General features: G+C 41.7%; 36 protein-coding genes, 1 pseudogene and 1 riboswitch (1 of these 38 only partly in view). Of the genes and pseudogenes, 20 read left to right on the plus strand and 17 right to left on the minus strand.

Features of this window, described 5'->3' with window-relative positions; translation table 11 throughout:
- The 6 genes from hinT to umoD form a co-directional block, all read left to right on the plus strand.
- Positions 1-175: the 3' end of a purine nucleoside phosphoramidase gene (hinT, locus tag Xsze_RS14355; protein ID WP_038236059.1), read on the plus strand. 176 nt of this gene lie to the left of the window's left edge; only the last 175 of its 351 coding nucleotides appear in the window; its start codon lies off the left edge, out of view; it ends in the stop codon at positions 173-175.
- Positions 176-354: 179 nt separating this feature from the next.
- A complete protein-coding gene (lpoB, locus tag Xsze_RS14360; RefSeq protein ID WP_038236060.1) occupies positions 355-945 on the plus strand; it encodes a penicillin-binding protein activator LpoB in 591 nt (196 codons plus the stop codon).
- A complete protein-coding gene (locus Xsze_RS14365) occupies positions 929-1,786 on the plus strand; it encodes a phosphotransferase (RefSeq protein WP_038236063.1) in 858 nt (285 codons plus the stop codon). The genes lpoB and Xsze_RS14365 overlap by 17 nt, the downstream gene beginning before the upstream one ends.
- A 61-nt stretch (positions 1,787-1,847) precedes the next feature.
- Positions 1,848-2,858 carry a beta-N-acetylhexosaminidase gene (nagZ, locus tag Xsze_RS14370; RefSeq protein ID WP_038236065.1) on the plus strand — a complete coding sequence of 337 codons (1,011 nt, stop codon included), beginning with the start codon at positions 1,848-1,850 and terminating at the stop codon, positions 2,856-2,858.
- Positions 2,859-3,433: 575 nt separating this feature from the next.
- Entirely contained in the window at positions 3,434-4,738 is a 1,305-nt protein-coding gene (locus Xsze_RS14375) for an NAD(P)/FAD-dependent oxidoreductase (RefSeq protein WP_038236066.1), read from the plus strand.
- A 645-nt stretch (positions 4,739-5,383) separates the two neighbouring features.
- Complete coding sequence (gene umoD / locus Xsze_RS14385) at positions 5,384-5,848, plus strand: UmoD family flagellar biogenesis regulator (protein WP_038236070.1); 465 nt, start codon at positions 5,384-5,386, stop codon at positions 5,846-5,848.
- A 130-nt stretch (positions 5,849-5,978) separates the two neighbouring features.
- Here the strand turns inward: umoD and mfd are convergent, their stop codons facing one another.
- Positions 5,979-9,419, minus strand: coding sequence for a transcription-repair coupling factor (gene mfd, locus Xsze_RS14390; RefSeq protein WP_038236072.1), 3,441 nt, complete (start codon positions 9,417-9,419; stop codon positions 5,979-5,981).
- Positions 9,420-9,617: 198 nt separating this feature from the next.
- Between mfd and lolC the strand changes: the two genes are divergently transcribed.
- The 5 genes from lolC (at position 9,618) to pepT (ending at position 14,967) form a co-directional block, all read left to right on the plus strand.
- On the plus strand, positions 9,618-10,820 hold the full coding sequence (gene lolC / locus Xsze_RS14395) for a lipoprotein-releasing ABC transporter permease subunit LolC (RefSeq protein WP_038236074.1): 1,203 nt from the start codon (positions 9,618-9,620) through the stop codon (positions 10,818-10,820).
- Complete coding sequence (gene lolD / locus Xsze_RS14400; protein WP_038236076.1) at positions 10,813-11,514, plus strand: lipoprotein-releasing ABC transporter ATP-binding protein LolD; 702 nt, start codon at positions 10,813-10,815, stop codon at positions 11,512-11,514. The genes lolC and lolD overlap by 8 nt, the downstream gene beginning before the upstream one ends.
- The gene (gene lolE, locus Xsze_RS14405; RefSeq protein WP_038236078.1) at positions 11,514-12,761 is read left to right on the plus strand and encodes a lipoprotein-releasing ABC transporter permease subunit LolE; all 1,248 of its coding nucleotides are present in this window, start codon (positions 11,514-11,516) and stop codon (positions 12,759-12,761) included. The genes lolD and lolE overlap by 1 nt, the downstream gene beginning before the upstream one ends.
- Before the next feature lie 65 nt (positions 12,762-12,826).
- Complete coding sequence (gene cobB, locus Xsze_RS14410) at positions 12,827-13,657, plus strand: Sir2 family NAD+-dependent deacetylase (protein ID WP_038236080.1); 831 nt, start codon at positions 12,827-12,829, stop codon at positions 13,655-13,657.
- Between the two features lie 65 nt (positions 13,658-13,722).
- Entirely contained in the window at positions 13,723-14,967 is a 1,245-nt protein-coding gene (pepT, locus tag Xsze_RS14415; RefSeq protein WP_038236082.1) for a peptidase T, read from the plus strand.
- Positions 14,968-15,090: 123 nt separating this feature from the next.
- Here the strand turns inward: pepT and Xsze_RS14420 are convergent, their stop codons facing one another.
- The 8 genes from Xsze_RS14420 to rluE all read right to left on the minus strand — a co-directional run bounded on the left by Xsze_RS14420 (position 15,091) and on the right by rluE (position 23,222).
- Complete coding sequence (locus tag Xsze_RS14420) at positions 15,091-16,212, minus strand: ribosomal protein uL16 3-hydroxylase (RefSeq protein WP_038236085.1); 1,122 nt, start codon at positions 16,210-16,212, stop codon at positions 15,091-15,093.
- Between the two features lie 157 nt (positions 16,213-16,369).
- Complete coding sequence (gene phoQ / locus Xsze_RS14425; RefSeq protein ID WP_038236087.1) at positions 16,370-17,797, minus strand: two-component system sensor histidine kinase PhoQ; 1,428 nt, start codon at positions 17,795-17,797, stop codon at positions 16,370-16,372.
- Complete coding sequence (phoP, locus tag Xsze_RS14430; RefSeq protein ID WP_038236089.1) at positions 17,797-18,474, minus strand: two-component system response regulator PhoP; 678 nt, start codon at positions 18,472-18,474, stop codon at positions 17,797-17,799. The genes phoQ and phoP overlap by 1 nt, the downstream gene beginning before the upstream one ends.
- Before the next feature lie 363 nt (positions 18,475-18,837).
- Positions 18,838-20,208 carry an adenylosuccinate lyase gene (gene purB, locus Xsze_RS14435; protein ID WP_038236091.1) on the minus strand — a complete coding sequence of 457 codons (1,371 nt, stop codon included), beginning with the start codon at positions 20,206-20,208 and terminating at the stop codon, positions 18,838-18,840.
- 77 nt (positions 20,209-20,285) lie between these two features.
- Positions 20,286-20,912 (minus strand): high frequency lysogenization protein HflD, encoded by a 627-nt coding sequence (hflD, locus tag Xsze_RS14440; RefSeq protein WP_038236093.1) that lies wholly within the window; start codon positions 20,910-20,912, stop codon positions 20,286-20,288.
- 2 nt (positions 20,913-20,914) lie between these two features.
- Entirely contained in the window at positions 20,915-22,018 is a 1,104-nt protein-coding gene (mnmA, locus tag Xsze_RS14445) for a tRNA 2-thiouridine(34) synthase MnmA (protein ID WP_038236095.1), read from the minus strand.
- A 132-nt stretch (positions 22,019-22,150) separates the two neighbouring features.
- Positions 22,151-22,600, minus strand: coding sequence for an NUDIX hydrolase (locus Xsze_RS14450; RefSeq protein WP_038236124.1), 450 nt, complete (start codon positions 22,598-22,600; stop codon positions 22,151-22,153).
- Entirely contained in the window at positions 22,593-23,222 is a 630-nt protein-coding gene (gene rluE / locus Xsze_RS14455; RefSeq protein ID WP_038236126.1) for a 23S rRNA pseudouridine(2457) synthase RluE, read from the minus strand. The genes Xsze_RS14450 and rluE overlap by 8 nt, the downstream gene beginning before the upstream one ends.
- Before the next feature lie 140 nt (positions 23,223-23,362).
- On the opposite strand from rluE, the gene icd reads away from it, so the two are divergent.
- Positions 23,363-24,616 (plus strand): NADP-dependent isocitrate dehydrogenase, encoded by a 1,254-nt coding sequence (gene icd, locus Xsze_RS14460; protein WP_038236098.1) that lies wholly within the window; start codon positions 23,363-23,365, stop codon positions 24,614-24,616.
- A 207-nt stretch (positions 24,617-24,823) separates the two neighbouring features.
- Here icd and Xsze_RS14470 read toward each other — a convergent pair.
- From Xsze_RS14470 to ghoS, 3 genes and pseudogenes are all read right to left on the minus strand, one after another.
- Positions 24,824-25,408, minus strand: a pseudogene (locus Xsze_RS14470) (integrase core domain-containing protein); the annotation flags it as partial.
- Between the two features lie 217 nt (positions 25,409-25,625).
- The gene (locus Xsze_RS14475; protein WP_038236100.1) at positions 25,626-26,489 is read right to left on the minus strand and encodes a tail fiber protein; all 864 of its coding nucleotides are present in this window, start codon (positions 26,487-26,489) and stop codon (positions 25,626-25,628) included.
- Positions 26,490-27,406: 917 nt separating this feature from the next.
- Positions 27,407-27,721, minus strand: coding sequence for a type V toxin-antitoxin system endoribonuclease antitoxin GhoS (gene ghoS, locus Xsze_RS14480; RefSeq protein ID WP_038236102.1), 315 nt, complete (start codon positions 27,719-27,721; stop codon positions 27,407-27,409).
- 299 nt (positions 27,722-28,020) lie between these two features.
- Here ghoS and Xsze_RS14485 point away from each other — a divergent pair, with 299 nt between their 5' ends.
- From Xsze_RS14485 to prfH, 3 genes are all read left to right on the plus strand, one after another.
- Entirely contained in the window at positions 28,021-28,416 is a 396-nt protein-coding gene (locus Xsze_RS14485) for a putative signal transducing protein (protein WP_038236129.1), read from the plus strand.
- Positions 28,417-28,741: 325 nt separating this feature from the next.
- Positions 28,742-29,863 (plus strand): RNA ligase RtcB family protein, encoded by a 1,122-nt coding sequence (locus tag Xsze_RS14490; protein ID WP_038236104.1) that lies wholly within the window; start codon positions 28,742-28,744, stop codon positions 29,861-29,863.
- Positions 29,860-30,477 carry a peptide chain release factor H gene (prfH, locus tag Xsze_RS14495; RefSeq protein WP_038236106.1) on the plus strand — a complete coding sequence of 206 codons (618 nt, stop codon included), beginning with the start codon at positions 29,860-29,862 and terminating at the stop codon, positions 30,475-30,477. The genes Xsze_RS14490 and prfH overlap by 4 nt, the downstream gene beginning before the upstream one ends.
- An 83-nt stretch (positions 30,478-30,560) precedes the next feature.
- Here the strand turns inward: prfH and Xsze_RS14500 are convergent, their stop codons facing one another.
- The 3 genes from Xsze_RS14500 to Xsze_RS22225 all read right to left on the minus strand — a co-directional run bounded on the left by Xsze_RS14500 (position 30,561) and on the right by Xsze_RS22225 (position 31,943).
- Positions 30,561-30,923, minus strand: coding sequence for a hypothetical protein (locus Xsze_RS14500; RefSeq protein ID WP_038236109.1), 363 nt, complete (start codon positions 30,921-30,923; stop codon positions 30,561-30,563).
- Between the two features lie 94 nt (positions 30,924-31,017).
- Complete coding sequence (locus tag Xsze_RS14505; protein WP_038236111.1) at positions 31,018-31,497, minus strand: PliI family lysozyme inhibitor of I-type lysozyme; 480 nt, start codon at positions 31,495-31,497, stop codon at positions 31,018-31,020.
- Positions 31,498-31,751: 254 nt separating this feature from the next.
- Complete coding sequence (locus Xsze_RS22225; protein WP_038236113.1) at positions 31,752-31,943, minus strand: hypothetical protein; 192 nt, start codon at positions 31,941-31,943, stop codon at positions 31,752-31,754.
- 786 nt (positions 31,944-32,729) lie between these two features.
- Between Xsze_RS22225 and Xsze_RS14510 the strand changes: the two genes are divergently transcribed.
- Both Xsze_RS14510 and Xsze_RS14515 read left to right on the plus strand, forming a co-directional pair.
- Positions 32,730-34,169, plus strand: a complete 1,440-nt coding sequence (locus Xsze_RS14510; RefSeq protein WP_038236115.1) for an alanine/glycine:cation symporter family protein — start codon at positions 32,730-32,732, stop codon at positions 34,167-34,169.
- Positions 34,170-34,474: 305 nt separating this feature from the next.
- Positions 34,475-35,314, plus strand: a complete 840-nt coding sequence (locus tag Xsze_RS14515; protein ID WP_244431769.1) for an N-acetylmuramoyl-L-alanine amidase — start codon at positions 34,475-34,477, stop codon at positions 35,312-35,314.
- 87 nt (positions 35,315-35,401) lie between these two features.
- Here the strand turns inward: Xsze_RS14515 and Xsze_RS14520 are convergent, their stop codons facing one another.
- A complete protein-coding gene (locus Xsze_RS14520; protein ID WP_038236119.1) occupies positions 35,402-35,788 on the minus strand; it encodes a helix-turn-helix domain-containing protein in 387 nt (128 codons plus the stop codon).
- A 608-nt stretch (positions 35,789-36,396) separates the two neighbouring features.
- Between Xsze_RS14520 and Xsze_RS14525 the strand changes: the two genes are divergently transcribed.
- The 3 genes from Xsze_RS14525 to thiD all read left to right on the plus strand — a co-directional run bounded on the left by Xsze_RS14525 (position 36,397) and on the right by thiD (position 39,866).
- Positions 36,397-37,770, plus strand: a complete 1,374-nt coding sequence (locus Xsze_RS14525) for an amino acid permease (RefSeq protein WP_038236121.1) — start codon at positions 36,397-36,399, stop codon at positions 37,768-37,770.
- A gap of 827 nt (positions 37,771-38,597) precedes the next feature.
- Complete coding sequence (gene cspE, locus Xsze_RS14530; RefSeq protein WP_038236123.1) at positions 38,598-38,807, plus strand: transcription antiterminator/RNA stability regulator CspE; 210 nt, start codon at positions 38,598-38,600, stop codon at positions 38,805-38,807.
- Between the two features lie 124 nt (positions 38,808-38,931).
- Positions 38,932-39,024, plus strand: a riboswitch (TPP riboswitch).
- A gap of 41 nt (positions 39,025-39,065) precedes the next feature.
- Entirely contained in the window at positions 39,066-39,866 is an 801-nt protein-coding gene (thiD, locus tag Xsze_RS14535; protein ID WP_038236132.1) for a bifunctional hydroxymethylpyrimidine kinase/phosphomethylpyrimidine kinase, read from the plus strand.
- Positions 39,867-40,022: 156 nt separating this feature from the next.
- Here the strand turns inward: thiD and Xsze_RS22805 are convergent.
- A partial coding sequence (locus tag Xsze_RS22805; RefSeq protein ID WP_244590076.1) for a transposase occupies positions 40,023-40,593 on the minus strand: 571 nt, incomplete at its 5' end.

The following is a 40,593-nucleotide window of genomic DNA, read 5'->3' on the forward strand; positions in this document are numbered from 1 at the left end:
ATCTGCACTGGGTCGCCTATTTACAGTCGCAGCAAAGATAGCAAAAGATGAAGGCATTGCGGAAGACGGTTATCGCTTGATTATGAACTGTAATCGCCATTCAGGTCAGGAAGTATTCCACATTCATATGCATTTGGTTGGTGGTCGCCCATTGGGTCCACTGCTGGCAAAATAATAGACTGAGAAAGTCACGTTATTCACAAGATGCCTGTGCCTAATGGAGTTCAGGTTGCATTATGGTGGCAAGGGAACGACAAATTCGTTCCCGGCGAATTTACCCGGCCAACAAAGAGGCAATCTGAAAAACGCAGGGTATAAGGGTATATAAGGTAGGGATGTAACTGGGGTAGGTTAATGAAAAGAATTCTCTTTGTTTTATTATCAGTAATGCTGCTGGCGAGCTGTACCCTTGATATCAAGGAACAACCGTCTGCTCCGGTTACACCTGTGGAGCCGGAGAAAAAACCGGAGCAGCCGACGACAGAGCCATTGAAAACAGTTCCCCAACAACCTAAATTGGATTCTTCTCTTAATTGGAATACGGTTGTTCAACCATTGGTTGAGCGGATGATAAATGCGAATGGGGTGGAAAAAGGGAAGTTATTGCTCGTTGATTTTGTTAAAAATAACACGACGGGTTCTTTACAAACCTTGAAAGCGACAGATGCAATAACCAATGTCGTCAGTAGCAAACAATTCTTTCAGGTTGTGTCGAAATCCCAAGCTCATGTCGCCAGACAAGCGCTGGGGTTATCATTGGAAGATAGTTTGGGATCGCGTACTAAATCCATTGGATTGGCGCGTTATTTGAATGCTGATTATGTTCTCTATTCTGTAGTTTCTGCTGATTCTGGCGATAATAGTGGGCGTAACATCGAGATGCAGCTTATGTTCGTTAAAACGGGTGAAATACTCTGGTCAGGCCATAGTGACATCAAAGAATAATCATCTTTTGTTGAAAGCGTTGCATCTACAGTGGCCTGATATTCCAACAGACTCATGGAAAATTAGGCCATTAACGGGGTTAACACAGGCAAGTTACTATATTACTGGTATACGTCAGATGGTTGGGCGGGCACAAACACCATTCAGTAAAACATTAGGTGTTAATCGTCATCGAGAAAATAAAATATTACGTAACTTATCCATTACAGGAATATCACCTAAAGTGATCGCCATGTGTGGCTCTTGGTTATTTTTGGAATGGTTGCAGGGAACGAAGATAGCATCAGAGATATTCAGTTCACCAGCATTACAATACTCTTTGGCTCAATCTATTGCCCTTCTTCATAATCAACCCAGATTGGGATATCCCCTTCAACTCAAACAACAAATTGCTTTTCAATGGCAGCAGATTGACCGACGGCGTTTATCTCCGGGTTGGTTACGATTGCATAAATATTTTATGGCAACTAAGCTTCCAGAAGCTTTAAAGATAGCACCAGCTCATATGGACATTCATCCTGATAACGTGCTGATGACCGAAGAGGGGTTAAAGCTGATTGATTGGGAATATGCCGCTGATGTCGATATTGGCTTCTCATTGGCTGTATTATTTATGGGGAACCAATGGAATGAAATACAGCAGCAAACATTTTTAGATTATTATTGCCTTCAGGCATCAGGATACTCTGATATTAAACAATTAAAATTGCATATTGAGCAGTGGAAGCCCTGGGTTAATTATATGGCTTTGATGTGGTATGAAGTCCGCTGGCAGCAAACCAAAGAACCCCAATTTTTATCCTTGGCGCATCCCTTGCGCCATGCTTTTAAATTGACTTAATAAACTTAAATACAATAGTAATTAAATCGATAGAAATTAATGCAAAGAAGCGAGGAATCCTATGGGTCCAGTAATGTTAGATGTTGTTGGCTATGAATTGGATAGTGAAGAACGCGAAATCTTACAACATCCATTAGTGGGCGGTTTAATTCTGTTTACCCGCAATTTCCACGATACAAAACAGTTACGTGAATTAGTTCGCCAAATTCGTAAAGCTTCCCGCCATCGCCTGATTATTGCTGTTGATCAGGAAGGAGGGCGGGTTCAGCGTTTTCATGAGGGCTTTACGCGTTTACCAGCAGCGCAATCTTTTGCTTGTATGAATGATATGCAAATGGGAGCTCATTTGGCAGAAGAGTCAGGTTGGTTGATGGCATCAGAAATGATTGCGATGGACATTGACATTAGCTTTGCACCTGTCTTGGATTTGGGACATAAATGTACGGCAATCGGTGAACGCGCATTTCACGAAGAGCTTGAACCTGCAATGATGATGGCTGAAAGGTTCATTAAAGGCATGCATACCGCAGGAATGAAATCAACGGGAAAACATTTTCCGGGACATGGGGCCGTTATGGAAGACTCCCATAAAGAAACACCCAGGGATAATCGCTCAATGGATACTATCCGTTGCCATGATATGGCGATTTTCCAAGATTTTATCCGGCGTAATTTATTGGATGCAATTATGCCGGCCCATGTTATTTATTCCCAGATCGATCACCGTCCTGCGAGTGGTTCGCCGTATTGGTTGCAATCGGTATTGCGTCAGGAATTGGGGTTTGAAGGTGTGATTTTTTCCGATGATTTATCTATGAAAGGTGCGGCAATCATGGGGAATTATGCTGAACGGGCAAAAGCCTCATTAGATGCCGGATGTGACATGATTCTGGTATGTAATGATCGTGATGGTGCGGTTAGCGTCTTGGATAGCTTGCCCCAACTCCATTCAGAGAGAGTGGCACGGTTATATCATCACGGAAAACAATTCAGTTTGGAGGAATTACAAAAATCTGAGCGTTGGCAGCAGGCTAATAAGTCATTACATGATTTGTGTGAAAAATGGCAATAATTTGAATCAACAGTGCTGTTCTCCCCAACAGACCCTGAATTGCAGGTTAATGTAGTGGCACCAATTTTGCCATATGGCAGTTTTATGGCAGAAGGATAGCCCTACTTACATTCATTAGCAAAGTACATATCCAGCAAAGTACATACCTAGCAAAGTACACACCAGGAATAAGATCACTATTGATGTTCTTATTCCTGATTCTGATGTCTTTGACTTTATGCCCTTTTTATCCTCCACCGCAGTTAAACAAGTCGATTAAGTGCATTTAAGGTGTTTATTCACATAATGTTAACATTGTAAATGCTGATTATTCATAAATCAGATTTAAGTCTAATTAATTGAAAAACATCATACAAATTTTGTGATTGATGTCTAATTAATCAAAAGAGTTTGATTGTGGCTATTTTTGGTATGACCAACTGACCTGCCATGATATTCTGGAGATATTTACAGCATGAAATTTGTTTAATCTGATGTTATTTAAGGACGTTATTTAGCTTTTATTTAAAAAAGTAAGTTTAACACCTTACATAACATTAGTTCATAACATTAGTTGTATTTTCAGTGGGGTAGTCATGACAACGCCAAAGACAAGAATTGTCATCATTGGTGGGGGTGCTGGTGGTTTAGAACTGGCAACACGTTTGGGGCATAAATTGGGGCGTAAGCAAAAAGCCGAAATTACTTTGGTGGATCGCAACAACAGCCATTTATGGAAACCATTATTACATGAAGTAGCAACGGGCTCTCTTGATGATGGCGTTGATGCATTGAGTTACTTAGCTCATGGCAGTAACCATCATTTCAATTTCCAGTTAGGTACGTTGACGAGTATTAATCGTGACGAGAAGAAAATAACTCTGGCTGAGATCCGTGATGAAGATAGTGACTTATTAGTCCCGGAGCGTGAACTGGCTTATGATATTCTTGTCATGGCATTGGGCAGTCAATCGAATGATTTCGGCACCGCCGGTGTCAAAGAAAACTGCATTTTCCTTGATAACCCGCATCAGGCGCACCGTTTCCATAATGAAATGCTGAATTTGTTCCTGAAATATTCTGCAAACCAATGTGCAGAAGAAAAGGTAAATATTGCGATTGTTGGTGGTGGAGCGACAGGGGTCGAGCTTTCAGCTGAGCTGTATAATGCGGTTAAGCAACTGAACAGTTACGGTTTTGAAAGCCTGAGCACAGATGCATTGAATGTGACACTGGTTGAGGCTGGTGAGCGAATTTTGCCTGCATTGCCAACCCGTATTTCTAGTGCTGCCCATCAAGAGTTGACTAAACTGGGTGTTAAAGTCTTAACTAAAACGATGGTTACCAGTGCTGATGAGCATGGCCTGAATACAAAAGATGGAGAGCAGATCAAAGCATCCCTGATGGTTTGGGCTGCGGGTATCAAGGCACCTGATTTTATGAAAGACATTGGTGGGTTGGAAACAAACCGCATTAACCAGTTAGTTGTAAAATCCACTTTGCAAACGACTCTGGATGAGCATATTTTTGCGATAGGTGACTGTGCGTCATGTCCTAAAAAAGAGGGTGGTTTTGTTCCTCCTCGTGCCCAGTCTGCTCATCAAATGGCAAGCCGTTGTTATGACAACATCTTGGCGTTATTGAATAAAAAACCATTGAAAGAATATGTCTATAAAGATCATGGTTCATTGGTTTCATTGTCTAAGTTCAGTACAGTTGGCAGCCTGATGGGGAACTTGATGCGTGGCTCACTGATGGTAGAAGGCCGCATTGCCCGTGTGGTTTATATTTCTTTGTATCGCATGCATCAGGTGGCTTTACATGGATATATTAAAACTGGTCTGATGATGTTGGTTGGTGGAATTAACCGTGTCATTCGCCCAAGGTTGAAATTACATTAATTAGTAATTGGGTGGTTCATTCGTGGTGAGGATAATTCACTTGAATGGGCCACTTTCTCATATTACATATATTGTTATACGTACCATAATTATTCTTCTCTAAATTCATCCTGTTTATTTACTATAATGAATAAGTTTAATTTAATGTGAATAAAGCCAATTAACTTAATTAACTCATTGTTTTATGTGTTTTTTATGTGATTGACTTGTCGCTGTATTCATGTATATATAACGGTAGTAGAGTAAGGTAAATAACATAAGTATGTTTGGCATATACTGTTTTTTACAGATGAAGGAAACAGTTTATCTGCATATTTTATTAATCGTTATAATAGAGCTTATTTTAATTAGGTTATTTTTGTATCAAAGTGTTGAACTGGCTGTTAATATCAATAATATCGAAAAAGGCATATCCATTATTTCTATCAGGTTAATTTTTTGTGCTATCGAAAAATCTATTTTCAATAAGCAGCAGTTTAAAAAATATTTGGTGTGGAACATGTGTAGAATGAATAGATTTATTGCATTGAGATAATGGAATAGGAATTTTCTTAAAATAAAAAGGAGAGTGTGGTTTTTTCTGGGTGACTAAAAATAGCTTCTAATAAAAATATGTGGAAAATTATTAATATATCAAGGTGCTATGTGGAAAAATTAAAATTAAGACAATATGTAATTGGTTTTATAATTGCTATTGCCATTATTGGCCTTATAGCAATATTTTATTTTAAACCTCCACGTCCTAGCATTGCGCAAGTATTATTTTCGACTCCTATAAAATCAGTTGTTGTTGTTAATCAATCTTATTGTCACATCAAGATGCTTCCTCTGCCGGACAAGCTGAAGAACACTGAAGAACACCGTTTAACTCAATATGAATGCCGTACACTGGCTCTTCTCCATCATTTGAAAGCAAAGAAGGAATATCCCGCACTGACCCATTCGGTGCTAGGAGACTGCATACCAATTTCTTTTGAAGCTCTGCGCATTGTGTCTTATGACGTCAACTATATTATCGGTGACAGGCCGGGAAAAATCAGAGTGCCATATAATCCAGGAGAAACGATCCCTCTAAATGAAAAAGGTCAATTAATTCTCGAACAAAATTGATAATTGCAAGATTGTCTTACATTTTCAGGAAAGAGTTATTTTATATAATTATCATCTTGAAAATTAATGAATTCACCCTGCATAAAGCAGGGCGGATTATTCATATTGATGAAATAATATAGTGATGCAGTCAAATCTGATGTTGTTCGAAGGTTTCCAGTAATTCTCGAATAAAAGACAGGCGGAAAGCTCTATCCGTTAATTCAGTAATAAATTTCAATTTGGATGGACCATCCAGCCGATAGATGCTGGGTTGGGTTTGCAATAAACTGATTAGATAGTTAGGGTCCACTTTATTGTCTTTACTGAATTCGATGAATCCTCCTTTATCATGAGCCTCAATACGTTTGATCCCCAATTTTTGAGCAATTAGTCGAATGGCAGCCGATTGTAACAACTGGCGACCCGGATCGGGTAATAAACCAAACCGATCAATCAGTTCAACTTTTAATTCATCTAGCTCAGTATCGTCTTGCGCACTGGCGATACGTTTATAGAAAGAGAGGCGAATGTTCACATCAGGAATATAATCATCGGGCAAAAGCACTGGCATACGCAATTCTATGTCGGTCTGGCTATTGGTTAAATCTTCCAGGGAAGGTTCGCGTCCATGTTTCAATGCATCCACAGCACTTTCCAGTAATTCCATATAAAGGGTAAAACCGATACTGGCCATCTGCCCGCTTTGATCTTCACCCAGTAATTCACCTGCTCCTCTGATCTCCAAATCATGCGTTGCCAAGGCAAATCCTGCACCGAGATCTTCGAGTGATGCAATAGCCTCTAGCCGTTTTTGTGCATCGCTGGTCATCGCCTTTGGATGTGGCGTCAGTAAATAAGCATAAGCCTGATGATGGGAGCGCCCAACCCGACCCCGTAATTGGTGCAGTTGAGCCAGCCCGAAATGATCAGCCCGTTCAATGATAATGGTATTGGCGGTAGGAATATCAATCCCGGTTTCAATAATGGTGGTACATACCAACACATTGAAACGCTGGTGATGGAAATCAGTCATGACACGTTCTAAGTCGCGTTCACGCATTTGCCCATGACCTATTACCACTCTGGCTTCAGGAACTAATTCTTCCAGACGGGATTTTGCCTTTTCAATATTTTCAACATCATTATAGAGATAATAAACCTGCCCGCCCCGCAAGATTTCACGCAAGATTGCTTCACGAACCACAAGAGAGTCATATTCCCGCACAAAAGTTTTTACTGCCAAGCGGCGGGCCGGGGGAGTGGCTATGATAGACAAATCGCGCATCCCACTCATTGCCATATTGAGTGTTCGGGGGATCGGGGTTGCGGTTAGCGTTAAAACATCCACATCTGCCCGGATAGCTTTAAGCCGTTCTTTATGGCGAACACCGAAACGATGTTCTTCATCAACGATCAACAAGCCAAGATCTTTCCAGCACAAATCGCTTTGCAGTAGCTTATGGGTACCAATAATGATGTCCACTTTTCCTTCAGCCGCCATATTGATGACCTGTTGTTGCTCCTTCGCGCTGCGAAAGCGTGACATCACTTCAATGTGTACAGGCCAGTTCGCGAAGCGATCGCGGAAGTTATCATAATGTTGCTGGGCCAAAAGGGTTGTGGGTACCAGCACTGCGACTTGTTTGCTGTTAATGATGGACAAAAATGCAGCACGCATTGCAACTTCTGTTTTTCCGAATCCAACATCACCACAGACTAATCGATCCATGGCGATGGGCTGGCACATATCATCGAATACTGCATTGATCGTGTTTTCCTGATCAGGTGTCGTGTCAAAAGGAAACCCCTGACAGAACAGCTGATACTGCTCTCGATCTTGTTTGAAAGCAAAACCGGGTTTAACAGCCCGCTGTGCGTAAACATCCAATAATTCTGCTGCAACATCACGAACTCTTTCAGCCGCTTTCTGGCGTGCTTTGCTCCATGCATCTCCCCCCAGTTTATGCAGAGGGGCATTTTCTTCAGCACCACCAGCATAACGGCTAATAAGATGAAGGGAAGAAACCGGAACATACAACTTGTCTTCCCCGGCATAAATCAGAATCAGGTACTCAGCCTTAATGCCCCCGGCTTCCAGCGTTGTCAGGCCCTGATAGCGGCCAACTCCGTGTTCGAGATGTACAACCGGTTGACCATGCCGCAGTTCCGCGAGGTTACGGATCAGGGTATCGGTATTGATAGTACGTCGATTATCTTGACGGCGGCGACTCACACGTTTACCGAGCATGTCACTTTCACAGATGAGGGCAAGTTGTTCATCTTCATCTATAAAGCCGTGTTCTGAAGCGCCAATCATCAAAAAATAGCCGGGTTTATCTGCATCTATCAATCGATTAATTTTCATTGGATTGATTTTGATACGTGATAATAGCTCTTGTACGGATTCTCGGCGGCCTTCACTTTCTACTGAGAAGACGATCTTACCGCCGAATTGTTCCGTGAAATGACGTAATTTATCCAGAGGTGCTTTTTGTTGTGTCGCAATGGAGACATCCGGCAATACCTGATACGCCAGGTTGGTATTCCCTGTTTTTTGTGGGAGCGTTTCGGTATGAATTTGAATTCGTGGCCAATTTTTCAATTCCGAAAATAGCTTATTGACTGGCAGCCAAATCTGGTCCGGTGCCAATAATGGACGCATGGGATCAACTTTGCGGTTTTCAAAACGCTGAACAGTATCTTGCCAGAAACGCTCTGCTGAGCCGACTAAATCCTGAATGACCAACAATGTATTTTCAGGCAGGTAATCAAAGATGGCGGGCAAGGGCTGTTCGAAAAATAGGGGTTGCCAATATTCAATGCCTGCTGGCAGCAGTTTTTTGCTGACTTGTTGATAAATATGTTCTGCATCACGACGAACCTCGAATTGCTCACGCCACTGGCTACGAAACAATTCAATGGCAACCTGATCAGTCGGAAATTCATGTGCAGGTAATAAGCTGATGTTTTCAACCTCTACCAGCGTCCGCTGGGTATCGACATCAAAAGTACGCAGACTATCGATTTCATCATCAAAGAAATCGATGCGATAAGGATACTCACTGCCCATTGGGAACAGGTCAAACAAAGCTCCGCGCGTAGCAAATTCGCCATGTTCAAGTACCTGTTCCACACTGCGGTAACCCGCCTGTTCCAGTCCCGCCCTCAATTTATCACGAGAAAGTTGCTGTCCCTTGTGCATGACCAAAGCATGCCCCTTGAGATACTCATGTGGGCAGACACGTTGCATCAAGGTATTGACGGGAAGGATTAACGCTCCTTTCGTCATGGCTGGCAAGTGATAAAGTGTAGACAAACGATTGGAGATGATTTCTTGATGGGGGGAAAAGCTATCGTAAGGTAATGTCTCCCAATCTGGCATCAGGTTTATGGGGGCGTGGGTGAATTGTTGAATTTCATCACGCAATCGTAGGGCATTCTGCATATCTTTTGTGACCAGCAGTACAGGCCCTGAGTGGCGTTCAATAATTTCGGCGCACTGAACCGCGCAAGAGGCACCCGTTAAATGCCCCAACTGGCGGATGTCACCGCGACGTTCCGGAAGTTGATAACGATATTTTGCTGACATGGCGTTTGATGTGTTCTCTAAGATTCAGTCCATTCCCAACACATTTCTGACTCAGTAGCCTTACAATAAATACGCTGGAAGATTGAGAGAAAGTAAAAAAAAAAACCTAGAACCTGGATGTGGGTGGTTCCATAAAGTATTGCTACCCTTTATTATCCTCGAACACTTTGCTTTGGCAACAGGGGCGTAACAGATTTCATGTTTCAATCTGTCTCATTATTTATAGGATTGCGCTATATGCGCGGGCGGGCGGTTGATAAATTCGGCCGTTTTGTTTCATGGCTATCAGCCGTTGGCATTATGTTGGGAGTGGCTGCGCTCATCACAGTATTGTCGGTGATGAACGGTTTTGAACGTTCATTGGAAGGCAACATTTTAGGATTTATGCCGCATGCAGTGATGACATCGGAAAAAGGCTCAATCGATCCGGTTGAACATCCGAGCAGTCAACTTTCGGAATTAAAAGGAGTTAACCGTATTACGTCGCTTGTAGAAGGCAATGTCGTATTGCAAAGCGCCCAGAATGTTGGTGTCGGTATGATGCAAGGCATCACGCCCACGGAATATTCGCCATTATCGAAATATATTATTGGTGCTGATCGTAACCAATTACAACCGGGGCGCTATTTTGCCATTTTAGGCGAAAAATTGGCGATTAAGTTGGGCGTGAAACGTGGTGATCAAATCCGGGTGATTGTGCCAAGTGCCAGCCAGCTGACACCCATGGGCAGAATTCCCAGTCAGCGGTTATTCACTGTGGCCGGTACGTTTTTTGCCAATAGCGAAGCTGATGCGACAGAAATGCTAGTTAACCAGCAGGATGCCGCACGATTGTTACGTTATCCGGTTGGTCATATTACGGGGTGGCGTTTGTACCTCAATGAACCCTTGTTGGTTGACGAACTGAGCCAGCAAGCTTTACCGGAAGGATTGATCTGGAAGGATTGGCGTGAACGCAAAGGGGAATTTTTTCAGGCAGTCCGGATGGAAAAGAACATGATGGGGTTATTATTGAGCCTGATTATTGCCGTGGCCGCCTTCAATATTATTACTTCTCTTTCTTTGTTAGTGATGGAAAAACAGGGTGAGATCGCTATCTTACAGACACAAGGGTTGACGCGTCGTCAGGTAATGGCAATCTTCATGATTCAGGGAGCAGGAGCGGGCATTATTGGTGCTTTACTGGGAACAGGTTTGGGAATATTGCTTTCCAGCCAGTTAAATAGCCTGATGCCATTGATTGGCCTTTTGACTGAAGGCATTGAATTGCCTGTTGAGATTGATACGACGCAAGTGGTCACTATTGCCATTAGTGCCATGCTGATTTCTTTATTATCAACTTTGTACCCTTCTTGGCGCGCAGCTGCCACTCAACCTGCTGAGGCTTTACGTTATGAATAATCAACCCTTATTGCGGTGTCATCACTTGTGCAAAAAATATCAGGAAGGGAAAGTTTCTACAGAAGTGTTGAAAAATGTCACTTTTTCTATGCAACAAGGCGAGATGATGGCCATTGTTGGCAGTTCAGGGTCAGGTAAAAGTACACTTTTACATTTACTTGGCGGATTGGATTCCCCGACTTCAGGTGAAGTGTATTTCAGAAGTGAATCGCTGAGTCAAATGTCTTCTTCTGCTCGGGCTGCACTGCGTAACAGTGAAATTGGATTTATTTATCAGTTTCATCATTTATTGCCGGATTTTAATGCGTTGGAAAATGTAGCCATGCCTTTGCTGATTGGCGGCAAAAAACGTCAGGCACAACAAAAAGCACTAGCGATGTTGGCAGCCGTTGGGCTAGAACATCGGGCACAGCATCGGCCGTCAGAACTTTCAGGGGGAGAGCGCCAACGTGTCGCAATTGCAAGGGCGTTGGTGAATGAACCTTCACTGGTTTTGGCGGATGAACCAACAGGTAACTTAGATCAACGTAATGCAGAGAGTGTATTTCAACTTTTGCGAGAGTTAAATCAACAGCAAGGAACCGCATTTTTGGTTGTGACTCATGATCTGAAATTAGCCAATCAGTTGGCACGCCGGGTAGAAATGAGTGATGGGTATTTGCAGGATGAATTAACCCTGACGGGAGCGGTGTAATGGTAAAGCTGCCTCTGGCGTTATTTACTGCCTTTCGCTTTAGTCAAGGCCGCCGCCGCTCAGGAATGGTTTCCCTGATTTCGGTTATTTCAACATTGGGGATTATGTTGGGAGTTGCGGTACTGATTATTGGCCTGAGTGCCATGAACGGCTTTGAACGGGAGTTGAAAAATCGCATACTTTCCGTTGTGCCCAATGGGCAAATTTACGCAGTGGAGCAACCTTTTCAACATTGGGAGGAAGCACTCACACAAATAAAACAAACGCCCGGCATTGTTGGGGCTTCACCTTACATTGAATTTACGGGCCTGATGGAGCGTGGAGACAAACTCCATGCGGTACAGGTGCGGGGAGTGAATTTAGACACTGAATTAAGTGTCAGTACATTACCTCAATTTGTGCTGGATGGCGCATGGAAAACGTTTAAGGCAGATAAAAACCAAGTGATCTTGGGGCAGGGAGTCGCAAACTCACTTCACGTAAAACAAGGGGATTGGCTGACAGTCATGATCCCCAACAGTGACCCAAGCTTAAAGTTGTTGCAACCTAAGCGTGTCCGCTTGCAAGTTGCGGGTATTTTCCAACTGAGTGGCATGTTGGATCATAGCCTGGCCCTAGTTCCTTTACCTGATGCCCAACATTATTTAGATTATGGTGATGCCGTTACAGGAATTGCTATCAAGGCAGATAACGTTTTTGCCGCAGAGCAACGAGTCATGGATGCCGGCCGCGCTATACACAGGTATGTCTATATCACTACATGGATGAAAGATTATGATTATATGTATAAGGATATTCAGATGGTGCGCAGTATCATGTATTTAGCTATGGTACTGGTGATAGGGGTTGCCTGTTTCAATATCATTTCAACGCTGGTTATGACGGTTAAGGATAAAAGTAGTGATATTGCTATCCTGCGCACTCTGGGAGCGAAAGATGGTCATATCCGGGCAATCTTCTTGTGGTATGGGCTTCTGACAGGAATGATGGGCAGCATTATTGGTATGGTTATCGGGATCTTCACGTCATTAAATCTAACAACTATTATTAAAGGACTGGAAAAGTTGCTGGGATATCAATTTCTGTCCGGGGATATCTACTTCATCGATTTTCTTCCATCAGAATTGCATATCATGGATGTTTTTTATGTGTTGTTAACAGCGGTGATATTGAGTGTATTGGCAAGTTGGTATCCTGCTCACCGGGCCAGCAAACTTGATCCAGCACGGATTTTGAGTGGTCAATAATAGGCAACGGTATCAACAATGCGGTAAAAATTAAGGCAGTAGTCTTCTTATAAGGAGAAGGTTATATGCGGGGGCGTTCTCGGCGCATTACACTTTGCCGGATTAAGCGGTTACGGCATCAGCGAGTACGTAGGCAAAATTTTTACAGGGATATTCGATTGACAGATAAAATAAAAAACCCCCATGTGGTGGTACTGACAGGAGCAGGGATCTCTGCAGAGTCAGGTATTCGGACATTTCGTGCTTCTGATGGTTTGTGGGAAGAGCACCTTGTTGAAGACGTTGCAACACCGGAAGGTTTTCAACGCGACCCTGATATGGTTCAGGCATTTTATAATGCGCGTCGGGAGCAGCTCCAACAATTGGATATTAAGCCTAATGCGGCACATGATGCTCTGGCTGAACTTGAACAACGCCTTGGTGACAACTTTTTGTTGGTCACACAAAACATTGATAATTTGCACGAACGTGCAGGCAGTCAGCGTGTCCTGCACATGCATGGTGAGTTGCTCAAAGTTCGTTGTTGTCAGTCAGGGCAGGTCATTGAATGGAAAACTGAATTAACTACAGAAGATCGTTGTCACTGTTGCCAGTTTCCGTCACAGTTGCGTCCTCATGTCGTGTGGTTTGGCGAGATGCCATTGGGCATGGAGCAAATTTATACAGCCCTCTCCAAGGCGGATATTTTTATTGCTATCGGAACATCGGGCCATGTTTATCCTGCTGCGGGTTTTGTACATGAAGCCAAATTATCCGGGGCCCATACCGTTGAGCTGAATCTGGAGCCGAGTCAGGTCGAAAGTCTGTTTGATGAAAAACATTATGGTCATGCAAGTAAGGTTGTGGCGCAATATGTCCAGTCGTTAATTCAGCAAATCAAGGCAGATAAAAGCTGATTTGACGCAATACAGGCACTATTCATCTTCTCCATAATCAATCCATATGATTTAGGGAGGAGAAGATGGATAGATTATTAGATCGTTTTTTCAAATACATAGCATTTGATACTCAATCAAAGCCATCCACTAAAACCATTCCCAGCAGCAACGGCCAACTGAAGCTGGCTAAGGCATTGCATGAGGAGCTGGTTCAACTTGGTTTTGCTGACGTCATTCTGAACGATCAGGGATGCGTGATGGCAACATTGCCATCAAATATTGCCTGGTCTGTGCCTGCCATCGGTTTTATTTCTCATCTTGATACTTCATCCGATTTTACGGGAAAGCATGTTTGCCCCCAGATCCTGGAAAATTACCGTGGTGGTGATATTGCATTAGGCAATGGCAATGAAGTGTTATCGCCAGTCATGTTTCCGGCATTGCACAGTTTACTGGGAAAAACACTGATCACAACTGATGGCAAAACATTATTGGGGGCTGATGATAAAGCAGGCATTGCAGAAATTATTACGGCAATGGTACGCCTGAAACAAAACAATATACCTCACGGAGATATTCGGATTGCATTCACGCCTGACGAAGAAATTGGTAAAGGTGCTGATTCTTTTAATATAGAAACATTCGGAGCGGAATGGGCATATACCGTTGATGGGGGAGGGGTGGGAGAATTGGAGTTTGAAAATTTCAATGCTGCCTCGGCAACAATCAAGATTGTGGGTAACATGGCACACCCCGGGATGGCCAAGGGCGTGATGGTTAATGCTTCCTCTTTGGCTATGCGCATTCACCATACTCTGCCTCTGGAAGAGATCCCTGAAAAAACAGAAGGCTATGAAGGTTTTTATCATTTGCAGAGCATCAAAGGCACTGTTGAATATGCAGAGATGCATTACCTTATCCGCGATTTTGATCGTGAGCATTTTGAAAACCGCAAAAAAACATTAATTGCCATTGCGGAAAGTGTGGGAAAAGGATTGCCCCCGGATTGCTACATTGAACTGATTATTGATGACAACTATTACAATATGCGCAGTGAAATAGCCCAATCCCCGCACGTTGTTGAATTTGCCAGGCAAGCTATGCTGGATTGCGGTATTAAACCCATCATTAAACCCATTCGCGGTGGTACTGATGGCGCACAATTATCTTATCGCGGCCTTCCGTGCCCGAATATTTTCACCGGTGGATATAATTATCACAGTAAGTATGAATTTATTTCACTGGAAGGGATGGAGCAGGCGGTAAACGTTATTATGAGAATTGCTGAATTGGTGGCAAGCCATGAACACCAAGCAATACCTAATTAAAGTAATAGGTCATTAAAATAATGGCTGATCAGGCAGTGTCTGATAATTATTGCTCTCTTTCCTGTTCTGAAAAAAGAGAAGGTCGCAGTATAAGGGGGGATAATCCCCCCTTTAATTCACGGTTTAGTCGTTAAAGTACCAATAGCCGCTATTGACCAGGGCCGTAAGCAGACTGATAAATCGGACATCGTCAATGGCATCCCCGAAATGTTCAGCACTGACTTTATCATAATGGCAAAGTGCGTCAGCAGCGTGAATATGGGGAGTCTCTATTAACTCACCATTAACGAAACACTGATCACCAATGCGCAGAACCCGCAATCCACTTAAACGGTTTAGTTCTTCACCTTGTTTGAGTAACTCATAAATTTCATCACTTTCATAAGGAGGTTCAGGTGGCGCAAGATCCAGTTCATGACGTGATTGCGAAATGAATTCACCGAACCAATGATGGAAAGTTTCTGGTTGTTCTAGCAATTCACGCATCATGGAACGCAGGGCGTTCAGTTCATTTGCATTAATTTGAGCTGGATTATCACGGAAAGCCAGATCAGGATCACTGTAGCGATGGCTTCCCAGTTCATTTGCCAGAATATAATCAGCAAAACCACTGAATAATTCACGAGCATTGGGCGCTCGGAACCCTACAGAATAATTCAGTGAATCTTCAATTGCATAGCCTTCATGGGGAAAACCAGGCGGAATATAAAGTACATCCCCCGGCATCATCTCTTCATCAATAATTGCCTCGAAAGGATCAACCTGCAATAAGTCAGGATGAGGGCAATGTTGTTTCATTGGTATTTTCCCACCAACCCGCCAGCGTCGACGACCTTGTCCCTGAATAATGAACACGTCATATTGATCAAGATGAGGGCCGACACCACCACCCGATACAGAAAAAGAAACCATCAAATCATCCATGCGCCAATCAGACAACACGCGGAATGGCTTCATGAGCGCAGAAGAGGGGAGATGCCAGTGGTTAACGGCTTGCACAAGTAAAGACCAATCTTTCTCACCTAAATGATCGTAGGTTTCAAATGGCCCATGGGAAACGTCCCAGCGCCCATTTTTCTGACTGACCAAACGGCTATCGATTTCATTTTCCATCGCCAGCCCCGCCAGTTCATCAGGAGAAAGGGGGTCAATAAATTGATGGAAACCCTGTTTAATCAGCAAAGGTCGCTTTTGCCAATGATTTTGCAAAAAAGCCTGCCAATCCAAATTCAGCTGATAATCCATGGTGATATCCTGAAGTGAGAGGTAAATTTCGCGTCATTATAACGAATAGTCAGTAACGATATCAGACTTGGTTGAAATATTTCGCGACAGGGATAGCATTCACACCATGAATATGGCGGCGTTATTGACCATTGGCAGAGGTACGGAGCTTGTAAGATTATTGTTTGCGGAATACCAATTTGATGCGGACTCCACCAAGGGGGCTATCGCCGACACTGATTTCACCGTTATATTGTGCAACAATTTCAGATGCTATCGATAATCCTAAACCCTGTCCGGATTTCAATGTGTCTGCCCTCAACCCGCGCTGAAAAATCATTTCTCGTTTATCTGGTGCAATTCCCGTCCCATCATTGTCGACAATGATGCAGATAGCGTCTCTATCCATTGTGGCGGTGATCTTGACGAGTTTTAGGCAATATTTACATGCGTTATCCAGAATATTGCCTACCACTTCCAAAAAATCATTTTTTTCACCCAGCCATGTGACTTCGGGAGAGACATCCAAGGCAATGTTGATGGATTTATGTTGGTATACCTTGGTTAAGGCCCGAATCAATTCATCCAATAAGATCGGGACCGAAAAAACGCGTCTCAGGAGCAATCTATGGTCGCTGTGCATATTGGCCCGATGCAGATAGTAGCCGATTTGCTGAGAGATTCGGTCAATTTGCTCCAGCATAATGGGTTCAGCTTGTTCAATGGTGATTCTTTGGGGATGGCGGAGGGAACGCAGAGTTGACTGTAACACGGCTAAAGGTGTTTTCAGACTATGAGTTAAGTCTGCTAATGTTGTGTGGTATTTCTCATAGCGTTTACGCTCATTACTTAATAAAGTATTTAAATTTCTGACCAACGCTTTCAATTCTGTTGGTGGCGTTTCATCAAGTTTTTCTCGCTCTCCTTTCTCTAACATTCTGATTTGAATGATTAAAGATTTTATTGGACGGAGGCTCCAATCTGCGGCAAGCCAAATAAGTGGGATGACCAGAAGCAAGTTGGCAATTAACAAATATTCAAACCACCCCCAGACTTTTGCTGTTCCCTGTATATCCAGCGGAAGTGCATCAATGGTAACAAACGTCAGAGCAGGTAGTTTGCCTGCAGCGGGATATTGACTGACAGCAATAGAATAGGTTACCTTTTTTTCATTCTCGTGATTTATATTGTGTTTTCCACCTTGAATTATATGAAAAATAGGCCCATTTTCGATGGTATGGGCATCGAACTCATATAGCCCATTCTTTTTTAGCCAGTCAGGGTTAATTTCGTTTTCCATTTCAGGAACATATCTCTGGCGCCATAAAATATTTCCCTGCTGATCATAAATCAATGTAAATGAACGAATATCCATGTTAAAGCGTTTTGATACTTTGAGTTCGAGTCCATTGCTTCCCCACTGTACTAGTGAGTAAAGAAAATTACTTTGATTGCGGAGTATCGAATAGTTTTTTTCATCAAAACTAACCTGATATCCGACAATGGCAACAATGCCATATGACAGTGTCAAAGCAAGAATGATGGCCGTCGTCGCGATGAGAAACCGCGCCCTCAGAGAAAAATATTTTTCAGGAAGCTTAAACATTAGTTTTCTGTCACATCGAAACGATAACCTTGGCCACGGACTGTGACAATGGCTTCAGTGGGCCACTCCTGCAATATCTTTTTCCTCAAACGTCCCATTAGTACATCAATTGTATGACTTTCGCGCAATTCAGCATCCGGATACAGCTGACGCATTAGCGACTCTTTGCTGACAACCTTGCCGTTATTGCGCATGAGCGTCTCAATAATAATATATTCAAAGGCAGTCAGCTTAATATCAATATTATTAATGGAGAATTCTTTCCGGGACAGATTGACTAAAAAAGGTGAAATCGCAATAAGTTGAGAGGCCAATCCACTATTTCTTCTCATAAGCGCTTGGATTCTGGCACTTATTTCTTCCAGATGGAAAGGCTTAGTGACATAATCATCCGCTCCGGCATTTAAAACCGTGACTTTTTCCTGCCAGCTTTCGCGGGCCGTAAGTACAAGGATCGGCAAATTAACCTTCTCACTACGCCACCGTTGTAGCATGCTAAGCCCATCTTCTCCGGGCAATCCCAGATCAACAATAGCAATGTCAGGGCTATTTTCTTTCAGGTAATAATCAGCTTCTTTGGCATTCTCTGCCGCGTCAACTTGATGCCCGATATCTCGTAGCTGGACAGTCAAATGATGGCGAAGTAATGCATTATCTTCAACGATCAAAATCCGCATAATGATTCCTTATGCTAATTAGTAACGTTTGCCAAATAAATTTTAAGTAGTTGATCGGCCATGACTATCAATCACGTTAGTCATATTCATGATTGAACTAAGTATAGTAACGATTTGGCTTTGTTAGTATGTTAAATAGTGAAATATTTAAAAACAAACAATTAGAATTAAATAACAAATGTATTGAGAGTTTATTTACATTCTATATAGAATTTATATAATCGCATGGGATGATGATCAAAATTTTCTAAAGTAATTTATCATCAGTTCTGTGACGAGGAGTGGTGAGGGATGTATTGCACTGTAACTTAGTGTGGATTCAATATGAGCGGGAGAACTCCCGCCCATAGATGGGATTGAATATTATTTCAGCTTATCAACCAGTGAAGTTGCATAGCCAATATAATTTTCAGGTGTCATCGCTTTCAAACGTTCTTTTTCTGACTCTGGAAGTTCAAGACCATCAATAAACGCTTTCATGCCTTCTGCATCAACACGTTTTCCGCGAGTCAACGCTTTCAGTTTTTCATAGGGTTGTTCAATGCCATAGCGGCGCATAACCGTCTGAATCGGCTCTGCCAATACTTCCCAGTTATGATTTAATTCATCCAGCAAGTGCTGCTCATTGACTTCCAGCTTATTAAGCCCTTTCATGGTGGATTGATAAGCAATCAGGGCGTAACCAAGACCAACACCCAAATTACGTAGCACTGTTGAATCGGTCAGGTCACGCTGCCAGCGAGAAACAGGCAGCTTGCTGGCAAGATGCCCCAGTACCGCGTTTGACAAGCCTAGATTTCCTTCAGAGTTTTCGAAATCAATAGGATTGACTTTATGCGGCATGGTGGAAGAACCGATTTCACCCGCAATGGTTTTCTGTTTGAAATGATTGAGAGCGATATAACCCCAGATATCCCGATCAAAGTCGATCAAGATAGTATTGAAGCGGGCGATACAATCAAACAGTTCTGCGATGTAATCATGGGGCTCTATCTGTGTAGTATAAGGATTCCACTGAATGCCTAATGAGGTGACAAATGACTCACTGAACTGATGCCAGTCAACTTCAGGATAAGCCGATAGGTGTGCATTGTAGTTACCAACAGCCCCATTGATTTTACCCAAAATTTCGACTTGTCCGAGCTGGTGGTATTGGCGTTCCATACGACAAGCCACGTTTGCCAACTCCTTACCGACAGTGGAAGGCGTCGCGGGTTGACCATGTGTACGTGATAATAAAGGGAGATCACGGTGCTCATGAGCCATGCGCTTGACCGTGTCGATCAATTGACGCCACTGAGGCAACAGGATGGATTCACGGGCAGCTTTCAGCATCAGCGCATGTGACAGGTTATTGATATCTTCTGAAGTGCAGGCAAAGTGGATAAACTCTGAAACTTGGTGCAATGCAGGAATATGCGCCACTTTTTCTTTCAGAAAATATTCCACTGCTTTCACATCATGATTGGTTGTGCGCTCAATTTCTTTAATGCGCAATGCATCTTGTTCGCTGAAATTTAAAATAATTTCATCAAGGTAAGCGTTTGCGTCTGCGTCAAAAGCTGGAACTTCTTTGATTTCGGCTGTAGTGGCCAGTTTTTGCAGCCAACGTACTTCGACTTGCACGCGAAATTTCAGTAAGCCGAACTCACTAAAAATAGCGCGCAGTGCGCTGACTTTATCGCCGTAACGGCCATCAATCGGAGAAACAGCGGTCAGTGAGGATAATTCCATTGGTAGCAACTCCCGGATTTTATTTAACGATTTTTATTTAACGATTTCTGTTCAACAATCTCTGTTCAACGATCTGTTTAGCAATGAGCAAGAATGTCTTTTGCTTGTTGGATCAGGCGTTGACGAGAAAACATAATTTGCAGGCGGCTGCCGCCGATTTGCTGCCATAACACAGCGCTGCGAATACCTGCCAGCAACGTAGACCTGACCTTGGATTGAATCAAAGAATTACGTAATACGTCTGGTGAACCTGTCACCTGAATGCGAGGCCCCAGCGGGCTGATAACATCAACGTAAATGCCTGCAAGAGCATTGAGCATCCCTTCTGACATCGGTTCAAAATAGGTTTGCTGGCGTTCTAGCTGGCTAATGCGGTTAGCCAGTTCACCGCGGGCAGAGGGGTTTTTATTCAGCCGGCGTTCGAGTGACATCAAACTCAACATATAACGCGTCAGATCTGCTGAAACTCCACTATGTGAACCATTGAACATGCCCAGCATGGCATCAAGACCAATGCGCAAGTTACCGGCATTTTTTCCAAAAACATCCAGTGTGGATGTTGGGTTCATATTCAAGATACTGTTAATCATTGTTTCAAAAGCTTCAGTATCACATTGGCCTTCACTGGCAAGTGTTTGCACCAGACGACCGGACTGGCAGATACCCGCCAGTGCCAGCGTAATGTCGTAATAATTCTTAGCCACAATTACTCCTGTATACGTTGTTCAATCACACCACCACCGAGACAGATTTCACCTTGATAAAATACAGCTGATTGGCCTGGCGTGACTGCAGCAACAGGATAGTCAAAACGAACTTCAATTTTATTTTCGCCCAAGGGAGTGACAGTGCAGGGAATGTCATGCTGGCGGTATCGTGTTTTGACTACACAGCGGATTTCTGCGTCCAATGGTTTGCGATCTACCCAATGCAGCTGTTGTGCAATCAGCCCAACAGACATCAAACGAGGGTGTCCATGGCCTTGGGCGACAATCAGTGTGTTGTTTTCGACATCTTTATCAACAACATACCAAGGCTCTTCACTGCCGTCTTTTGTGCCACCGATGCCTAATCCTTTGCGTTGGCCCAATGTATGGTACATAAGGCCAGTATGCTGACCGATAGTTTCACCATCCACTGTTACAATTGGACCGGGTTGGGCGGGTAGATAACGTCCGAGAAAATCCCGGAATTTGCGCTCTCCAATAAAGCAGATACCCGTTGAATCTTTTTTCTTTGCCGTAACCAAACCGATTTCTTCAGCAATGCGGCGTACTTCTGGTTTTTCCAACTCCCCGACAGGAAATAAACTCTTGGCAACCTGCTGGTGGCCCAAAGTATACAAGAAATAACTTTGATCTTTATTGCCATCCAGACCACGAAGCAACTGGCTAACGCCATCGACATCCCGACGGCGGACATAATGCCCGGTTGCAATATAGTCTGCTCCCAGGTCTTCTGCTGCAAATTCCAGAAATGCCTTGAACTTAATTTCCTTATTACAAAGAATGTCTGGGTTAGGGGTTCTGCCCGCTTTATATTCATCAAGAAAATGTTCGAATACATTATCCCAATACTCGGCTGCAAAATTGATGGTGTGTAATTCAATGCCCAGTTTGTCACAAACCGCTTGGGCATCAGCAAGATCGGCGGCAGCCGAACAATACTCTTCACCATCGTCTTCTTCCCAGTTTTTCATGAACAGGCCAGCTACCTGATAGCCTTGTTGCAGTAGCAGGTAGGCGGAAACTGATGAATCAACACCGCCGGACATACCGACAATGACTTTTTTCTGGCTGTTATCTGACATGGATATATCTCACTGCGGAAAAAAACAAACGCAATACTTTAGCACGTTGATCAACAAGGTGCATCAAACGTCTTTATGCTCTTTAATGCACACTTTTATTTAATGCCATTATTTGCCGAAGGCGAGACGGCATTATTTAATATGAGAAACATAGTGATCCAGTATTGAAAGGGGGTAAATTTCTCGTTTTAAATAACAACGAACACTTTCAGCAACCAGCGGTGAACGCAGTTGCTGGCTGTTAAGAATTTCTTCAGCACTTAACCAGTGGCAACAATGGATATCATTGTCTTGTGGTGTTGTGCTCAGGATTTTTTCCATTTCAATCAAGAACAGAAAACGGAGAAATGGCGTGCCATCAGGTGCTGTCCATTGATGCAATTTTAAAAATGCCTGAGGCTGGGCCCGTATACCCGTTTCTTCCCATAACTCACGCTCTGCGGCTTCAAGTAAAGTTTCATTCGCTTCAAGGTGGCCTGCGGGTTGATTCCAAAGAAACTTGCCGTTAATTATTTCCTCCACAACCAACAGCTTGTTTTCTGCGTGAACAATACAGGCAACCGTAACATATGGGCTAAACAACATTAATTTCTCTCCATTCGCCGGGAAGTAATGAACCCAATTGTATTGCCCCCATACTGAAACGGATTAGGCGTAATGTGGGAAAACCAACGTGGGCTGTCATTCTGCGTACCTGACGGTTTCTGCCTTCATAAAGGGTAATTCTGAGCCAGCTGACCGGAATATTTTTCCGTTCCCGGATTGGAGGGGTTCGCTCCCAGAGCCATTCAGGCGCTTCGACTAATTCTGCACCGGCAGGTAAAGTCGGGCCATCCTTTAATGTGACACCTTTGCGCAATTTTTCCAGTGCGGCTTCATCCGGTATCCCTTCAACTTGGACATAATAAATTTTAGCGGTTTTTTTATTTGGTTGAGTCAATTTAGCCTGCAATTTGCCATCATTGGTCAACACCAGCAATCCTTCACTGTCGCGATCCAAACGACCTGCTGCATAGACATCAGTGAATGGAATAAAATTCTTTAATGTATTTCTTCCCATTTCGTCTGTGAATTGCGGTAGCACATCATAAGGTTTATTAAAGATCAAGACTCGGCGAGGTCCTGATAATTTTTTTGTATTGTTATTATTTTTTCTTTGGCTGAATCGGTTAAGTTTGCGTTTTTTAAAAGAGATATTTGTCATGATAAGCCATTGTGAAAAATAAGGGTGCGTATTATACCTTAAATCTGTACCCATTGGCGTTTGCAGAATATTCAAGTAGTATTGACACGTCCCTTACAAAAAATTAACAAGGCATTGCGCTTAGTTGAAAGGAGAGGTTAATGGAAAGCAAAGTAGTTGTTCCGGCGGAAGGTAAAAAGATTACTATTGATGCCAAAGGTAAATTAAATGTTCCGAATAACCCTGTAATCCCTTATATCGAAGGGGATGGCATTGGTGTTGATGTTACGCCGGTCATGCTTAAAGTTGTCGATGCTGCGGTTAAGAAAGCTTATAGCAGCGAGCGCAAAATATCTTGGATGGAAATTTATACAGGCGAAAAATCCACTCATGTTTATGGCAAAGATGTTTGGTTGCCGGATGAAACACTGGATCTTATCCGTGAATACCGTGTTGCCATTAAAGGCCCTCTGACAACACCAGTGGGTGGTGGTATTCGCTCACTGAACGTTGCACTGCGCCAGCAGTTGGATTTGTATGTTTGTCTTCGCCCCGTTCGTTACTACCAAGGTACGCCAAGCCCTGTTAAACAACCTGAACTGACAGATATGGTCATTTTCCGCGAAAATGCTGAAGACATTTATGCAGGTATTGAGTGGAAAGCAGGTTCAGCTGAAGCAGACAAAGTCATTAAATTCTTACAAGACGAAATGGGTGTCAGCAAAATCCGTTTCCCTCAACAATGTGGCATCGGGGTTAAACCTTGCTCTGAAGCAGGGACTAAACGCCTAGTACGTGCCGCTATTGAATATGCCATTGATAATGACCGTGAATCAGTCACTCTGGTTCATAAGGGCAATATCATGAAATTCACCGAAGGGGCTTTCAAAGACTGGGGCTATGAGCTGGCTCGCACCGAGTTTGGCGGAGAGCTGTTGGATGGCGGTCCATGGGTGAAAATCAAGAATCCTAAAAATGGAAAAGACATCATTATCAAGGACGTGATTGCGGATGCCTTCTTGCAACAAATCCTACTGCGCCCGGCAGAATATGATGTTATCGCTTGTATGAATCTAAACGGTGACTACATTTCTGATGCATTGGCAGCTCAAGTTGGCGGCATCGGTATTGCTCCTGGTGCAAACATCGGGGATGAGTGCGCATTGTTTGAAGCAACACATGGTACTGCACCCAAATATGCAGGTCAGGATAAAGTTAACCCAGGTTCAGTCATTCTTTCCGCTGAAATGATGTTGCGCCACATGGGATGGTTCGAAGCCGCAGACCTAATCGTTAAGGGAATGGAAGGTGCCATTGCTGTCAAGACCGTGACCTACGATTTCGAGCGTCTGATGGATGGCGCTAAACTGCTGAAATGCAGCGAGTTCGGTGATGCAATTATCTCTCATATGTAATTGATTGCTTAACTGAATTAATAACGGGGACTTAGGTGTTCCCGTTATTTTAGAAGCTGTAAATACTCTTCTGCAAAACTGGCGTAATTTTGTTCATTATTTCACTGCCAAAATAGCCCAATCTTTGCCTCTGTCATCGTTATATTTATCCGTCATGGACTGGCTTTTATGTCCTAGCAATATTTTCTGTATCGACTCCATATATGGTCAACTAAAGCTGGCTACTGCATTAGAGTTTTCTAACTGTTTACGATATGCCTCCGGTGGGAGGTGATTTAAACTTTCATGGGTTCGGTTCAGGTTATAATCTTGCTGCCAAAACCAAACCATTTCCCGTACTTGACTCAATGAGTTAAATAAATAGACATTTAAAAATTCACGCCGGAACGAGCCATTAAATCGTTCGATAAATCCGTTCTGTTGTGGCTTACCCGGTTGGATATGACATAACTCAATTTGATTATTTTCGCAATCATTCAATAAAATAACGGAAATAAGTTCAGGACCCTTATCCACGCGAATTTGTTTCGGTAATCCTCTGTCCACCTTTAAACGTTCAAGCACTCTTATGACCCGTTCGGCAGGGAGTGGGGTATTGACTTCAATCGCAAGGCACTCATGTGTACTTTCATCAATAATATTTAATGTTCTAAATCGCTTACCGCAATATAAACTGTCGTGCATAAAGTCCAACGCCCATTGAATATTGGGGGTTTTCTCGACCGTTAATGACCTTTTTTCGCGCACAGGAAGAATTTTTTTGACTCGCCGTTTAAGATTTAACCCGATTCTGACGACAGATATCGTCCCCTTTCATACCTGAATCAGTGAGTTTTAAGATATTGACGACTTGAGTTTCAGTAAAATGGACTTTTTTCATATTGACCTCTGCAAGTTGTTAGGCAGAAAATCTAATTATAGCTGTCTCATTTTAAGGGAAATGGACAATATCAAATTCAACCCGCAACTTTCGGCGGGTTGAAATTATTTATATTGCATTAGCTTAGGATTAAGCTGCTTTTACTATGTAATTGAATGCAACGTTGCGGGGACGGGTTTCTGTTCCTGTTGAGTCAGCAATCGTATTATCCATATAACCATAACCACCAGAACCCATTCCTATAGCAATGCCTAATCCGCGAGGATCAGCTCCGTAGTTAACGTTTTGCTGGACACTATTGAAAATGCGATTCCCTGTACCTAAATTCTCGGCTGTAGCCGTTGAGCTGGCCCACATTCGTTGAAGTCTGTGACTATGTGGAGCAATATCTGCCAATTGATTAGAAAGTAGATGTCGACCAACGTCCACTCCACGGCCATTATCCCAACCGCGAATAAATTCCCCTCTCAAATCAGGTAGCTGTCCAGAGGGATAGGCGAGAGCAAGTTTCGGATATCTTGCTTTATCAAATGAGTCACCATTACATATCAGCCAGCCTTCTGGTGGGGTTTCCGTTGGCCAAGGGACGGGTACACCAACAGGCAAGGATAATCCTTCCATCATTGTCTCTAATCCAAGGTTTTTAATAAATTCTTCCTTGTTAGGTATGTCTGCTCCGTTCTGGTCTTTAGCCAACCGTGTATTAGCATTATTGTTTGCATTGTCAGCCTTTTGGTCTGCGGTCTTTGCTAGATCAGATACTGTTTTAACTGCCTTAGAAGTTGCCGCAGTTATTTCGCTATCACTGTTAATATCGTTGCTTAGAGTAACAAACCCTCTATCGGTCAGTGTTGCATAGGGATGATCCCGGCTTTGGGCATGCTCTACAATTTTCGCATCGACAATTTCTTTCACATACTTTTGGCTAGGTACTATGAATAAATTACAGTCTTCAGGACATGGTGTATCCGGATTATTATCTTGTGTACTCATATTTACTTCCTCATTTAATCAACAATATGTATTACTAAGTAACATAAAGGCGAGATACTTCTCCGCCAGTGAACATCAATAAAAAAGTTCAACAAAACTAGAGAGTGTTTTTTGAGTTAATGTGGCACAGAATGGCTGATAGGACATCAATAAAATCCATGCCTATTGGTGATAAAATTTGTCAAAAACGTTTCCTCTTCGTCTTTTAACTAATTGATTTAATTTTATTTATTCTCAATAAAGGAAATGGGCAAGATCAACAGGTTACGTTAAAGGGGAGAATTGCCCTCTTTAACTCTTTGATAATATCCCATCCTCCAATGGTGGGTAGGATGTCATAACATAAGTAGATACGGGATTATCCATATGTAAAAGGGTAGGCATTCTGATTTCAAATCGGAAAATTTTTCTGAACGATTGTTGTGTATGTCAAAGCGAATAAATTTGGCGAGCTTCTATTGATGGATTGTGGGGAGTATGTATGGAGGAGCATCAACTATATATTTTACTTAGGTTTTATTTTTGGATAATCCTTTCCTTATTTCTGTTTGTGCTTATTTCTTGTTGGATATACTCCACCCTTATAGTCTTTAAAAAAGACATTATAATAATAAAAAGAATTTTATACGCGATATTAGCACTAATTTTGAAAGTATCATATTGCGCCACTTGGCATAATTCGAAATCGCAAACTTAATCGTTAAGGTAATGGAAGGTACGATCGCTGCCAAGATCATGAGCTACGATTTTTAACGCTTGATGGATGACGCTAATTTTCTGAAATACAGTAAGTTCGGTGATGCAACCATTTTTTATATGGAATAGTTATTTAAAAGCAAAGTGATAATCTTAGTACTAATAAGCTGGTTTCCAAATGATTTAAACAGAAAACCAGCTTTTTCATAAATGAATATAGATTAAGATTCAGATTCAGCAGTTAATGAAGATACAGAAGCAGAATAAAGGAAAGCTGCCCAGTCACTGTAACGGCAAACAAATATAGAAACCGGTTTTGATGATAATGGGCTGGCTAACCTTTTTACTTTATCTCTGATTTCTGCTGCGGAATTTGATGAAATACCTGCATAAGTGCCGGTAGGTAATGCCATTAATTGTCCGTTGTCATATCTAACGGTTTTTCTAAAATCAATTATCGACATAGATTCATTCAGATAATTATAATCTTTGGGATGTGCATCAAAAAGCTCAACGCGAACGAGATAAGTAAACATAGATAACACCTCTTCTTTTTAAAAAATAATTAATCTGTTTTCGGGTGATAAAAAATTAGTGTGACATCCCGGTTTGCTTTTCGGAATGTGATGATGAAGTTATCAGGGATTAAAAGTGTTGTACTATATTAATAAATCACAGATCTTTGATGAAATAGCCCCCTGAATTAAAAGTAATGGGCTCTTATAAATTTAGGGAGATGGCTGCTCTTCTGTGTTTATGAACAAATAAATCTGGATGAGATTTAATCTATAAATTATCATTATTGATAATGTCATCTCTGATTTATGGTGTAATTATGTGGAATAGTGATCCTGAAAGAGGGAATATGCAATTATTGGCAAACTTCCTGTCTCCGATAGATGCCCATATTATTTTAGGCAGGATGTTATCGGAAGGTATATATGCCGTCGTTATCGATGAAGGGATTGTATGGAATAACTACATGTATTCTCAGGCATTTGGCGGAGTTAAGCTCCTTGTCCATTGTGTTGATGTAAAGCGTGCGCGTGCGATACTCAGCCAAATTGAAGATAATGGTTTTTTATTAGATATAGCAGAAAATTGTTCAGAAAAAACAAAATCATTTACATCACGATATCGTTCTCATGTATTAATTAATACTTTCTTAGTTATTTTATTGTTTTTAATGACAGGGATTGCATTACCATTAAAATATGATTTTTACTCTTAATTGCAATTAGATTACATAATACATTAAATAATAATTAATAGAAATAATATCATTGTTTATTAATTTGTTTTGACTCATTTAATTTTTTAAAAATTGAATAAAATACTGGTCATAAGCATAAAGTTTAAAGTATGATGCAGCACCTGCAAAATGCAGCTATTCATAAAATCACACCCACGACTGAAAAGGAGGAAATCATGACGACATTAAATATCACTCTTTTCAGGCCAGCCCATAGCTAATTACTAAATCAAATTTTTCAGTATTGCTTGGCTAGGAAGGCCTGTCCATACCTTTATTTTTTTATTGATCATAAGGTTGATATATGGGCAATACTTTGCATTCAACTGCATCTAATGTGCAGGTTATCGCAACAGAAAATACCTGGCTGGAAGGTAAGGCTATCCAGCAACTTGAAATAACCGCTCAACTTCCTGACATGGTACGCGTTGTCGGGCTACCGGATCTTCATCCCGGCAGAGGGTATCCGGTTGGAGCCGCATTTTTCTCAAAGTCACGATTTTATCCGGCACTTATCGGCAATGATATTGGCTGCGGGATGGCGTTGTGGCGAACTGATATTATGTTGAATAAGTGGTCATTGGATAAGCTGGAAAAACGACTTGGTTCTATTGACAAACCTCTGACACCAGAGGAATTACCGGATGATATACCCCAGCATTTTTGTTATTCACCGGGAACAATAGGAGGCGGCAACCATTTTGCTGAATTACAGCAATTGGATGAGGTCTATCAACCAGAACTGCTTGAAATGTGGCAATTGAGCAAACAACAACTGTTGTTATTGGTTCACAGCGGTTCGAGGGGCATGGGGCAGATGATTTTAGAACAACATGTCCGTGAACATGGTCATGGAGGATTGGTTGCATCTAGCCCAGAGGCTCTCAATTACCTTGAGCAGCACCAACAAGCTTTGGATTATGCGTATGCCAATCGGCGGTTAATCGCAAAAAGAATGCTGAAACGCTGGCGTGCCAGTGGAGAACGATTGCTTGATGTTTCACATAATTTACTGACACCCTGTACCATTAATGGAACCGATGGTTGGCTGCACCGAAAGGGAGCAACACCATCAGATCAAGGAATGGTAATTATTCCCGGATCACGGGGAGATTACAGTTACTTAGTACAACCTTTGGCGAGTGAATTCAGCTTATTTTCTCTTGCTCATGGAGCAGGAAGGAAATGGATGCGAGGCGAATGTAAAGAGCGTCTGGACCGTCGTTACAATGCCGTACAGTTATCTCGCACAGCTTTAGGGAGCCGGGTCATTTGTCTGGATAAACAGCTGATTTATCAAGAATCTCCAGAAGCTTATAAGCCTATCAGCAGTATGATGGATGCAATGCTGGAGGCTGGCTTGGTGAAATTGGTCGCTCGCCTTAAACCTGTTTTGACCTATAAGACGCGGGGAGGCAACGAATGATATTGTTGCAGATCTCTTCGGCTCAAGGGCCAGATGAATGTATGTTAGCGGTAAGCAAAGCGTTAGAACGGTTTATTCAAGAAGCTGACGAATTGAATGTGAACAGTGATATTTTGGAAGAAGAGCGAGGACCGCGTTCTGGTACTTTACGTTCTGTGCTAATCGCCATTCAAGGAGGAAATGAACAACAATTGCTGGAGCGCTGGAACGGCACAATTAAGTGGGTTTGTGATAGTCCATGGCGAAAAGGCGGTAGCCGCAAAAACTGGTTTATTGGCGTAACAACATTTGCGCCCATACCCAAAGTGGCTGAGAGCGAAATTCGATTTGAGACATTAAAAGCCTCCGGCCCCGGTGGTCAACATGTCAATAAAACAGAATCTGCCGTTCGGGCAGTGCATGTTGCGAGCGGGATCAGCATCAAAGTGCAATCAGAACGAAGCCAGCATGCAAATCGTCGGCTTGCATGCATGCTGTTGGAGCATCGTCTTCAGCAAGTTCAAAATATGAATCAGGCCCAAATTAAATCTGAGCGTCGTTCATGTCATCATCAGATTGAAAGAGGAAATGCGGTGCGCACATTTATCGGGATGAAATTTATTCCGCAGGCTTGATGTGTATTAGTTCAGACTAGATCTGACCATTTGAATAAAGTAGAGCGATGATGTGAGTCAGTCGCTCTACAAAAATTCAGACATTATTGAGTTAAGGCATGTTTCGTTTGCTCTTTGCATGTCTTAACTGATTTCTCCAGTGATTCGTCAAAATGATGGACACTTGGGAATACCTGCTTATTTTTTCTGACTTCAGTAACGGTCTGTTTAACAGACGTAATAAATTCATCCTTGTTACTATGGATTTCTTTCAGATCGAATCCCTTACTGCTTAACTCACCAAGTGCTTTTTGGGCTATGGCGTCAGGAGATGCATTAGTTTTGAACGCTTCGACAGAAGCTTTTCCGAATAATTCACAATAGGTTTCTGCTGTTTTATTGATATTGGTATGTGCGGCATAAGAAAAGGCTGGGACAAGGAAAAGTGGCAGTAAAATACGTTTCATAATTTCCTCTCAATAGGCTATACCATGATAATGGGACAACATTAACAATAGTACATAATTTGTTATTTGTGCCGAAATCCTGTTGAGGGGCAGACTATTCGCTTTGCTCTGGGCATTGGTTTCGTTTGCACAGTGCCCGTAGCGACTGTATAGGGTCGTTTCTGCCATTGATATAGATACGAGTGAGAAGTTTGATATGCTGATCTGTAATTTCCAGCGCATCTACCTCAAGGTGATTAGTATTTCCTACTGAAAGTTTCGAAACAATTAATTCTTCAGAGCCATCACCATTAATGTCTGCAAATGTAATTCTAGGTTTATTGTTATAGTCAAATACTAAACCTTCACGGGATAAAACCGTACCGGTTTCAAAATCTGAGAGGTTCTTATCCTTGAAAATAGCGATGGAATAGCTACCCATTGATTCGCTTTCAAGATCACCGACAGACATAACAGCAAATCGTTTATCAGGTAAATAAATCAATGCGTCATCACTTGCGGTGGCAGGTGTTAATAACAAAGGAGTGATTAGCGAAGGAATGATGATCTTTTTTATAATCTTACCTATACACATAATTAATACTCCATTGTTTATCATCTTAACTATAGAATTATGGAATGAGATGTATATCGTAGCACGAAATTTGGTAGTTTATATTTTGCAGAAAGATTTGATTGATAGCTGACCTGATTCTCGTGGGAGCAACATTTATTTTCGGCAAAAATAATTAATTTATCTTATTGTTTTTATGGGGAGAAAAGAAAGCAAAAGAATGAACGGGAGTGGTGACTCCCGCTACTTTATTAATTCCGGTATATATTTAAGAACTAAGTGCTATTTTTTTCTATTTCTTGGACAATCTTATTGTATTCTTTCCAGACAACGGATACCGGTGAACTTAAACAGCAAATGGAAATTGAACCGCCGGTTGCTGGATGATATTCATACTTTGATTTCCCACGGTAAACGCGCTTAGGAAGTATATTGTCTGCCGGATTTTTTCTTTTTCGCTCTAACATCAATTATAACCTCACTTGCAGATTATCTGATAGTCAGACAGTAAAGGCGCTAACACTTTACTAACCTATTTTTGTTGTTTCATAACGGAAAAATAACAATCGAAAATTTTAATATGGGATGGTGGCTTTTTCCAACTATCACTGTATTAAAATTTAATAATCTCATTTGAAGAAAGATATTGCTATATGTTTTTGTAAATATTGGAAACTTCAAAATTAAATATTGAGTTCGTTTTGTGGACTAACTCAATGACGTTATCATAACTTCGCATTGTAACGAAAAATGCGTAACGAAAAGTACAGATTGGATTGACGTGGTTAGTTTTGCAGAAGATAAGCATATTAACGTTTAATTAACATAGCCGTTTTGTATCGTTATGTTCAGTGTTGTTTTGCCTTGGTTGTGTTTTAGTTGTTAATTGGTTTTTAATTTTGAATGAAGTTGTTAATTTATTTGTTTGATTTTCTTATGAATAGAAAACAAAATGACCGGTGTTTCCTTATTAATAAATGCCACTGTAAAGCCTCAAATAAAGAATTAACCTATGATGTAAACAAAAACAAATGTTCAGTAATGCTAAAGTAAATGTAAAAATTTCATTAAAAGTTACCCATTGAAATAAATATTGTGTTACATTCTTTGGGTTTTAGTGGCTAGTATCTCTGTGTTTTTGATATGCAGAATTGTGTTATTTGTTAATTATAAAGGAAATTAAGCACAATAATATTTCACCGGATACAGCGTATGGTCAGCTAATGTTTGCTAATTAGTAAGGGGAAAATATCTTGACGGACCTGATTAATTCTATTAACAACTTCCTTTGGGACTACATACTGATATACTTGCTCCTTGGTATTGGCCTTTATTTCACATTGCGTTCTGGTCTTATACAGCTTCGTCATTTTGGTCATATGTTTTCAGTTCTGAAAAACAGTAATAAATCAGATGATTCTGGTATTTCATCTTTTCAGGCTTTATGTACCAGCCTTGCAGCTCGTGTAGGAACCGGTAACTTAGCAGGGGTTGCCATTGCATTGACTGCGGGTGGGCCAGGAGCTATTTTCTGGATGTGGGTAGTGGCGTTTATTGGTATGGCAACTTCCTTTGTGGAAAGCACGCTTGCCCAGTTGTACAAGACGAAGGACGATCAAGGAAATTATCGCGGCGGCCCTGCCTACTATATGGAAAAAGGGTTGAAAAAGCGGTGGATGGGGATATTGTTTTCCTTCTTCCTTATTATCGCGTTTGGTCTTGTATTCAATGCCGTTCAGGCAAACTCAATTGCGACAGCGGCCGATGTTGCCTTTCAAATTAAACCACTTTATGTTGGCATTGCATTAGTCATTATTAGTGGCACGATTATTTTCGGCGGTTTGCGCTCTATTGCCCGAGTTGCTGAATTGGTTGTACCGTTTATGGCATGTGCCTATTTGATATTGGCATTTTGGGTTGTTGGTCACAATATTGAACGTATACCTGAAGTGTTCGCATTAATTATTAAAAGTGCCTTCGGTCTTCAGGAAGCAATAGCGGGAACGGTGGGTTATGGTATTGCTCAGGCAATGACCCAAGGTGTTCAACGCGGGCTGTTTTCGAATGAAGCAGGTATGGGCTCTGCTCCCAATGCTGCGGCGTCAGCTTCACCTTATCCTCCACATCCTGCCTCTCAAGGGTATGTGCAGATGTTGGGGGTATTCATGGATACCATCGTTATTTGTAGTGCAACCGCGATTATTATCTTATCTTCCGGTATTCTCGATGGAAACGTGGCAAACGTCAGCGGAATCGAATTGACTCAGCTTGCGTTGTCATCGGCGGTTGGGCATTGGGGATCGACTTTCATTGCGATTGCTATCTTCTTCTTTGCCTTTACATCTATCATTGCCAATTATGCTTACGCTGAAAGTAATATGATATTCCTTGAGCGTAACCACACAGCAGGTTTATTTATCCTGCGTTTGGCAACTTTGGGGATGGTAATGTTCGGTACATTGGCAGAAGTACCTTTGGTCTGGAATATGGCGAATGTATCAATGGCATGTATGGCTATTGTTAACTTGATTGCCATACTGCTATTGTCAGGCATCGCAATGAAATTGGCGAAAGACTATAACCAGCAGAGAAGATCAGGGCAGTTGCCAACCTTTAATATCAAGGATTACCCAGAAATTCAGCAGCAAGTTGAGAAAGGCATCTGGGATAATGATACTTTGGGTAACAAATAAACAGTAACCTTCCAAGTATTGAAGATGAAAGGTTTAATCCAACAGATTTTAAATTGTTATGCCGCCAACAAGGGCAACAATGTAAAAGACAATTGGAGACATGAGTAACAAAACGTTACTCCTATAATGCAAGGCTATTAGCCGGACATTCGACTATCCTTTGAATGTTCGGCTTTTATTTGTTCTCTAGAACATGCCTGAAAATAAAAAAACATCACATCTATTTTAGATTCATCTAAAATATATTCATTTGGATATAATCATTTAAATGTTATCTTTTTCATTTGTATAGTTGGCCGGATATGATAAAGCGATTAATGGTATGTGTGTTCATTACCCTGTTGATCGGATGTTCTTATTCTCCTGAGCGGGAAGACAGAGGGAGATATATTGCCGATCATTCCCATCGTTATTCGACCAATCAGAATATTGATTCGGTTAGATTTCTTGTTTTGCATTATACGGCGCTGAATGACCAAAGATCGTTACGGGCATTAACCGGCGGGAAAGTCAGTGCCCATTACCTCATTCCCTCTCAGCCAAAATATAAGAACCAAGAACCTATTATTTTTCAGCTGGTTCCAGAAAGCCAAAGGGCTTGGCATGCGGGTAAGAGTGAATGGAATGGATACCAAAACCTCAACCATGGCTCTATTGGCATTGAAATTGTTAATTGCGGTTTTAAGCGGCAGTTTATTAAGACAGAGTGGTGTTTATATCATCCATCGCAAATTGATGCGGTTATTCGGCTAGCAAAAGATATTATCCAGCGATATCAAATTAAAGCGGTTAACATTGTGGGTCACAGTGATATCGCACCCCTTAGAAAACAAGATCCGGGTCCTGTTTTTCCTTGGCAATTACTTTATGAACAAGGAATAGGTGCTTGGCCTGATGATGTAACTGTGAACAGGCATTTGGCCGGGAGAGCGCCGGATATGCCTGCAACGGTGGCTTCAATACAGAAGGTGTTGTCTCTGTATGGTTATAATATTCCTCAGACAGGTTTATTGGATAATGCGACACGTCAAACCATTCAGGCATTTCAGATGCATTTTCGCCCATCAAATATTAGTGGTATGCCTGATGCGGAAACAGAAGCGATAGCTTTAGCTTTACTCGAAAAGTACCAGAATGTGCAATGACAGAATGGGGAAAAGTTGTTGCTCATGAAGAAACATTAAAGATGACAGGGACAGCGGCTGATATGGATAGCCGCTGATGGAATTTGCTTATGATCCGCAGTTATAAGTGAGATGTAACGGGCATTTTATTTCAAGTTCTATATCTGTATTCTGGCGGAAATCATAAGGTGTAATGCCATATTTTTTACGGAACATATAGGTAAAATGAGACTGAGAGCCGAAGCCAAAATCTAAAGCAATATCGAAAATAGGCAATGAGCTATTCCTCAGTAGAGAAACGGCACCAGCCAAACGGCGTTGACGGATATACTTCCCAAGTGATATTCCTGTCACTTCCTTGAATATTTTCTGCATGTGCCAAAGCGAATAGCCAGAATAAGCAGCAAGCTCTTCAAGATGAATGACACGGCCAAGATGGTTTTCTATCCATTTGCTCAGTGCGCATACAAGCGCTAAGTGGTTATCTTGTGGCATTGCAATCTTAAATTGGTTAAAGGTTGGGGGAGTATACACAACTTCTTTTCAAGATGACAAAAACCATTATTATAGGGCCCTGTAGTGATTAAACAAAAAGCAGGCCAGGCATTATATAAAAAACCATTTTAGTATTTGATTGTGATAGTAATCACAATAATATTATCATGTCAGATCTAGTTTAACATGAAAAGAATGATCTTAACTTGGCTCTGATATTCGGATGCCTATTTTTATTTTTGGTTGTTAAATGCACACATCAGTTTGGGTAATGAAGGTTTAGAATTCGGTATATGTTCTCTTGCTCGATACCTGCCTTTTTGATGCTGGCCTCAATCATAATCTTGTCTGTATGTGTGTTACGATACATCCCCAGTATTCATTCTTTGAAAATGGTGTTTTAATGCTATCTGATGAGAATTGGCAAAGTCATTATCGCCTTAAATCAGGAGATAACTTAATCACTACAGAAGGTGGTGCATTTTGTGCTCGACAAACTTTATAGAAATTGGGAGAGTGAGAAAAATTTTTGCTCTGCTCAGATTCAAAACAACAAATAAAACAGCTCTTGGTGAGACGAGTTCTTAGCATCGTAAAAAGAGGACTAAATGGCAGGACAACAGGAACAACAATCTACGCTTAAGCGTGGCTTAAAGAACAGGCATATCCAGATTATCGCTCTCGGTGGCGCAGTAGGGACAGGGTTATTTTTGACTATCGCACAAACGATAAAAATGGCAGGCCCTTCAGTTATTCTCGGGTATGCTATTGGTGGTTTTATAGCATTCTTGATTATGCGCCAATTGGGCGAAATGGTTGTTGAAGAGCCTGTAGCGGGGTCGTTTAGCCACTTTGCCTATAAATATTGGGGAGACTTTGCCGGTTTTCTGTCGGGTTGGAATTATTGGGCAATGTTCATTCTGGTCGGCATGTCTGAGTTGACCGCTGTCGGTATTTATATTCAACACTGGTGGCCGGATTTACCGACATGGATCCCTGCGGCAATCTTTTTTGTGTTGATCAACCTCATTAACTTGGTCAATGTCCGGTTATATGGTGAAACCGAATTTTGGTTTTCTATCATTAAAGTTATTGCAATTATTGGCATGATTATTTTTGGTGGATATTTGCTGATTAGCGGCAATGGTGGCCCGCAAGCAAGTGTTACCAATTTATGGCAACAGGGCGGATTCATCCCGAACGGGCTTACCGGTCTGATTATGGCAATGGCATGGATTATGTTTTCGTTCGGTGGATTGGAAACGGTAGGGATTGCCGCCGCAGAAGCGGAAAATCCTGAAAAAAATATTCCTAAAGCGACTAACCAAGTTGTTTATCGAATCTTGCTGTTTTATGTTGGCTCACTGGCTATCCTGCTTTCGCTTTATCCATGGGACAAGGTGGTAGAAGATGCCAGCCCATTTGTGCTGATTTTCTATAACTTGAATAGCTTCTGGGTAGCGAACATCCTGAATGTTGTTGTATTGACTGCGGCGTTGTCTGTCTATAACAGCGGAGTATATTGCAATAGCCGAATGCTATATGGTTTGGCTAAACAAGGTAATGCGCCTAAGGCTCTGACGAAAGTGAATAAGCGTAGCGTACCTGTTTTATCTATTGCTCTGTCGGCATTAGTGACATCAATTGGCGTATTGATTAATTATGTCATGCCGAAAGAAGCATTCCATTTGTTGATGTCTCTGGTTGTGACGACTCTGGTCATTAATTGGATTATGATTTGTTTAGCTCACTTAAAATTTCGCACAGCTAAAAATAAAGAGAACATCACAACGAAGTTCCGGGCGTTATGGCATCCATTCGGAAACTATTTATGTCTGGCATTTTTAGTGTTCATTTTGGTCATTATCTTGTTGACGCCATCAATCCGTATCTCAGTTATCCTGATGCCATTCTGGATTGGTATATTATGGATCGGTTATTTAATTGCGAAATCAAATAAGACAAAGGAAAAAGTAGGTTAAGCCTTAAATTTCTGTATCTTTTTTAGCCGGGCCAATGCCCGGCTGATTATTATCAGCAATCACTCTTATATATATTTAGTGCTTTGAGAAATTTCATTATACCTTTCTATTTTTTCTTTATCTTAACTAAAGCGTTTTGTCTTGTAATGACAGATAAACGAACAATCTTATCTGAAGGATAAGTATTGATAACTTTTCTCAGACTTGTTTCTTTGTATCCAGACTTGTTGATAAAATATGCGACACGGATAAATTAAATGTCATTAATATAATTTTGGTACGTTCATTTTATTGCGAGGGAAAGAGTTATAGGGTTTTTATATAAAATCAGCCTTGGAAGGATGCAATAAAGATTAACAATATTTAATAAGCGCTAAACAAAAAGTAAGATAATTATATTTGGAATGACAGTATTTTCAATGTAATGGGAGGGTATCAAAATTGATTATAATGTTATAGTTATCTAAAATGGATTTTGAATAATTATAACTCTCTGTATCATCTCTTGATAGGTGTAAAAAACAGAATTATATATTAATATTATTAAAGATCTTTCTTTGGTCGGGTTTTTCTTTTTTTATTAATTCATAGAGTTATGTTGATTAAAAATAATTTAGTGATTTTAAATTGGAATTGATAATAAGAAATTCAAATATGTGCGTTAGCTCCAGCACCTGAAAAAAATGGCTTGCGATTATATAAAGAGTATGTAATAAAACACATGGGTGAACGAAGTAGTGTTCTGTTAATAAAATAACAGCAACGAATACGAGTTTTTTATTTTTGTGCCAATCGGCGAATTAAGTGATTCAAAGGAAATTTTTGAAATGGCAAAAATCACTGGAACTGTGAAGTGGTTCAACGAGTCTAAAGGTTTTGGTTTTATTACTCCAAATGATGGTAGTAAAGATGTCTTTGTACATTTTTCTGCAATTATGAAAGACGGTTTTAAAACATTATCCGAAGGCCAGCAGGTTGAGTTTGATATTCAGGATGGTCCTAAAGGTCCTGCTGCTGCAAATGTTACATCTGCGTAGTAATAAATTTATTTTAGCCAGTATATGATTACTGGCTAAATATAATTATCGTTATTTTTGTTTTTTGGTGTAACGATAATATATTGAAAATATCACTCTATTGGGATACTAATAGAGTGATTTTTATTTTGACACGGGGCGTTTTTGATTGAACTGAGAAGTACCCGTATTACCTGATCTGGATAATGCCAGCGTAGGGATGTCAGGGTATCTCCTATTTTGATATCTGCTTTTCTTTGGCTGGTTATAGGAGTTGCTATTGTGAGAATTAACGCATTGACTATTGCAGGAACCGATCCTAGTGGTGGGGCCGGAATTCAGGCAGATTTAAAAACTTTCTCTGCTCTTGGGGCTTATGGTACATCCGTTATAACTGCGTTGGTTGCCCAAAATACAATGGGTGTACAATCCATTTATGATCTTTCTCCTTCTTTTATTTCTGCTCAATTAGAGTCTGTGCTTTCAGATGTCAGAATAGACAGTGCCAAAATTGGTATGTTATCGAATGTTGACAACGTCACTGCCGTAGTAGAATCATTGCTCAGCTATCCTGTTCCTCATATCGTATTAGACACAGTTATGGTGGCAAAGAGTGGCGACTTTTTGTTATCACCTGAAGCGATTTCAACAATGATGGACAAACTACTGCCGATTGTTTCTTTGGTTACACCAAATTTGCCGGAAGCGGCTGCCATGCTGAAATGTTCTCCCGCTAAAACTGAACATGAGATGTTACAGCAAGGGCGCGAACTGCTTTCAACCGGATGTCAGGCAGTGTTATTAAAAGGTGGGCATCTGAACGATGAGGAAAGTCCTGACTGGCTATTTACTCTTGAGGGAGAGTGGCGTTTTAGTACGCCCAGAATAAAGACACGAAATACTCACGGGACAGGCTGTACCTTATCTGCTGCGCTTGCGGCATTGCGGCCCCGTTATCCTGATTGGCGAAGTACTTTGCCAGCCGCAAAAAAATATCTGCAAAATGCACTTGAGCAGGCCGATACGCTCGAAGTAGGGCGGGGGATTGGGCCTGTACACCATTTCCATCAATGGTGGTGAATGATCAAGAAAAGGGGTTGAAAGCAATAAAATAAATAGAATAGTGGGGATATTATTATCCCCACTATTCAGACTGCTGACAAACCGCGTTGAAACCATACCATTGCCGTCTCCATTATCAACCCTCCTCTTCGTTTTTTTTCTGATTCATGCCCGTTATTCCCCTTTTCCAGAACGTGATGGGATGGTTGATCGACTACATTCACGGCTGAACCCCAGATAAAACCAACAAAGCGTGGCCACCAGTAACGCTATCTTCTTGATATTTTGCGCGGTGGCCGCCAATAGGCACTGTATCTGCACTTTCAGCAACCCGCGAAAATGGGCGTAACGATGCCCGTGATGCTGTTTGGCATCCGCAAAACTGCGCTCTATCGTTTCTTTTCGTCGCTTATGCATTTTTTTGCCCCACGGCGTTAACCGAATGTATTGAGCCTTTTCTTTGCTCGTTTCCCAGAGGTGCCGCGTGATGGTTTTTCCCTTTTTAGCCCGTGTACAAGCCGACCGCTGTGGACAGTTCTGGCAAATGCCGGCGGCTGTTTGGTAATGGCGGTATCCCTGGCGGTCGGTGGTGGTATAAATCAGCTTTTCGCCCTGCGGGCAGGTATAGCAATCGTGTTGCGAGTCATAAATAAACTGTTTCTTTTGGAACGTATTAGGGCCTTTGTTTGGGCGACGATAGCTGATGACCGGGGTGAGCCCCAGTTGCAGGGTCAGGTGGCAAACG

The organism is Xenorhabdus szentirmaii DSM 16338 (genome assembly GCF_002632585.1).
Classification (GTDB): domain Bacteria; phylum Pseudomonadota; class Gammaproteobacteria; order Enterobacterales; family Enterobacteriaceae; genus Xenorhabdus; species Xenorhabdus szentirmaii.

What these genes read in the sequence shown, in the direction of transcription:
- lpoB (WP_038236060.1), top strand. Translation starts at nt 355, where the DNA reads ATGAAAAGAATTCTCTTTGTTTTATTATCAGTAATGCTGCTGGCGAGC.
- nagZ (WP_038236065.1), top strand. Translation starts at nt 1,848, where the DNA reads ATGGGTCCAGTAATGTTAGATGTTGTTGGCTATGAATTGGATAGTGAA.
- Xsze_RS14375 (WP_038236066.1), top strand. Translation starts at nt 3,434, where the DNA reads ATGACAACGCCAAAGACAAGAATTGTCATCATTGGTGGGGGTGCTGGT.
- mfd (WP_038236072.1), bottom strand. Translation starts at nt 9,419, where the DNA reads ATGTCAGCAAAATATCGTTATCAACTTCCGGAACGTCGCGGTGACATC.
- lolC (WP_038236074.1), top strand. Translation starts at nt 9,618, where the DNA reads ATGTTTCAATCTGTCTCATTATTTATAGGATTGCGCTATATGCGCGGG.
- lolD (WP_038236076.1), top strand. Translation starts at nt 10,813, where the DNA reads ATGAATAATCAACCCTTATTGCGGTGTCATCACTTGTGCAAAAAATAT.
- lolE (WP_038236078.1), top strand. Translation starts at nt 11,514, where the DNA reads ATGGTAAAGCTGCCTCTGGCGTTATTTACTGCCTTTCGCTTTAGTCAA.
- cobB (WP_038236080.1), top strand. Translation starts at nt 12,827, where the DNA reads ATGCGGGGGCGTTCTCGGCGCATTACACTTTGCCGGATTAAGCGGTTA.
- pepT (WP_038236082.1), top strand. Translation starts at nt 13,723, where the DNA reads ATGGATAGATTATTAGATCGTTTTTTCAAATACATAGCATTTGATACT.
- Xsze_RS14420 (WP_038236085.1), bottom strand. Translation starts at nt 16,212, where the DNA reads ATGGATTATCAGCTGAATTTGGATTGGCAGGCTTTTTTGCAAAATCAT.
- phoQ (WP_038236087.1), bottom strand. Translation starts at nt 17,797, where the DNA reads ATGTTTAAGCTTCCTGAAAAATATTTTTCTCTGAGGGCGCGGTTTCTC.
- phoP (WP_038236089.1), bottom strand. Translation starts at nt 18,474, where the DNA reads ATGCGGATTTTGATCGTTGAAGATAATGCATTACTTCGCCATCATTTG.
- purB (WP_038236091.1), bottom strand. Translation starts at nt 20,208, where the DNA reads ATGGAATTATCCTCACTGACCGCTGTTTCTCCGATTGATGGCCGTTAC.
- mnmA (WP_038236095.1), bottom strand. Translation starts at nt 22,018, where the DNA reads ATGTCAGATAACAGCCAGAAAAAAGTCATTGTCGGTATGTCCGGCGGT.
- rluE (WP_038236126.1), bottom strand. Translation starts at nt 23,222, where the DNA reads ATGACAAATATCTCTTTTAAAAAACGCAAACTTAACCGATTCAGCCAA.
- icd (WP_038236098.1), top strand. Translation starts at nt 23,363, where the DNA reads ATGGAAAGCAAAGTAGTTGTTCCGGCGGAAGGTAAAAAGATTACTATT.
- Xsze_RS14475 (WP_038236100.1), bottom strand. Translation starts at nt 26,489, where the DNA reads ATGAGTACACAAGATAATAATCCGGATACACCATGTCCTGAAGACTGT.
- ghoS (WP_038236102.1), bottom strand. Translation starts at nt 27,721, where the DNA reads ATGTTTACTTATCTCGTTCGCGTTGAGCTTTTTGATGCACATCCCAAA.
- Xsze_RS14485 (WP_038236129.1), top strand. Translation starts at nt 28,021, where the DNA reads ATGTGGAATAGTGATCCTGAAAGAGGGAATATGCAATTATTGGCAAAC.
- Xsze_RS14490 (WP_038236104.1), top strand. Translation starts at nt 28,742, where the DNA reads ATGGGCAATACTTTGCATTCAACTGCATCTAATGTGCAGGTTATCGCA.
- prfH (WP_038236106.1), top strand. Translation starts at nt 29,860, where the DNA reads ATGATATTGTTGCAGATCTCTTCGGCTCAAGGGCCAGATGAATGTATG.
- Xsze_RS14500 (WP_038236109.1), bottom strand. Translation starts at nt 30,923, where the DNA reads ATGAAACGTATTTTACTGCCACTTTTCCTTGTCCCAGCCTTTTCTTAT.
- Xsze_RS14505 (WP_038236111.1), bottom strand. Translation starts at nt 31,497, where the DNA reads ATGTGTATAGGTAAGATTATAAAAAAGATCATCATTCCTTCGCTAATC.
- Xsze_RS22225 (WP_038236113.1), bottom strand. Translation starts at nt 31,943, where the DNA reads ATGTTAGAGCGAAAAAGAAAAAATCCGGCAGACAATATACTTCCTAAG.
- Xsze_RS14520 (WP_038236119.1), bottom strand. Translation starts at nt 35,788, where the DNA reads ATGCCACAAGATAACCACTTAGCGCTTGTATGCGCACTGAGCAAATGG.
- Xsze_RS14525 (WP_038236121.1), top strand. Translation starts at nt 36,397, where the DNA reads ATGGCAGGACAACAGGAACAACAATCTACGCTTAAGCGTGGCTTAAAG.
- cspE (WP_038236123.1), top strand. Translation starts at nt 38,598, where the DNA reads ATGGCAAAAATCACTGGAACTGTGAAGTGGTTCAACGAGTCTAAAGGT.